The 51,506-nt window shown below is 66.3% G+C and carries 47 protein-coding genes; 22 read left to right on the top strand and 25 right to left on the bottom strand.

Annotation, left to right across the window (positions count from 1 at the left end; translation table 11 throughout):
* The 6 genes from VKZ87_RS15955 to mnhG form a co-directional block, all read left to right on the top strand.
* Window positions 1–2,568: monovalent cation/H+ antiporter subunit A (locus VKZ87_RS15955; protein WP_324222256.1), on the top strand; the 2,568-nt coding region annotated here is incomplete at its 5' end.
* On the top strand, window positions 2,568–2,912 hold the full coding sequence (locus tag VKZ87_RS15950) for a Na+/H+ antiporter subunit C (protein ID WP_324222255.1): 345 nt from the start codon (window positions 2,568–2,570) through the stop codon (window positions 2,910–2,912). The genes VKZ87_RS15955 and VKZ87_RS15950, both read left to right, overlap by 1 nt.
* On the top strand, window positions 2,909–4,525 hold the full coding sequence (locus VKZ87_RS15945) for a monovalent cation/H+ antiporter subunit D (protein ID WP_324222254.1): 1,617 nt from the start codon (window positions 2,909–2,911) through the stop codon (window positions 4,523–4,525). The genes VKZ87_RS15950 and VKZ87_RS15945 overlap by 4 nt, the downstream gene beginning before the upstream one ends.
* Window positions 4,522–5,010, top strand: a complete 489-nt coding sequence (locus VKZ87_RS15940) for a Na+/H+ antiporter subunit E (protein ID WP_324222253.1) — start codon at window positions 4,522–4,524, stop codon at window positions 5,008–5,010. Before VKZ87_RS15945 ends, VKZ87_RS15940 begins: the two co-directional genes overlap by 4 nt.
* Complete coding sequence (locus VKZ87_RS15935) at window positions 5,007–5,288, top strand: K+/H+ antiporter subunit F (protein WP_324222252.1); 282 nt, start codon at window positions 5,007–5,009, stop codon at window positions 5,286–5,288. Before VKZ87_RS15940 ends, VKZ87_RS15935 begins: the two co-directional genes overlap by 4 nt.
* A complete protein-coding gene (gene mnhG / locus VKZ87_RS15930; protein ID WP_324222251.1) occupies window positions 5,285–5,698 on the top strand; it encodes a monovalent cation/H(+) antiporter subunit G in 414 nt (137 codons plus the stop codon). Before VKZ87_RS15935 ends, mnhG begins: the two co-directional genes overlap by 4 nt.
* On the opposite strand, the gene gyrB is transcribed toward mnhG, so the two are convergent.
* From gyrB to rpsT, 6 genes are all read right to left on the bottom strand, one after another.
* Window positions 5,673–8,105 carry a DNA topoisomerase (ATP-hydrolyzing) subunit B gene (gene gyrB / locus VKZ87_RS15925; RefSeq protein WP_324222250.1) on the bottom strand — a complete coding sequence of 811 codons (2,433 nt, stop codon included), beginning with the start codon at window positions 8,103–8,105 and terminating at the stop codon, window positions 5,673–5,675. The two genes, mnhG and gyrB, sit on opposite strands and share 26 nt — an antisense overlap.
* Before the next feature lies 1 nt (window position 8,106).
* Window positions 8,107–9,309: a DNA replication/repair protein RecF gene (gene recF, locus VKZ87_RS15920; protein WP_324222249.1), complete on the bottom strand. Its 1,203-nt coding sequence runs from the start codon at window positions 9,307–9,309 to the stop codon at window positions 8,107–8,109.
* A gap of 3 nt (window positions 9,310–9,312) precedes the next feature.
* Window positions 9,313–10,431 carry a DNA polymerase III subunit beta gene (gene dnaN / locus VKZ87_RS15915; RefSeq protein WP_324222248.1) on the bottom strand — a complete coding sequence of 373 codons (1,119 nt, stop codon included), beginning with the start codon at window positions 10,429–10,431 and terminating at the stop codon, window positions 9,313–9,315.
* A gap of 189 nt (window positions 10,432–10,620) precedes the next feature.
* On the bottom strand, window positions 10,621–12,066 hold the full coding sequence (gene dnaA / locus VKZ87_RS15910) for a chromosomal replication initiator protein DnaA (protein ID WP_324222257.1): 1,446 nt from the start codon (window positions 12,064–12,066) through the stop codon (window positions 10,621–10,623).
* A 50-nt stretch (window positions 12,067–12,116) separates the two neighbouring features.
* Window positions 12,117–12,560 carry a rhodanese-like domain-containing protein gene (locus VKZ87_RS15905; RefSeq protein WP_324222247.1) on the bottom strand — a complete coding sequence of 148 codons (444 nt, stop codon included), beginning with the start codon at window positions 12,558–12,560 and terminating at the stop codon, window positions 12,117–12,119.
* Window positions 12,561–12,976: 416 nt separating this feature from the next.
* The gene (gene rpsT / locus VKZ87_RS15900; RefSeq protein ID WP_324222246.1) at window positions 12,977–13,243 is read right to left on the bottom strand and encodes a 30S ribosomal protein S20; all 267 of its coding nucleotides are present in this window, start codon (window positions 13,241–13,243) and stop codon (window positions 12,977–12,979) included.
* 152 nt (window positions 13,244–13,395) lie between these two features.
* On the opposite strand from rpsT, the gene VKZ87_RS15895 reads away from it, so the two are divergent.
* From VKZ87_RS15895 to ggt, 3 genes are all read left to right on the top strand, one after another.
* The gene (locus VKZ87_RS15895; RefSeq protein WP_324222245.1) at window positions 13,396–13,980 is read left to right on the top strand and encodes a hypothetical protein; all 585 of its coding nucleotides are present in this window, start codon (window positions 13,396–13,398) and stop codon (window positions 13,978–13,980) included.
* Window positions 13,981–14,066: 86 nt separating this feature from the next.
* Complete coding sequence (locus VKZ87_RS15890; protein ID WP_324222244.1) at window positions 14,067–16,403, top strand: bifunctional salicylyl-CoA 5-hydroxylase/oxidoreductase; 2,337 nt, start codon at window positions 14,067–14,069, stop codon at window positions 16,401–16,403.
* Window positions 16,404–16,494: 91 nt separating this feature from the next.
* Entirely contained in the window at window positions 16,495–18,099 is a 1,605-nt protein-coding gene (gene ggt / locus VKZ87_RS15885; RefSeq protein WP_324222243.1) for a gamma-glutamyltransferase, read from the top strand.
* A gap of 361 nt (window positions 18,100–18,460) precedes the next feature.
* Here the strand turns inward: ggt and VKZ87_RS15880 are convergent, their stop codons facing one another.
* Both VKZ87_RS15880 and VKZ87_RS15875 read right to left on the bottom strand, forming a co-directional pair.
* Window positions 18,461–19,453: a YeiH family protein gene (locus VKZ87_RS15880; RefSeq protein WP_324222242.1), complete on the bottom strand. Its 993-nt coding sequence runs from the start codon at window positions 19,451–19,453 to the stop codon at window positions 18,461–18,463.
* A gap of 10 nt (window positions 19,454–19,463) precedes the next feature.
* A complete protein-coding gene (locus VKZ87_RS15875) occupies window positions 19,464–20,000 on the bottom strand; it encodes a hypothetical protein (protein WP_324222241.1) in 537 nt (178 codons plus the stop codon).
* A gap of 216 nt (window positions 20,001–20,216) precedes the next feature.
* Between VKZ87_RS15875 and ispH the strand changes: the two genes are divergently transcribed.
* The 3 genes from ispH to rnhA are packed head-to-tail and all read left to right on the top strand — an operon-like array spanning window position 20,217 to window position 22,693.
* Window positions 20,217–21,191 (top strand): 4-hydroxy-3-methylbut-2-enyl diphosphate reductase, encoded by a 975-nt coding sequence (gene ispH, locus VKZ87_RS15870; protein WP_324222240.1) that lies wholly within the window; start codon window positions 20,217–20,219, stop codon window positions 21,189–21,191.
* 9 nt (window positions 21,192–21,200) lie between these two features.
* Window positions 21,201–22,193 carry a homoserine kinase gene (locus VKZ87_RS15865; protein WP_324222239.1) on the top strand — a complete coding sequence of 331 codons (993 nt, stop codon included), beginning with the start codon at window positions 21,201–21,203 and terminating at the stop codon, window positions 22,191–22,193.
* Window positions 22,194–22,234: 41 nt separating this feature from the next.
* Complete coding sequence (gene rnhA / locus VKZ87_RS15860; RefSeq protein ID WP_324222238.1) at window positions 22,235–22,693, top strand: ribonuclease HI; 459 nt, start codon at window positions 22,235–22,237, stop codon at window positions 22,691–22,693.
* A gap of 111 nt (window positions 22,694–22,804) precedes the next feature.
* On the opposite strand, the gene VKZ87_RS15855 is transcribed toward rnhA, so the two are convergent.
* Entirely contained in the window at window positions 22,805–23,287 is a 483-nt protein-coding gene (locus tag VKZ87_RS15855; RefSeq protein WP_324222237.1) for a peroxiredoxin, read from the bottom strand.
* Between the two features lie 99 nt (window positions 23,288–23,386).
* The gene (locus tag VKZ87_RS15850) at window positions 23,387–24,187 is read right to left on the bottom strand and encodes a protein-disulfide reductase DsbD domain-containing protein (protein WP_324222236.1); all 801 of its coding nucleotides are present in this window, start codon (window positions 24,185–24,187) and stop codon (window positions 23,387–23,389) included.
* Between the two features lie 104 nt (window positions 24,188–24,291).
* On the opposite strand from VKZ87_RS15850, the gene VKZ87_RS15845 reads away from it, so the two are divergent.
* Window positions 24,292–24,876 (top strand): YqgE/AlgH family protein, encoded by a 585-nt coding sequence (locus tag VKZ87_RS15845; RefSeq protein ID WP_324222235.1) that lies wholly within the window; start codon window positions 24,292–24,294, stop codon window positions 24,874–24,876.
* Between the two features lie 12 nt (window positions 24,877–24,888).
* Here the strand turns inward: VKZ87_RS15845 and VKZ87_RS15840 are convergent, their stop codons facing one another.
* From VKZ87_RS15840 to coxB, 12 genes are read right to left on the bottom strand one after another with little or no spacing between them, the layout of a single operon-like run.
* A complete protein-coding gene (locus VKZ87_RS15840) occupies window positions 24,889–25,470 on the bottom strand; it encodes a GNAT family protein (RefSeq protein ID WP_324222234.1) in 582 nt (193 codons plus the stop codon).
* 18 nt (window positions 25,471–25,488) lie between these two features.
* Entirely contained in the window at window positions 25,489–26,748 is a 1,260-nt protein-coding gene (locus VKZ87_RS15835) for a pitrilysin family protein (protein ID WP_324222233.1), read from the bottom strand.
* Window positions 26,745–28,157, bottom strand: coding sequence for a threonine synthase (gene thrC, locus VKZ87_RS15830; RefSeq protein ID WP_324222232.1), 1,413 nt, complete (start codon window positions 28,155–28,157; stop codon window positions 26,745–26,747). The genes VKZ87_RS15835 and thrC overlap by 4 nt, the downstream gene beginning before the upstream one ends.
* Before the next feature lie 17 nt (window positions 28,158–28,174).
* Complete coding sequence (locus tag VKZ87_RS15825) at window positions 28,175–29,665, bottom strand: carboxypeptidase M32 (RefSeq protein ID WP_324222231.1); 1,491 nt, start codon at window positions 29,663–29,665, stop codon at window positions 28,175–28,177.
* Window positions 29,662–30,405, bottom strand: coding sequence for an SURF1 family protein (locus VKZ87_RS15820; RefSeq protein ID WP_324222230.1), 744 nt, complete (start codon window positions 30,403–30,405; stop codon window positions 29,662–29,664). The genes VKZ87_RS15825 and VKZ87_RS15820 overlap by 4 nt, the downstream gene beginning before the upstream one ends.
* Window positions 30,406–30,410: 5 nt before the next feature.
* Window positions 30,411–30,788, bottom strand: coding sequence for a DUF983 domain-containing protein (locus tag VKZ87_RS15815; protein WP_324222229.1), 378 nt, complete (start codon window positions 30,786–30,788; stop codon window positions 30,411–30,413).
* 11 nt (window positions 30,789–30,799) lie between these two features.
* Complete coding sequence (locus tag VKZ87_RS15810; protein ID WP_324222228.1) at window positions 30,800–31,606, bottom strand: cytochrome c oxidase subunit 3; 807 nt, start codon at window positions 31,604–31,606, stop codon at window positions 30,800–30,802.
* Between the two features lie 34 nt (window positions 31,607–31,640).
* On the bottom strand, window positions 31,641–32,240 hold the full coding sequence (locus tag VKZ87_RS15805; protein WP_324222227.1) for a cytochrome c oxidase assembly protein: 600 nt from the start codon (window positions 32,238–32,240) through the stop codon (window positions 31,641–31,643).
* The gene (locus tag VKZ87_RS15800) at window positions 32,237–32,362 is read right to left on the bottom strand and encodes a hypothetical protein (protein WP_324222226.1); all 126 of its coding nucleotides are present in this window, start codon (window positions 32,360–32,362) and stop codon (window positions 32,237–32,239) included. Before VKZ87_RS15800 ends, VKZ87_RS15805 begins: the two co-directional genes overlap by 4 nt.
* Before the next feature lie 5 nt (window positions 32,363–32,367).
* A complete protein-coding gene (locus tag VKZ87_RS15795; RefSeq protein WP_324222225.1) occupies window positions 32,368–33,312 on the bottom strand; it encodes a heme o synthase in 945 nt (314 codons plus the stop codon).
* A gap of 24 nt (window positions 33,313–33,336) precedes the next feature.
* On the bottom strand, window positions 33,337–34,938 hold the full coding sequence (gene ctaD, locus VKZ87_RS15790; RefSeq protein WP_324222224.1) for a cytochrome c oxidase subunit I: 1,602 nt from the start codon (window positions 34,936–34,938) through the stop codon (window positions 33,337–33,339).
* Window positions 34,939–34,965: 27 nt separating this feature from the next.
* The gene (gene coxB / locus VKZ87_RS15785; RefSeq protein WP_324222223.1) at window positions 34,966–35,745 is read right to left on the bottom strand and encodes a cytochrome c oxidase subunit II; all 780 of its coding nucleotides are present in this window, start codon (window positions 35,743–35,745) and stop codon (window positions 34,966–34,968) included.
* Between the two features lie 313 nt (window positions 35,746–36,058).
* Here coxB and VKZ87_RS15780 point away from each other — a divergent pair, with 313 nt between their 5' ends.
* The 4 genes from VKZ87_RS15780 to VKZ87_RS15765 all read left to right on the top strand — a co-directional run bounded on the left by VKZ87_RS15780 (window position 36,059) and on the right by VKZ87_RS15765 (window position 42,792).
* Complete coding sequence (locus tag VKZ87_RS15780) at window positions 36,059–39,415, top strand: EAL domain-containing protein (protein WP_324222222.1); 3,357 nt, start codon at window positions 36,059–36,061, stop codon at window positions 39,413–39,415.
* Window positions 39,416–39,523: 108 nt separating this feature from the next.
* Window positions 39,524–40,963, top strand: a complete 1,440-nt coding sequence (gene tldD, locus VKZ87_RS15775; protein WP_324222221.1) for a metalloprotease TldD — start codon at window positions 39,524–39,526, stop codon at window positions 40,961–40,963.
* Window positions 40,964–41,002: 39 nt separating this feature from the next.
* Window positions 41,003–41,830 (top strand): serine O-acetyltransferase, encoded by an 828-nt coding sequence (gene cysE, locus VKZ87_RS15770; protein ID WP_324222220.1) that lies wholly within the window; start codon window positions 41,003–41,005, stop codon window positions 41,828–41,830.
* Window positions 41,831–41,838: 8 nt separating this feature from the next.
* Window positions 41,839–42,792: a hypothetical protein gene (locus tag VKZ87_RS15765; RefSeq protein ID WP_324222219.1), complete on the top strand. Its 954-nt coding sequence runs from the start codon at window positions 41,839–41,841 to the stop codon at window positions 42,790–42,792.
* Here VKZ87_RS15765 and VKZ87_RS15760 read toward each other — a convergent pair.
* Window positions 42,773–44,137, bottom strand: a complete 1,365-nt coding sequence (locus VKZ87_RS15760; protein WP_324222218.1) for a glutamate--cysteine ligase — start codon at window positions 44,135–44,137, stop codon at window positions 42,773–42,775. The two genes, VKZ87_RS15765 and VKZ87_RS15760, sit on opposite strands and share 20 nt — an antisense overlap.
* A 102-nt stretch (window positions 44,138–44,239) precedes the next feature.
* Window positions 44,240–44,965: a 16S rRNA (uracil(1498)-N(3))-methyltransferase gene (locus VKZ87_RS15755; RefSeq protein ID WP_324222217.1), complete on the bottom strand. Its 726-nt coding sequence runs from the start codon at window positions 44,963–44,965 to the stop codon at window positions 44,240–44,242.
* Window positions 44,966–45,025: 60 nt separating this feature from the next.
* On the opposite strand from VKZ87_RS15755, the gene ubiA reads away from it, so the two are divergent.
* A complete protein-coding gene (ubiA, locus tag VKZ87_RS15750) occupies window positions 45,026–45,946 on the top strand; it encodes a 4-hydroxybenzoate octaprenyltransferase (RefSeq protein ID WP_324222216.1) in 921 nt (306 codons plus the stop codon).
* 29 nt (window positions 45,947–45,975) lie between these two features.
* Entirely contained in the window at window positions 45,976–46,728 is a 753-nt protein-coding gene (locus VKZ87_RS15745; RefSeq protein ID WP_324222215.1) for a hypothetical protein, read from the top strand.
* Here the strand turns inward: VKZ87_RS15745 and VKZ87_RS15740 are convergent.
* Window positions 46,713–47,465: a hypothetical protein gene (locus VKZ87_RS15740; RefSeq protein ID WP_324222214.1), complete on the bottom strand. Its 753-nt coding sequence runs from the start codon at window positions 47,463–47,465 to the stop codon at window positions 46,713–46,715. The two genes, VKZ87_RS15745 and VKZ87_RS15740, sit on opposite strands and share 16 nt — an antisense overlap.
* A gap of 57 nt (window positions 47,466–47,522) precedes the next feature.
* Here VKZ87_RS15740 and VKZ87_RS15735 point away from each other — a divergent pair, with 57 nt between their 5' ends.
* The 3 genes from VKZ87_RS15735 to VKZ87_RS15725 form a co-directional block, all read left to right on the top strand.
* Entirely contained in the window at window positions 47,523–48,464 is a 942-nt protein-coding gene (locus tag VKZ87_RS15735; RefSeq protein WP_324222213.1) for a DMT family transporter, read from the top strand.
* Window positions 48,465–49,979: a UbiD family decarboxylase gene (locus tag VKZ87_RS15730; protein ID WP_324222212.1), complete on the top strand. Its 1,515-nt coding sequence runs from the start codon at window positions 48,465–48,467 to the stop codon at window positions 49,977–49,979.
* 108 nt (window positions 49,980–50,087) lie between these two features.
* The coding region (locus VKZ87_RS15725) for an adenylate/guanylate cyclase domain-containing protein (protein ID WP_324222211.1) at window positions 50,088–51,506 on the top strand (1,419 nt) is incomplete at its 3' end.

The raw sequence follows: 51,506 nt of genomic DNA, 5'->3' as shown, positions 1-51,506 counted from the left end.
ATCGTCCTCAGCGGCAACCTCATCCTGATCGCGGTCTTCTGGGAACTGACCAGCATCTTCTCGTTCCTGCTCATCGGCTACTGGCACAGCAACCAGGGCTCGCGCGACGGTGCGCGCATGGCGATCACCATCACGGGCACGGGCGGACTCTGCCTGCTCGTCGGCATGGTGATGCTCGGCCAGATCGCCGGCAGCTACGAGCTCGACGACGTTCTCGCCGCCGGGGAGACGGTTCGCGGCAGCCGGCTCTACCTGCCCGTCCTGCTGCTCATCCTTGCCGGGGCGCTGACCAAGAGCGCGCAGTTCCCGTTTCATTTCTGGCTGCCCAATGCCATGGCCGCGCCGACGCCGGTCTCGGCCTATCTGCATTCCGCCACGCTTGTTAAGGCCGGCATCTTCCTGATGACGCGGCTGTGGCCGGTTCTTGCCGGCAGCGAAGCCTGGTTCTGGATCGTCGGAACGGCGGGTATCACGACCCTGCTGCTCGGCGCCTACGTCGCGATTTTCCAGCACGACATGAAGGGCCTGCTGGCCTATTCGACGATCAGCCATCTCGGCCTGATCACCCTGCTGCTGGGGCTTAACAGCGAACTGGCCCTGGTCGCGGCGATCTTCCACACTTTCAACCACGCGACCTTCAAGGCCTCGCTGTTCATGGCGACGGGCATTATCGACCATGAAACCGGCACGCGGGACATCCGACGCCTGTCCGGCCTCAACCGCTCGATGCCGTTTACCGCGCGCCTCGCGATGGTGGCGGCAGCGGCCATGGCCGGCGTGCCGCTGCTGAACGGCTTCCTGTCGAAAGAGATGTTCTTCGCGGAGACGCTCTGGGCGCCGACGCCCGACCCGCTGATCTACGCCATCATGCCCTTTGCCGCCGTCCTGGCGAGCGCCTTCAGCGTTGCGTATTCGCTGCGTTTCATCCATGGCGCATTTTTCGGGCCCGATCCGGTGGATCTGCCCCGGACGCCGCGTGAGCCGCCGGCCTGGATGCGCTCGCCGGTCGAGATTCTGGTGCTGGCCTGCATCATTGTCGGAATCCTGCCCGCCGCCACCGTGGGTGGCCTGCTGGATCTGGCCGTGCGCTCCGTGCTGGGGCCGGCTACGCCGGAATACAGCCTGGCGGTCTGGCACGGCCTCAATCAGCCTCTCCTCATGAGCCTGCTCGCCCTCGCGGGCGGCGTGGTTCTCTATCTCGCCCTGCAGCGCTATCTCCGCAAGGGCACCGAAGGCGCACCGCTCATCCGACTCGATGCAAGGCGCATCTTCGACAGCAGTATGGTGTTCCTGTCCTGGCGTCTGGCACGAACGCTGGAGCGTACCTTCGGCACCCGTCGCCTGCAGACGCAGCTGCGGCTGATCCTCGGCGCCGCCCTGCTGGCGGGCGGAGGGGCCGTGTATCTCCGCCATGTAGGCGCGGGCAATCTTCCCCTTTCGGGCGTGGATCCGGTTTTCGTGCTGGTCTGGGTGGCAGGTGCGGCCTGCGCCATCGGCGCCGCCTGGAAAGCAAAGTTCCACCGGCTGGCGGCGCTGGTGCTGCTCGGCGGTGCGGGGCTGGTCACCTGCGTTACCTTCATCTGGTTCTCGGCGCCCGATCTTGCGCTGACCCAGCTTCTTGTCGAGGTTGCGACGACGGTCCTGCTTCTGCTCGGCCTCAGATGGCTGCCGAAGCGTTTCGAAACGCCCGCGTCGCCCCGGGCGGAGATGATTGCCCGGCTGCGCCGTCTGATCGATTTCTGCATTGCCGTCGTCATCGGCCTGGGAATGGCGATGCTCGCCTTCTTTGTCATGACGCGCACCCCGCCCGACCTCCTCGGCCAGTATTTCCTGGAAAAGGCCTACTCAGAGGGCGGCGGCACGAATGTCGTGAACGTCATCCTGGTCGATTTCCGCGGCTTCGATACCCTCGGCGAGATTACGGTTCTGGGCGTCGTGGCGCTGACTGCATACGCCCTGCTGCGACGTTTCCGGCCGGCACCGGAAAGCGTCGGCATCCCGGAACAGCAGCAGGAACAGAACGCCTATGACATTGACAGGCCGGACCGCCGCGAGGGCGACACTGCCACCGACTGGCTGATGATCCCCTTCCTGCTCGGACGCCTGCTCTTCCCGGTCATCTGCCTGATTGCCGTGTTCCTGCTGCTGCGCGGCCACGATCTGCCGGGCGGCGGCTTCGTAGCCGGACTGACCGGCGCCATTGCGCTCATTCTGCAGTACATGGTCGGCGGTACCCAGTGGGTCGAGAACCGTCTGCGGATCCATCCTCTGCGCTGGATCGGCTTCGGCCTCCTCATTGCGGCGGCTACCGGCCTCGGTGCATGGGCGTTCGACCGTCCCTTCCTGACGTCGTATTTCTCCTATGCCGATCTGCCTGTCCTTGGGAAAATCCCGGTCGCCAGCGCGCTGCTGTTTGACATAGGCGTGGCCCTCCTGGTGGTCGGCGCCACCGCCCTGATCCTGGTTGCGCTCGCTCACCAGTCGATCCGCGGCCAGCGCGCCGCGCCCAAACAGGCGGCAAAGGCCGGAGATACGGTCGCGGCTACAGGGACGGCGGGAGGAGCATAATGGAAGCAATCCTGTCTCTCGCCATCGGCCTGCTGACCGCCTCCGGCGTCTGGCTGATCCTGCGTCCCCGCACCTTCCAGGTGATCATTGGCCTTTCGCTGCTCTCGTATGCGGTCAACCTGTTCATTTTCTCGACGGGGGGACTGCGCATCGGCGCGGCGCCGATTCTGGAACCGGGTACGGCGGGAGATCTGGCGCAGCACGCCGATCCGCTTCCGCAGGCACTGGTTCTCACCGCCATCGTCATCAGCTTCGCGACTACTGCACTCTTCCTCGTCGTGCTTCTGGCAGCCCGCGGCCTGACCGGAACCGACCACGTCGACGGCCGCGAGACCGACCAATGAACAGCTGGCTGGATCACCTCGCGATTGCGCCCATTGTCATCCCGCTCCTCACCGGAGCGGCGATGGTGGTCGTCGGCGAAAGGCGCCGCATGATCGAGGCCGGACTGGGGGTAGCCTCCACCCTGCTGCTGCTCGCGGTATCCATTGCCCTGCTGCGCATGGCCGACAGCACGGACCAGGCGATGCTGCGGGTTTACCGGCTGGGCGACTGGCCGGTGACGTTCGGAATCGTGCTGGTGGTGGATCGCCTCGCCGCCCTGATGGTCCTGCTGACCAGCATTCTGGGCTTCTCCGCGCTGATCTTCTCGCTTGCGCGCTGGTACCGCAAAGGCGCGCATTTCCAGCCGCTGTTCCAGTTCCAGCTTATGGGGCTGAACGGCGCCTTCCTGACCGGCGATCTCTTCAACCTGTTCGTATTCTTCGAGGTGCTGCTGGCCGCATCCTACGGACTGGCCCTGCACGGGCCGGTCGTCGCCCGGGTCAAGGCCGGCCTGCACTACATCGCGGTCAACCTGACTGCCTCGCTGCTCTTCCTCGTGGGCGTGAGCATGATCTACGGCATTGCGGGTACGCTCAACATGGCTGATCTCGCTGCCCGCATCCCCGCCATTCCCGCCGAGGATCGCGCCCTGCTGGAGGCCGGCGCCGCCATCCTCGGTGTCGCCTTCCTGATCAAGGCCGCGATGTGGCCGCTGGGCTTCTGGCTGCCCAACACCTATTCCGCCGCCAGCGCGCCCGTGGCGGCCATCCTGTCCATTCTCAGCAAGGTGGGCGTCTATGCCGTTCTCCGGCTGTGGCTGCTGCTGTTCGGCGATACCGCCGGCGACTCCGCCGGCTTCGGCGGTTCCTGGCTGCTGTTCGGCGGCCTTCTCACCATCGCCTTCGGCTCCGTTGCCGTGCTGGCCACGCAGCATCTGACGCGGCTGGCCGGCGCCAGCGTCCTGGTCTCGTCGGGAACACTTCTGGCGGCGGTGGGTACCGGGCAGGTTGCCATCACGGGAGGTGCGCTCTTTTACCTGGCGAGCTCCGTTCTGGCGATCGCCGCCTTCTTCCTCCTCATCGAACTGGTGGATCGCGGCCGCGAACTCGGCGCCGACGTCCTCGCGGTCACGCGGGAAGCCTATGGTGACGAAACCGAGGATGAGGACGCACAGGAAGAAGTTGGCATTGCGATCCCGGCCGGCACCGCCATCCTGGGTACGAGCTTCCTGGCCTGCGGGCTGCTGCTGGCCGGACTGCCGCCCCTGTCCGGCTTCCTCGCCAAGTTCGCCATCCTCGCGCCCCTCTTCGGCCCGGGCCAGGACGGTCTCTCGCTCACCGGCTGGGCCATCCTGATTGCCCTTCTCCTGTCGAGCCTGACGACGATCATCGCGGTGGCGCGCGCCGGCATAAACGCCTTCTGGAAACCGGCGGCGGAGGCGGCCCCGTCGGTGCGCATGACCGAGCTCGGCCCGATCGGGTTCCTGCTCATCCTGTGCGTGATCCTTACGGTGCAGGCCGGCCCAGTGATGCGGTACATGGAGGAAACCGCGCAGTCGCTTCACGCGCCGCGGAACTATATCGAGGGCGTCTTTACCGGTTCAGCCGATGCCGGAACGGGGGGCAGGCCATGACGCGCTGGTTTGCATTTCCGCTGCTGACGGCGGCCTTCTTCCTCGCCTGGCTGCTCGCCAACGAAAGCGTTACGCCCGGCACGATCCTCCTCGGCGCGGCGCTGGCCATCGGCATAGCACCGGTGCTGACCACTCTGAACGTGCCGAAGACGGTGTTCCGGCGCCCGCTGGCGGCATTGAAGCTGTCTCTCGTCGTCCTTGTCGAGATCGTCCGCTCCAACAATGCCGTCGCCAGGATCATCCTGTCCTCCGACAAGCGGCCCCGGCGGTCGGGTTTCGTGCGGATCCCGCTCAGCACCCGGAATCCGTACAGCCTGACGGCGCTCGCCTGCATCATTACGGCCACGCCGGGAACGCTCTGGGTGGAGTATGATTCCGCCGACAACACCATGCTGCTCCACGTCCTCGACCTGATCGACGAAGAGGAGTGGGTCAGGATCATCAAGGAACGCTACGAAAGCCGCCTGATGGAGATTTTCACATGAGCGCGACATTGCTGGCCTGGTCCGTGACCCTGGCGCAGATCTTTCTGAGCCTTGCCATGGTCTGTGCAACCATCCGCATCCTCAGGGGGCCGCGGGCGCAGGACCGCGTGCTGGCCCTCGATACGCTGTATGTGAATGCGGCGATGCTGCTGCTGGTGTTCGGCATCCGGACCGGGAGCACGGTTTACTTCGAGGCGGCCCTGGTGATCGCGCTGCTGGGCTTCGTGTCGACTGCCGGGCTGGCGAAATTCCTCATGCGGGGAGAAATCATCGAATGACGCACGCCGCTGACCTGCCCGACTGGGCGGCGCTGCTGGTCGCGCTTCTGCTGGTCGTCGGGGCCGGCCTGGGGTTGATCGGCTCTCTCGGACTGCTGCGCCTGCGCAGCTTCTACGACCGCATGCACGCCCCGACCCTGGGCACCACGCTGGGCATCGGGAGCATTCTGATCGGGTCCATGCTGTTCCACACGGTGCTGCAATCCCGCCTCGTGATCCACGAGCTGCTGATCACTGTGTTCATGGTGGTGACCACGCCGGTCACGCTCACCCTGCTGGCCCGCGCGGCGCTCTACCGCGACCGCCGCGAAGGGGTGGAGGGCGTACCACCGCCTCCACCGCCGCCGGCTCCCGTCGAGAAGACGGAAAACCCGCTGCCGGACGTCAAATATCCAGATTCACCACGTTGAGCGCGTTGCCCTGGATGAACTCGCGGCGCGGCTCGACGACGTCGCCCATCAGGGTCTCGAACACGTTGTCGGCATCCTCGGCATGGCCGATCTTCACCTGCAGCAGGCTGCGCGCCTCGGGATCCAGCGTGGTCTGCCAGAGCTGCTCGGGGTTCATCTCGCCCAGTCCCTTGTAGCGCTGCATGGTGAGGCCGCGCTTGCCGGCCGCCAGCACGCGATCCAGAAGCTCGAGCGGGCCCCGCACGACATGCGTCTCGTCCTTGCGGCGCAGCTCCGCCGGGCTGAGATAGGCCGCCTGCAGCTCGGCCGCCATCTCGTTCAGCCGCCGCGCCTCGGTCGAGCGCAGCAGCTGGCCATCCAGCACATAGGTCTCGGTATAGCCGCGCAGGGTGCGTCTGGCCGTCAGCGTGCCGTCGCCGGTGGCCGTGCAGACCCAGCCGCGCTCCAGCTCGGGTGACAGCGCGTTCAGCCGGCGGGCCAGCGCTTCGGCGGCTTCAGCCGCCTTCGCGGGATCGTTCATCACTTCGGGCTGCAGCGTCCCAAGCACGGCAGCCTGGGCCACGATCCAGGCGTTGTAGCGCTTGCCGATGGCATCCAGCAGGGCCTTGGCGACGCGGGCGTGATCGAGCAGCTGCTTGAGATCCTGCCCGGCACGCTGCGAGCCGTCATGCAGCGTCAGCACGGCATTCTCCATGCCCTCGGCGATCAGATATTCCTCCAGCGCCGCCTCATCCTTGATGTAGCGCTCCGACTGGCCGCGTTTCACCTTGTACAGCGGCGGCTGGGCGATATAGAGGTGCCCGGCATCGATCAGCGGCCGCATCTGGCGGAAGAAGAAGGTCAGCAGCAGCGTGCGGATATGCGCGCCGTCCACGTCCGCGTCGGTCATGATGATGATCTTGTGGTAGCGCAGCTTCGAGATGTCGAAATCGTCCGCGCCGATGCCGGTGCCGAGCGCCGTGATCAGCGTGCCGATTTCCTGCGACGACAGCATCTTGTCGAACCGCGCACGCTCGACGTTGAGGATCTTGCCGCGCAGCGGCAGCACCGCCTGGGTGGCGCGATGGCGGCCCTGCTTGGCCGAGCCGCCCGCCGAGTCACCCTCGACGAGGAAGAGTTCCGCCTTGGACGGATCGCGCTCCTGGCAGTCCGCCAGCTTGCCGGGCAGCGAGGAGATGTCCAGCGCACCCTTGCGCCGGGTCAGCTCGCGGGCCTTGCGCGCCGCCTCGCGCGCCGCGGCCGCCTCGACCACCTTGCCGATGATCATGCGGGCATCTGTCGGATGTTCCTCCAGCCAGGCGGCGAGGGCCTCGCTCACCAGGCCTTCGACGGCCGGGCGCACCTCCGACGAGACCAGCTTGTCCTTGGTCTGCGACGAGAATTTCGGATCGGGCACCTTCACCGACAGGACGCAGGTCAGACCCTCGCGCGCGTCATCGCCGGTCAGCGCGACCTTCTCCTTCTTCAGCAGGCCGCTTTCGGTGGCGTAGTTGTTGACGCAGCGGGTCAGCGCCGCGCGGAAACCGGCGAGATGCGTACCGCCATCCCGCTGCGGGATGTTGTTGGTGAAGCACAGCACCGTCTCGTGATAGGCGTCGTTCCATTCCAGCGCCACTTCGACGCCGATGCCGTCGCGTTCGCCGCGGATGGTGATCGCCGGCTTGTGCAGCGGCGTCTTGTTGCGGTCGAGATAGGCGACGAAGGCCTCGACGCCGCCGTCGTAGCGAAGCTCGATGCGCTTCGGCTCGACGCCGCGCAGATCCTCCAGCACGATCTTCACGCCGCTGTTCAGGAAGGCGAGTTCGCGCAGCCGGTGCTCCAGCGTCGGGAAATCGAACTCCGTCTTCGAGAAGGTTTCCGGCGACGGCAGGAATGTGACCTCGGTGCCGCGCCGGCCCCCGGCATCGCCCATGTCGGCCAGCGGCGCCTCGGCAACGCCATGGCGGAAACGCATGAAATAGGCCCTGCCGCCCCGCCAGATGCGCAGCTCCAGCGTGGTGGACAGCGCATTCACCACCGATACGCCGACACCGTGCAGGCCGCCCGACACCTTGTAGGAATTCTGGTCGAACTTACCGCCGGCATGCAGCTGGGTCATGATGACCTCGGCTGCCGAGACCCCTTCCTCGGGATGGATATCGACCGGGATGCCGCGGCCGTTGTCACGCACGGTGCAGGAGCCGTCGGGGTTCAGGCCGACATAAACCTCGTCGCAATAGCCGGCCAGCGCCTCGTCGATGGCGTTGTCGACCACCTCGTAGACCATGTGGTGCAGACCGGTGCCGTCATCGGTGTCGCCGATATACATGCCCGGCCGCTTGCGCACGGCATCAAGGCCCTTCAGCACCTTGATCGCGGAGGAATCGTAATCTTCGCCGCCGCTGCGCGGCATGACTGCTTCGCTCATTTCACTGCCTCATGGAGCCGTGGCGCGGCGTCACGACGCCATCCGCCACCGCGAAAAATTCTGCCCGCCCGGCCAGACCCGCAAACAGGTCATCATCGGTGCCGGTGAGCCATACCTGCCCGCCGAGCGCGAGCAACTCCTCGTACAAGGCCGTGCGCCGCCTCGCATCGAGATGCGCTGAAATCTCGTCCAGCAGCATCAGCGGCGGCGCCTGCCGTCGTGCCCGGATTAGCCGCGCATTGGCCAGCGTAATCGCTACCAGCAGAGCCTTCTGTTCGCCGGTGGAGCAATGCTCGGCCGCCTGCGCCTTCTCCGCATGCCAGACCGCCATGTCGCTGCGATGCGGCCCCTCGGTGGCAGCGCCGGCTTCGCGATCGATGCCGCGGCGCTCGGCCAGAGTCTTCCGCAGCTTCTCCTCCGCCGCCAGCGCCGGCATCTCGGCCAGCCAGGTTTCTACCGTTCCCTGCGCCGCCAGCCGGGCCCGCGGAAACGGTCCGGTCGCCAGCGCCATGCCGGCCTCGATCCGCGCCAGACCTTCGCGCCGGGCAGCGGCGACGGCGACGCCATGTTCGGCCATCTGGCTTTCCAGCGCCGCAAGCCAGGCCGGATCGGCGCCACCCGCCTTCAGCAGACGGTTGCGCTCGCGCATCGCGCGCTCATAGGCGGCGACCTGCCGCGCATGGCCGCCTTCCAGCCCGTAGACCAGGCGATCCATGAAACGCCGCCGGGTGGAAACCCCGTCGACGAACAGCCGGTCCATCTGCGGCGTCAGCCAGGCGACGTCGAGATACTCCACCAGGTCGTTCGCGGCCCCCGCCGTCTCGCCGTTGATGCGGACGACGCGGCGCTCGCTGCCATCCTCTTCGCCCATCCCTTCCGCAAGACCGGTGCCGATCGAAACCGGGCCGATGCAGGTGGCCACTTCGGCATGGGCAGCCCAGCGGCCGCCGCTGCCATGGCGGGTGATCTCCGAAAGCCGCGCGCGGCGCAGGCCGCGTCCGGGGCTGAGGAACGACAGCGCCTCCAGGATATTGGTCTTGCCGGCGCCGTTGGGGCCGGTGAGCACGACAGGCGCGCCGCTGAGATGCAGCTGCAGGCGACCATAGTTGCGGAAGTCGCACAGGTTCAGCGACAGGACGGCGGTATGGGCTGTTGCCGTGCTATCGTAAGTCCTGTCCGCAATCCGTGCCGCGCTGCTCGCCAAAACTCAGACCCGCATCGGCATCAGTACATAGAGCGCGCCGTCATCGCTAGGATCGCGCACGACAGTGGGCGCGAGCGCGTCGGCCAGCAGGAAGCGCGCATTCTCGCCCTCGATCTGCCCGGCGATGTCCAGCAGATAGCGCGAATTGTAGCCGACCTCGATCGGCGCAGCGCTGTAGGCGGCCGTCAGCTGCTCGGAGGCCGAGCCATGGTCGGGCGAGGTCGCCGAGAGCTCGATGCCTTCCGGCTTCAGCGACAGCTTCACCGCGCGGCTCTTCTCGGTCGAAATGGTGGCGACGCGGTCGACGGCGGCAGCAAACGCCTTGCTGTCCACTTCCATGACCTTGTCGTTGTCGCGCGGAATGACGCGTTCGTATTCGGGGAAGGCGCCGTCGATCAGCTTGGAAACCAGCACCAGCTCGCCGAAGGTGAAGCGGATCTTGGTGTCGCTCAGTTCGATCTTCACTTCCGCCGAGCCGCCTTCCAGCAGCTTGCGCAGCTCGTTCACCGTCTTGCGCGGCACGATCACGCCGGGCATGCCGGCGGCACCGTTCGGCAGGGGCGATTCAACGCGCGCCAGGCGATGGCCGTCGGTGGCGACGGCGCGCAGCATCGGCACGCCGGCGCTGCTCGCGGCGTGGAGATAGATGCCGTTCAGATAATAGCGTGTCTCTTCCGTCGAGATCGCAAAGCGCGTCTTGTCGATCAGGCGGCGCAGCTGGTCGGCCGGCAGCATGAAGCTGTGCGGCAGGTCGCCGGCCGCCATGACCGGAAAATCCTCCTTCGGCAGGCAGCTCAGCTTGAAGCTCGAGCGGCCGGCGCGCAGGTCGAGGCGCTGCTCCGCCGCGGTGAAGGTGAGTTCAACCTCCGAACCTTCCGGCAGCTTGCGCACGATGTCGTAGAAGGTGTGGGCCGCCACCGTCGTGGCGCCGGGCTTGGCAACCTTGGCCGGCAGTTTCTCAACCACGGCGATATCGAGATCGGTGGCCGTCAGGGCCAGGCGTTCCCCCTCTGCCTCGAGCAGCACATTCGACAGGATCGGGATGGTGTTCCGGCGCTCGACCACACTCTGGACATGGCTGAGGGCAGTCAGCAGAACGGCACGCTCGATGGTGAGTTTCATGGCTGGAAACCGGTTATGTTTTCTTGATTTTCGGCACCCCTGCCGAGTCTGTTAAGTATACCAAAACGCCTATCAGCAGGCGAGCCATATGGCTGTCCCGGGCACCGTTTTTGCATACGCGAAGGGCCGCCTTCCGGCAGCCCTTTCATCTCATATAACCATCTGATTTTCAAGGAGAATTACTGGAGCCTAGCCTTCCAGTTTGCGGCGCAGCAAATCAATGTCTTCGGCGAAGGCGGCATCGATCTCCCGCAACTCCTCGATTTTGCGCACGGCATGCATCACCGTGGTGTGGTCGCGGCCGCCGAATTTGCGCCCGATTTCAGGCAGCGAGCGCGAGGTGAGCTGCTTGGCCAGGTACATGGCGACCTGGCGGGGACGGGCCACCGCACGGGCCCGGCGGGGCGAATGCATGTCGGCAAAGCGGATCGAGTAATGTTCCGCCACCCGCTTCTGGATCTCCTCGATCGTCACCTTGCGGTCGTTGGCGCGCAGCAGGTCCTGCAGCACTTCCTGCGCCGAGGTGACGGTCACCGGCTTGCCGACCAGGCTCGCATAGGCCGAAATGCGGTTCAGCGCGCCTTCCAGTTCACGGATGTTGGAGGTGATCCGGCGCGCGAGGAATTCCAGCACTTCCTGCGGAATATTGGTGAGGCCGTTCTTCTCGGCCTTGGCCTGCAGGATCGACAGCCGCAGCTCGAAATCGGTCGGGTGGATGTCGGCCACCAGGCCCCAGCCCAGACGCGAGCGCATGCGCTCCTCGATGCCTTCCAGATCCGACGGCGAGCGGTCGCCCGAGACGATGATCTGGCGGTTCTGGTCGCAGAGCGCGTTGAAAGTATGGAAGAACTCTTCCTGGGTGCTTTCCTTGCCGGCGATGAACTGGATGTCGTCGATCATCAGCACGTCGACCGAGCGGAACTGCTCCTTGAAGGCCATCGTGTCCTTGAAACGCAGGGCACGGATGAACTGGTACATGAACTTCTCGGCCGAGAGATAGACCACCCGGCGCTCGGGGAAACGCTGGCGGATATGCCAGCCGATGGCATGCATCAGATGGGTCTTGCCCAGCCCCACGCCGCCATAGAGGAACAGCGGGTTGTAGGTGACCGTCGGGCTCTCGGCGACGCGCAGCGCCGCGGCCCGGGCCAGTTCGTTGGACTTGCCGGTGATGAAGCTGTCAAAGGTGAAGCGGGGATCGAGCGGCGCGGAAAGTTCGCGCTCGACATCGTCCATTTCGCGGACCTGCGGGCCGGATGCGGCCGCACCGGCAATGGCCGCCGGGCGGACCGGGACGACCGGTGCGTCGACCGGCTGGCCGACCATGGTCTTGGCCTGGGGCGACTGGGTCGCGCCGCTCGGCCGGACATGGATCACGACGCGGCGGACCGCCGCATTCTCCAGCCGCCAGATCTCGCGCAGGCGTTCGCTGTAGTGATTGGCCACCCAGTCCCGCATGAAGCGGGTCGGAACGGCAAGATGCACGTCGCCGTCAGCCGCCAGCCCCTCGTCGGCAAGCGCCACGGGCTTGAGCCAGGAATTGAAGGCGGCATCGCCGAAGGAGACACGCAGGCGGGCACGGACCCGCTGCCACTGCGCATCCAGCGCATCGGTGGCTGGCGTCGCCTCGCCCATGGCAGAGACGGATTGCGGCTGTGGTTGGAGGGATTTCGCCATGACCTGCCTCAGCTCTGGACCCAGGCCAGACCGGCGGCCTTCCAGCCACCCAATCGTCCACGATGCTTCTCGGCGTCGAGGTCGCCCTCGAACCCGCCGGCAATATTGAAACAGGGCGAGAAACCCGCAGCCGTCATGGCCTTGGCGGCAGCCCGGGAGCGCGCGCCGGAACGGCAGATGAAATACAGCGGCTTGCCGGGCTCTGCGCCCTGGGCACGCAATTCTTCAACAAAGCGCGGGTTGATACTCATCTCAGGATATATCTGCCATGACACGAACAAGGGGCGCTTCCCCAGCTTGCCGAGATCCGGCACACCGACGAAGCTCCATTCCGGCTGGGTTCGAACGTCGATCAGTTGCGCGACCGGGTCGCTTGCAAGTCTGTTCCAGGCTTCGGCACTCGAGATATCGCCAGCATATTCTTCATCCCCCGTCCTCACCGAAGCCAACATCCCCAACCTCGCGCCACGTTTATTATTTCAATCAATCATTCCGTCACGCGTGCTGCCACCCTCTCGGTTATTGGCCGACGCTCAGGCCCCGGATGCTTGAGCATTCTTGCGTTTCGCGCCGGCTTGCAGACCGCCTCATCGCGCGGCAGCGGAGGCATTAAAGGGAAATCGAGAGGGCCACGCAAGCGGACAGATGAAGACTCCCCGAAAAAAAATTTCTGTGTGGCAGAATTGGAACTTGCATTGTGCAATTCACCCGCGGACACGCGTGAGTGCGGACTAATCGCCTCATCGAAAAAACGGACGCGAACGCTTCCGCCGCGGCTCTTCGCAACCGCATAAAAAAATCGCCCGCGCTTTCGTGCGGGCGATGTCTTTACATCGATGATGTCATGCAGCGCCGACGGCGCTGCACATCAGGAAGCCATGGCTTTGACGCGAGCGTTCAGACGCGACAGCTTGCGCGAGGCAGTGCGCTTCTTCACGACGCCCTTGCTGACGCTGCGGTCAAGCTCAGGCTGCGCTGCCTTGAGAGCGGCCTGTGCAGCGGTCTTGTCGCCCGTCGCGATCGCGACTTCGACCTTCTTCACCGAGTTGCGGACCTTGCTGCGCCGCGAACGGTTCACGGCAGTGCGCTTCTTGGTCTGGCGGGCGCGCTTCTCCGCGGACTTGTGCTGAGCCATTGCTTAGGATTTCCGATGGTTGGAGCCTTGCGGCAAAATCAAGGCGGGGGTTATAGCCCTGCATCCCGCATGCGTCAACCCCGCCGAAATGCCGTGTTTTCGCGGCTTACCGGCAACTTGCGGGCGACTTCGGGCACCGGCATAGTGCCGGCATGCCCGCCGCCGTCCAGCTTGCCCAGGCCGCCTATCTCGCGGGCGGGATTCTCTGTCTCATTTTGGTTGCACGCAGCACGCTGCCCGCGGCGTTATTCTGGGGCGTCGGCGCCATCCTGCACACGGCTCTGGCCGCAGTCGAATTCGCCGATCTGCTCGACCTGTCTGCCTTCGTCGGACTCGAGGGAGACCTGCGCTATCTCGCATTCACCGCCGGCCTGCTCGCACTGGCCTTCGGCGCCGTGTTCAGTCTGGTGCTGCCGCCCGGCTCGAAACGGATCACGTTGCTGACCGGCATCGCGCTGGCACTGCTCATCGCGGCCGCCGCCGACCGGCTGCCGCTCGGGAAGCTGCCGCTGCCGCTCATCCTGCTCGGCATCCTTCTCGTCGCCACCGTCGTCGGCCTGCGGCATCGCCCGGCGCCGGCGCGCTGGTTGCTGGTCGCCACCCTGCTGCTCGCCCTCGCCGAACTGGGCCGCCACGGCTATCTCGGTTTCCTCCCCGCCGCGCCCGGCAGCATCGCGCGCATCTGCTTCGGCGTGGCGCTCGCCGCCTGCGGAATGACCGCCTACCGCGCCCGCTGAGCACGAAGTCCGGCTTGCCCGGAGATATTTTAAATATAAAATATCTGGCAGGCCCAATGCCGGGCCGGTATCCAGGCGGGAGCGCCATGCGTGTCACCATCGTGGGCGGCGGCCCGGCCGGCCTCTATCTCGCCCTGCTGATGAAGAAGGCCGATCCGGGCCACGACATATCACTGTATGAACGGAACCGGCCCGACGACACCTTCGGCTTCGGCGTCGTCTTTTCCGACGAGACACTGAACCAGTTCCTCACGCAGGATGCCGAAACCCATCAGGCGATCCGGGACAGCTTCGCCTACTGGCACGAAATCGACGTGGTGGCGGGCGGCCAGCGCATCCGCTCCGGCGGGCACGGCTTCTGCGGCCTGGCGCGCAAGAAGCTGCTGCAGATCCTGCAGCAGCGCTGCCGCGACTACGGCGTGAAGCTGCATTTTCAAAACGAGCAGCAGGATTTCGAGACGCTGCGCCGCGACTGCGACCTGCTGGTCGGCGCCGACGGCATCAACAGCCTGGTGCGCGAGCGCTGGAAGGAAACCTTCCGGCCGCATCTGGACTGGCGGCCGAACAGATTCGTCTGGCTCGGCACGACGTTGCCGCTGGACACCTTCACCTTCATCTTCGAGGCCAATGAACACGGCCTCTTCCAGGTTCATGCCTATCGCTTCGAGCCCGGCCTTTCGACCTTCATCGTCGAGACCACCGAGGAAACCTGGAAACGCGCCGGCCTCGACCGGGCCGGCGAGGAGGATACGCTGGCCTATTGCCAGAAACTCTTCGCCAGGCATCTCGACGGCCACAAGCTGCTCAGCAACCGCTCGATCTGGCGCAACTTCCCGACCGTGAAATGCGAACGCTGGGTGCATGACAACGTCGTGCTGATCGGCGATGCGGTGCATACGGCGCATTTCTCCATCGGCTCGGGCACCAAACTTGCGATGGAGGATGCCATCGCACTGAGCCAGGCATTGCATGCCGGGCACAATTCCCTGCCCGCCGCACTGCAGGCCTTCGAGACCGCGCGGCAGACGGACGTCTCGATCCTGCAGCATGCCGCCCAGGTCTCGCTGGAATGGTTCGAGCATACCGGGCGCTATCGCGACTTCGAGCCGATGCAGCTGGCGCTGAGCCTGCTGTCGCGCAGCAAGCGCGTGACCTATGACAACCTGCGGCTCCGCGACCCGGCCTTCATCGCAGGGGTCGACCGCTGGTTCGCGGAGAAGACGGCGCGCGAACAGGGTATCGCAGTCAGCACCGATCCGCCGCCCCCGCCTATGTTCCTGCCGCTCAGGTTGCGCGGCCTCACCATCGAGAACCGCGTCGTGGTGTCCCCCATGTGCCAGTACTCGGCCGAGGACGGCCTGCCGAACGACTGGACGCTGGTCCATCTCGGCAGCCGCGCCATCGGCGGCGCCGGGCTGGTGATCACCGAGATGACCGATATCGCGCCGACGGCCCGCATTACCCCGGGCTGCACCGGCCTGTGGAGCGCCGGGCACGCCAGGGCATGGCGCCGGATCACCGATTTCGTCCATGCCCATTCGAAGGCGAAGATCGCCGTGCAGCTGGCCCATGCCGGCCGCAAGGGCGCCACCTGCCTGCCCTGGGCCGGCGGCTATGACGAACCGCTGCCCGAGGGCGCCTGGGAGATCCTCGGTCCGTCACCCATTCCCTATCTGCCGCACAGCCAGGTGCCGCGCGAGATGACCCGGGCCGACATGGACGCGGTGCGCGACGACTTCGTCGCTGCAGCACGGCTCGCCATCGAGGCCGGTTTCGACATGATCGAGCTGCACATGGCACACGGCTATCTGCTCTCCAGCTTCATCTCGCCGCTGAGCAACACGCGGCGCGACGACTACGGCGGCAGCCTGGAAAACCGCCTGCGCTTCCCGCTCGAAGTCTTCGATGCGATCCGCGCCGTCTGGCCCGAAGACCGGCCGATCTCGGTGCGGCTGTCGGCGGTCGACTGGGTGCCCGATCGCGGCCTGACGCTGGAGGACTCCGTGCAGATCGCCCGCATGCTGAAGGCCCGCGGCTGCGACCTGATCGACGTCTCGGCCGGCCAGACCTCGGCGGAAGCGAAGCCGCAGTACGGTCGCATGTTCCAGACGCCGTTTGCCGATGCGATCCGGCAGGAGGCCGGCATCGCCACCATGGCGGTGGGTGCCATCACCACGGCCGACCAGGTAAACACCATCGTCGCCTCCGGCCGCGCCGATCTCTGCGCCCTGGCGCGGCCACATCTGGCCGATCCCTACTTCACGCTGCATGCCGCAGCCGATTACGACTACCACGGCATCCACTGGCCGCCCCAGTATCTCGCCGGGCGCGACCAGCTCTACCAGCTCAGGGCACGCGAGCGCGAGGAGGCCCGCGCCGCCGACGCCTTCGCGCGCCAAAGGGCCCGCCGGGACGACATCTGACGCGCCCTTTCTCCGGCCGGGCCCTTTGACAGCGAGCCGGGGGTGGCGTGTAAACTCCGGGAGCTGATTTTCTGCCGGAGAGCCCGCCCCCATGCGCGATCTGCAACTGCCCGGCCGTTCCGTGGCCATGGGCCGCAACGGCGCTGCCGCCACCTCCCATTCGCTGGCCACCGTCACGGCCATCGACATCCTGCGCAAGGGCGGCAATGCCGCCGATGCCGCCATCGCCGCCTGCGCGGTGCAGTGCGTCGTCGAACCGGGCTCGACCGGCATCGGCGGCGACAATTTCGTGCTCTACGCCCCGGCCGGCACCGACACCACCAGGGGCGGCAAGGTCTACGGCCTGAACGGCTCGGGCCGCGCCCCGGGCAAGCTGACTGCCGATTTCCTGCTGCAGCAGGGCCTGAAGGAGATCCCGCTCACCTCGGTGCATGCCGTCACCATCCCGGGCGCCATCGATTCCTGGGTCAAGCTCAACCAGCGCTTCGGCAGGCTGCCGCTCGGCGACCTGCTGCAGCCGGCGATCCGCTTCGCCGAGGAAGGCTTCCCCGTCACCGAGCGCGTCGCCACCGACTGGGGCCGCAACGAGGAAAAGCTGAAGGCCGATCCGAACAGCGCCCGCATGTGGCTGAAGGACGGCCGCCCGCCGAAATTCGGCGAGGTGTTCCGCGAGCCGGAACATGCCAAGGTCTTCCGCGCCATCGCCGAGAAGGGCCGCGACGGCTTTTACGCCGGCTGGGTCGCCGAGGACATGGTCGCCTATCTCAACAGCCTGGGCGGCCTGCACACGCTGGAGGATTTCGCCACCCAGGAGGCCTTCTGGGTCGAGCCGATCACCACCCGCTACAAGGGCGTCGACGTCTACGAAATCCCGCCCAATGGCGTCGGCATCACGACGCTGCTGCTGCTCAACATCCTGAGCGGCTTCGACCTCGCCAAATACGATCCGGTCGGCGTCGAGCGCTTCCATATCGAGGCGGAAGCCACCCGCCTCGCCTTCCAGGCCCGCGACGCCTATGTGGCCGATCCGGCCTTTGCCGATGTGCCGGTCGAGAAGCTGCTGTCCATGGCCTTCGCCGACGAGCTGCGCAGCCGCATCGACCTGAAGAAGGCCATGCCGGTCACCGGCCCGGCCGGCGGCACCAGCTACCGCGACACGATCTACCTCAGCGTGGTGGATTCCGAGGGCAATGCCTGCTCCTTCATCAACTCGCTGTTCTGGCCCTACGGCACCGGCCTGTGCAGCCCGAAGACCGGCGTGCTGCTGCAGAACCGCGGCGCGGGCTTCCGGGTCGACCCCGCGCATCCGAACTGCGTGGCGCCGCACAAGCGGCCGCTGCACACCATCATCCCGGCCATGGCGGTGAAGGACGGCAAGCCGTGGCTCAGCTTCGGCGTCATGGGCGGCGGCTTCCAGCCGGTCGGCCAGAGCCATGTCCTGACCAACATCCTCGATTACGGGATGAACGTGCAGGAGGCGATCGACTGCGCCCGCGGCTTCCACCAGATGGGCCGCTTCGAGGCCGAACGCGGCATCCGCGAGGACGTGCTCAAGGGCCTTGCCGCGCTCGGCCACGAGATCAAGATGGCCGAGATGCCCCATGGCGGCGGCCAGGCGGTGCTGATCGACGCAACGAATGGCGTGCTGCAGGCCGGCTCCGATCCCCGCAAGGATGGCTGCGCGCTGGCTTACTGACGCCGCGGGGGCGCGATTTTCGGCCAACCCGCTGATTTCCCTGGAACCGCCTGGTCCCGTTCGATCCCGTTCGGGGCCAGTTCAGTCCCGTTGGGAGCCAGTTCAGTCCCGTTCAATCCCGTTGAGAGCCAGTTGAGTCCCGTTCAGTCCCGTTGAATCCCGTTGAGTCCCGTTCGCGGACGGATCCGGTGACCAGATGCCCCAGACGCGGACATGCGCCTGTATGTCACGGCCGACGATTCACGATGGGCAACAGCAGTGGCCTTGAACGCCATGGCCAAATGAGAACATAATAGGTACATTACCCAGGAAGTCAAGTCGCGAATTTTCCGGTGGCCCGGGCGGCGCACCTGTCGGAGCTTTAAACGACTACCAGCAGCGCCGTCATCACGAAGGCCAGCAGCACCAGCGTCTCGATCAGGATCAGCGCCAGCGGCTTCCAGCCCAGCGCGAACAGCTCGCCGAAGGAGGTCTTCACCCCCAGCGCCGCGATGGCGACGAGCAGGCAGCCGCGCGAGACATCCGAGACCACGCCCACCGCCTGCGCCGGCAGCGGCAGGATGCTGCCGGTCACCACCAGCGCAGCGAAACCGATCAGGAAGGGCGGCAGCAGCTGGGCGCGTGCCGCCCCGCCCTCGCCGGCTGCCCCGTGGTTGCGATAGGCCCAGCCGATCAGAAAGACGACCGGCAGCAGGCAGGCAACGCGCATCAGCTTGACGAAGGTTGCCACATCGCCGGCCTGCGGCGATACGGTGAGGCCGGCGCCGAGCACCTGCGCCACGTCATGGATGGTGGCGCCGAACAGGATGCCGGCCTGGGTCTCGTCGAAGCCGAGCGCCTTGGCCAGCAGCGGGTAGATCACCATGGCGAGAGTCGAGAGTGCGGTGACGCCGATGACGGTGAGCAGCGTGAGGCGCTCGGATTGCGGCGAGCGCGGCAGGGCGGCTGCCACCGCCATGGCGGCGGAGGCGCCGCAGATGCCCACCGCACCGCCCGACAGCAGTCCTTCCTCGCGGCTGCGGCCGGCCAGTTTCGCGGTGATCAGGCCGGTGAGGATCGCAACCGACACGCCGCCGACCGCCAGCGCCACCGGACCCGGGCCGAGATCGGCGATGCGGTCGAAGGTGATGCGGATGCCAAGCAGGGCCACGCCGAGCCGCAGGACGCTGCGCGCGGCGAAATCGATGCCCGGCCGCACGCGCGGATCGGCGGCGAGGAAGTTGAAGGCCATGCCGAGCAGCAGGGCGAGCAGGAAGGGCGGCCCGCCGTAATGTTCGGCGATGAAGCCGACCGCCAGCGCAACCGTGGCGGCGACGGTCAGGCCCGGCAGCCAGAGGCGCAGGCGTTGCAGCATGGCGGGAGGATCAGAAGCCGCGGTCGCGCCGGTTCTTCTCGAGCTGGTCGCGATCGAGCACGAGGCCGATCAGGATTTCGAGTTCACTGGTATGGCGGCCGGCCAGCGGAATGTACTGCTCGAGCTCCTCGCCCACCACGACGCGCCGGCGCCCGGGCTCGAACGGAATCCGCGCGACGAAATCCTCGCGCGCCAGCACATTCTGCTGCTTGTCGACCACGGCGATGAAATAGGGCACCTGGGCCTCGTCCTGAGTCGCCGCGGGGCCGCGCGTGGCGGCCACCTGCAGGATGAAGCGCACGATGACGACCGCGCGGCGATCCTCGTAGCGGCAGTCGCCGTTGTAATCCAGCAGTTCGGTCTCGAAGGTGACGTCGGTCAGATCGCGGCCGGGGCCCGGGCGATACTGCACGCCCTTGTTGGCATCGCCGAGAATGCCGACCCGCGGACAGGGCGGTGGCCGGGTGTTGTCGCGGTTGCCGCTGCAGGCGGCCAGGCCCAGGCCGGCGATCAGCATCAGGGCGAAGGCGGGGCGAAGTAGCGGCATGGTTCTCACGGCAGGCATTCGGTCTGGCAATTCGGAGGCTGCGGGCGGGAGGGCTGGAGCGGCGGGAACCGGGTCATCGCAGCCTTTCCTTCGGGCGTCGGGTATACTAGCTTGCCGGGCGGGTGCCGGGCTGTTTCCTGTATAAAAGAGGGCTCCGGCCCAGACAAGCGGCATGCCCGCAAGCCCTTGATTCGTCACGAGCAGATTGCAAACCGGATGACTGCCGCCCACCCCGCCCAGGAGCGCCCCGCCATCGAGATCGTGCTGGCTGCACCCCGCGGCTTCTGCGCCGGGGTGGATCGCGCCATCCAGATCGTCGAACGCGCGCTGGAGCGGTTCGGCGCCCCGGTCTATGTCCGCCACGAGATCGTCCATAACCGCTTCGTCGTCGACACCCTGGCTGCCAAGGGCGCCGTTTTCGTCGATGAACTGGACGAGGTGCCCGCCGGCGCGCCGGTGGTCTTCTCGGCCCATGGCGTGCCGAAATCCGTGCCGGCCGCCGCAAAGGCGCGCAGGCTGGCCTATCTCGACGCCACCTGCCCGCTGGTCAGCAAGGTGCACCGCGAAGCCGAACGCCATCATCGCGAGGGGCGCCGCATCATCCTGATCGGCCATCAGGGCCATCCCGAAGTGATCGGCACGATGGGCCAGCTGCCCGATGGCGACGTGCTGCTGATCGAAACGGTCGCCGACGTGGCGAAGCTGCAGATCACCGGCGACCAGCCGCTGGCCTATATCACGCAGACGACGCTCTCGGTCGACGACACGGCCGAGATCATCGCCGCGCTCAAGGCCCGCTTCCCGGGCATCGAGGGCCCGAAGAAGGAAGACATCTGCTACGCCACCACCAACCGCCAGGGCGCGGTGAAGGCGATTGCCGCGCGCTGCGATGCCATGCTGGTGATCGGCGCGCCGAATTCCTCGAATTCGCTGCGGCTGGTGGAGGTGGCGAAACGGGCGGGCTGCGACCGCGCGCTGCTGGTGCAGCGGGCGGCGGATATCGACTGGGCGCAGATCGGCGATGCGCGCGCGGTCGGCATCACGGCGGGCGCCAGCGCACCCGAAACCCTGGTGGAAGAGGTGATCGACGCCTTCCGCGCGCGTTACGAAGTTACCGTCCGCGAGGTTTCCACGGCGCGGGAATCCGTCCAGTTCAAGCTGCCCGCCGCCCTCGACGTTTCCGCCGCCTGATCACCCTGCATGGCCGTCTATACCGAAATCGACGACGAGCAGCTCGAAGCGCTGCTGGCCCGCTACGATCTCGGCACGCTGATGTCGTGCAAGGGCATCGCCGAGGGCGTGGAGAATTCCAACTACCTGCTGGTCACCGACAGGGCGAGCTACATCCTGACGCTCTACGAGCGGCGGGTGAACCGCGACGACCTGCCCTATTTCCTCGGCCTGATGGATCATCTGGCCGCCAAGGGACTGCCCTGCCCCACGCCGCTGCATGACCGCGAGGGCAAGGCGCTGAACGAGATCGCCGGGCGGCCCTGCGCGATCGTCAGCTTCCTTTCCGGCGTCTGGCCCAAGCGCCCGACCGCGAAGCATTGCCATGAACTCGGCATCGCCATGGCGAAACTGCATCTCGCCGGCCAGGATTTTCCGCTGCAGCGGCGCAATGCGCTGAGCGTCGACGGCTGGCGTCCGCTGCTCGAGGCCTGCGACGGCCGGGCCGACGGCGTGCGGCCGGGACTGGCGGGCGAACTGCGGCGCGAATTCGATGCGCTCGCCGCCGCCTGGCCGGAGACGCCAGGCCGCGCCGGATCGAGGCCGCTGCCGCATGGCGTCATCCATGCCGACCTGTTTCCCGACAACGTCTTCTTCGTCGGCGAGAGCCTGAGCGGCCTGATCGATTTCTACTTCGCCTGCAACGACTATTTCGCCTATGACCTGGCGATCGCGCTGAACGCCTGGTGCTTCGAGGCGGACGGCGCCTTCAACGTCACCAAGGGACGGCAGCTGATTAACGGTTACGAGAGCGTGCGCCCCCTGACCGACGGCGAGGTCCATACCCTGCCGCTGTTCGCGCGCGGCGCGGCCCTGCGCTTCCTGCTGACGCGGCTCTACGACTGGCTGAACCAGGTGCCCGGCGCGCTGGTGAAGCCGAAGGATCCGCTGGAATACTGGAAGAAGCTGACCTTCCACCGCCAGGTGCTGGGCGCCTCGGCCTACGGCATCGAGCGCCCGTGATGGGTGAGCGGTGATGGGTGAGCGGTGATGGGTGAGCGGTGATGACCGGCGATACGGTGGAGATTTTCACCGACGGCGCCTGCCTGGGGAATCCCGGCCCCGGCGGCTGGGCCGCCCTGCTGCGGCTCGGCGCAACGGAGAAGGAACTCGCCGGCGCGGAAGCCGCCACCACAAACAACCGCATGGAACTGACCGCGGCAATCATGGCGCTGGAAGCGCTGAAACGGCCCTGCCGCGTGGCACTGTATGCCGACAGCCGCTACGTGATCGACGGTGCGACGAAATGGCTGCGCAGCTGGAAGGCGCGCGGCTGGAAGACCGCCGACCGCAAACCGGTCGCCAATGTCGATCTCTGGCAGCGTTTCGAGGCGGCGGCGGCGCCGCACGAGATCGACTGGCACTGGGTGCGCGGCCATGACGGCCATGTCGAGAACGAGCGCGTCGACCAGCTGGCCCGCGCGGCGGCGACGGAAATCGCGACCGCGCTGAAGAAGGGCTGAGGCTTTACCCAATCCATGGCCTCACCCTCGGCGCGGCCGGGAATGACGATCTGCATATAAAGTGAAAGGCCGGCGGGTTTCGCCGGCCTTTTCCGTCGGAGGCAGTCCGGATCAGAGCTGCGCGAGCAGCGTGCTGGCGTCGGACACCTCGAAGGCGCCGGGCTTCTCGAGATTGATCTTCTTCACCACACCGTCTTCGAGCAGCATCGAATAGCGCTGCGAGCGCACGCCGAGGCCGCGGGCGGAGAGATCGAATTCCATGCCGATCGCCCTGGTGAATTCGCCCGACCCGTCGGCCAGCATGGTGACCTTGTCGCCGGTATTCTGCTGCTTGCCCCAGGCGCCCATCACGAAGGCGTCGTTGACCGAGAGGCAGGCGATCATGTCGACACCCTTGCCCTTCAGCTCGTCATGCTTCTCGATGAAGCCGGGCAGATGCTTGGCCGAGCAGGTCGGCGTGAAGGCGCCGGGCAGGGCGAAGAGCGCCACCTTCTTGCCCTTGAACAGCTCGCCGGTCTTTACCGCCTGCGGGCCCTGTTCGGACATGACATAGAGCGTGACATCGGGGATGCGGTCGCCGACCTTGATCGTCATGGTTTCCTCGTCTGATTGGTTCTGGTTCTGACCGGTGCGGTCGAAGCCGAATACGGCCCGGCGCAGGATGATCCGGCTGCGCCGCCGAAACAAGCCCCCTCAGGGCTGCAGGCGCAGTTCCGCCGCCCGGCCCGCATCGGTCACGGTCAGAACGAGCGGACCGCTGTCCTTCAGGGCGCGTTCGGGCTGCACCGGAACGGTGAAATGCGCTGCACGGCGATCGGCGCTCAGCGCCAGCTCCGGCCGGCCGAACCACACCTCCGGCGCCGCCTCGACGAACAGGTCGGGCCGCTCGAACGGCGTTTCGCTGTGCAGCGCCACGACGAGACGCCCGGATTCCATGCGATGGCCGGCAAGCGCGATGCCGGCCTCGGGCGCAGGCCGGGGCACCCTGTCCTGCCAGCGCGCCAGCAGCTCGGCGGCGCCGGCATCCACCGTCATGCCGGCCGGCAGAAGCCGCGCGAGTTTTTCCTCGCGCAGAATGCAGATTTCCTTGCAGATGCCGAACTCGACATCGAGCGCCAGCGTGATCGCCTCGCCGCTGCGCTGCGGCGTGAGCGCGACCGGCAGCAGCACCTCGCCGGTATAGCCGTGCAGATCGGCGCTGCCGATGCTGATGCGGCGCGGCGCCGGCCAGGCGATCTCGGCTTTCGCCAGGTTCTGCGACTGCGACCAGTCGAAACGCGGCGGCACACCACCCTCGCCCGGACTGCGCCAGTAGAATTTCCAGCCTGGCGCGAGCCGCACCTGAAGTCCGACCTGATCCGGACCGGCGGCGATGAGCGACAGCTGCACCGGATCGCGCGTCCTGAGCCGCGAATCCGCCATCGCCGCGGGACTCAGCATCAGCACGCACGGCAGAAGCGCGAAAAGCCGGAGAAACAGCGGCACCATCCTCATATTGCCACTCTGTCCCGTCGCCGCGAAATTGCAAGACCTTGGAACCATTGGCATATGGACAAGTTGAGAAGCAGGAGTAACATGTGGGTGATGCGGGAGCTGGCATGACGGTTGGTGGCGGCAAATCGATATCCGGTTATCTCGACCGGCAATTGCTCGTCGCGATGCCGACGATGGGCGATCCGCGTTTCGCCCGCACCGTGATCTACATGTGCTCGCACAATGCCGAAGGCGCGATGGGGCTGGTGATCAACAAGCCCTATCCCGGCCTCACCTTCCCGAATCTGCTGACCCAGCTCGGCATCGAGCCGGCGATCGACAACGACATCATCGTGCGCCTCGGCGGGCCGGTGGAAACCGGCCGCGGCTTCGTGCTGCATTCCACCGACTACATGCGTCAGGGCAGCGTGCCGCTGGATGAAACCATGGGCATCGGCCTTACCGCCACGCTGGACGTGCTGCGGGCGATCGCCACCGGCACCGGGCCGCAGCGCAGCCTGTTCGCGCTCGGCTATGCCGGCTGGGGGCCCGGACAGCTGGATGCCGAGATCCAGGAGAATGCCTGGCTGGCCGCGCCGGCCGACGCCGACCTGCTGTTCGAGTCCGATCTGGATTCGGTGTGGGAGCGCGCCGTGCGCAAGATCGGCGTCGACGTCTCCAAGCTGGCCAGCGCCGCCGGCCACGCCTGATTCCCGCCGGCTTCAGGGTGGCGGATCGCTCGCCAGCCGGGCGTAGAGCCGGTGGTCGCGCCACACGCCGTCGATTTTGAGATATTCCCGCAGCACGCCCTCGGGCCGGAAACCGGCCCGGCGCAGCACGCGCTGGCTGGCCTCGTTCTCCGGCACGCAGGCCGCCTCCAGGCGGTGCAGTTTCAGCGGCCCGAAGCTGTGCGCCACCACCAGCGCCAGCGCCTCGGTCATGTAACCCTTGCCGGTATGCGGCAGGCCGATCCAGTAGCCGAGCTCGCCGCATTGCGAGGCGCCGCGGCGCAGATTGGACAGCGTGATGCCGCCGAGCAGCGTGTTGCTGCGGCGCAAATGGATGAACCAGGCCTCGCCGAGATCCTGCCGCCGCAGGCGGTCGAACCAGGCGAGCCGGCGGCGATAGCCGTCACGGGTCAGCGCGTCGTCCGCCCAGCGCGGTTCCCAGGGCTGCAGATGGTCGCGGCTGACGGCACGCAGCGTCGCCCAGGCCTCGAAATCGGCGATGCCCGGCGCCCGCAGGTCGACGCGCTCGCCCGAGAGCATGCCCACAGCGCCGGGGAGAAAGCGGCCGAACAGCATCTCCCCCTCCCCGCCGTGTCAGCCGAAACGCCCGGCGAAGCGCGCGTAATCCTCCAGCGCGCCGATCGGGCCCAGCGCCGCGAGCGAAGGCGGCGCGGTCCGCATCACGCGTTCGGCCACCGCGTGCACCGCCGCCTCGTCGACGCGGTCGACGGCCTCCAGCACCTCGTCAATGTCGAGCGGGCGGCCGAACAGCAGCATCTGCCGGCCAAGCTGCTCGATGCGCGCGCCGGAGCTTTCCAGCGACGTGACCAGGCCGACCTTGAGCTGGGCGCGGGCGCGCTGCAGTTCGTCGGCGCCGATCGGGCCGGTGAGCTTCGCCAGTTCGTCGGCGAGCACCGGCATCAGTTCGCCGAGCTTGTCGCCGCCGGTACCGGCATAGACGGTGAGCAGGCCGCCATCGCGGTAGGAGGCCGGATAGGCATAGACCGAATAGGCCAGGCCGCGCTTTTCGCGCACTTCCTGGAACAGGCGCGAGGACATGCCGCCGCCGAGCACGGTGGCATAGACCTGCATGGCGTAATAGGCCGGGTCGTCAAAGGCGACGCCGGGCAGCGCCACCGCGACATGGGCCTGTTCGAGGTCGCGCGAAACGCGCCGCTCGCCGCCGCGATAGACCGCCTGCTGCTGCTTCGGGCGCGGCGTGGCCTGCAGCGCCGCCAGCATCCGGCCCGCGCTCTCCACCAGCCGGTCGTGATCCACCGCGCCGGCCGCCACCACCACCATGTTCGGCGCATGATAGAAGCGGTCGAGAAAGCCCTGCAGGTCCTCGCGCCGCATGCCGGCCACGCGCTCGACGGTGCCGAGAATCGACCGCCCCAGCGCCTGGTCGGGGAAGGCGGTTTCCTGCAGATGGTCGAAGATGATGTCGTCGGGCGTGTCTTCCGCCTGGCCGATCTCCTGGATGATGACTTCGCGCTCGCGCTCCATCTCCCCGGCGTCGAAGACCGAGTTCTGCAGGATGTCGGCCAGCATGTCGAGCGCGAGGTCGGTGTCGCCCGCCATGACGCGGGCGTAGTAGGCGGTCTGCTCGCGCGAGGTGAAGGCGTTCAGATGGCCGCCGACCGCCTCGATCTCCTCGGCAATGGCCAGCGCGCTGCGTCGCCGCGTGCCCTTGAAGGCCATATGTTCCAGCATATGGGCGACGCCGTTGATTTCCGGCGTCTCGTCGCGCGCGCCGGCATCGACCCAGATACCCACCGATACCGTCTTCACCTGCGGCATGGCATCCGACACCACGCGCAGGCCGTTCGGCAGGGTACTGATGCGCAGGCTCATGCCGGCACCCGGATCCGCTCGATGAAGCCGCGCACGGCGGAGATGTCATTCGGCAGCATGGTGAAACGCTCCTTGCGGTCGAACAGGTCGGACAGCCGCGGCGGCAGCGACGGGCGATGCCCGGTCGCCGCCTCGACGGCATCGGGGAATTTCGCCGGATCGGCGGTGGCCAGGGTCACCAGCGGAATCTCGGGGGCAATAACCCGGTCCGCGCGATGCTGTTCGGCGACGGCGAGGCCGACCGCGGTATGCGGATCGACCATGCGGCCGTTCGAGGCGGCGAAAGCCTGCTTCAGCATCGCCCGGGTCGCGTCCTCGTCGGCACGGCCGGCGGAGAAAAGCCCGCGCGTCTCCGCCAGCGCATTGGGCGAGACGCTGAAGCCGCCTTTGGCATCCAGTTCCGCCATCAGCCCGCGCAGCTGGGCGGCATCGCGGCCATGCATGTCGAACAGCAGGCGCTCGAAATTGCTCGCCACCTGGATGTCCATGCTCGGGCTGATGGTCGGCGCCACCTTGTCCTTGCGGTATTCGCCGGAGGCGAAGAAGCGCGCCAGGATGTCGTTGCGGTTGGTGGCGACGATCAGCTTCGCAACCGGCAGGCCCATGCGCTGCGCGGCATAGCCGGCGAAGATGTCGCCGAAATTGCCGGTCGGCACGCAGAAGGCCGGGGCGACGTCCGGGCCGCCAAGGCTCAGACTTGCGGTCACGTAATAGACGATCTGGGCCATGACGCGGGCCCAGTTGATGGAGTTAACCGCGGTCAGCCCGGCGCTGTTTCGGAAGGCGGCATCGTTGAACAGGGCCTTCACCATGGCCTGGGCATCGTCGAAGGTGCCCTCCAGCGCGATGGCATGCACATTGGCGTCGGGCACCGTCGTCATCTGCCGGCGCTGCACATCCGAGACGCGGCCATGGGGAAAGAGGATGAAGATGTCGAGATTGGCGCGGCCGCGGCAGCCTTCGATCGCCGCCGAACCGGTGTCGCCGGAGGTTGCGCCGACAATGGTCGCACGCTTGCCCGAACGCGCCAGCGCCCAGTCGAACAGCCGCCCGAGCAGCTGCAGCGCGACATCCTTGAAGGCGAGCGTCGGGCCGTGGAACAGCTCGAGCACCCAGTCGTTGGCGCCGGTCTGGCGCAGCGGCACCACCGCCCGGTGGCCGAAGGTGCCGTAGGCCTCGGCGATCATCCGCTTCAGGTCGGCATCGGGAATGCAGCCGCCGGTGAAGGGCCGGATCACCCGGAAGGCGACCTCGGCATAGGACAGGCCGCGCATGGCGCGCCACTCCGCCTGACTGAACTGCGGCCAGGTTTCGGGCAGGTAGAGGCCGCCGTCGCTGGCCAGGCCGGCCAGCAGAACGCCTTCGAAATCGAGAACCGGCGCCTGGCCGCGGGTGGAGATGTAGCGCATGGAATCTTTCGCTCGGGTCAGTTCAGGTAGCGCGCCTTCAGGTGCGCCTTGAAAGCGGCGGTGCCCAGGGGCCTGCCGGTCGCATCGCGCAGGATCCGGTCGGTCGAGACCAGCGATCCCCTGCCATGCACGTTCTGGCGCAGCCAGCGCAGAAGCGGCCGGAAATTACCCCTGGCAATCCCGGGCAGGATAGCCGGATCACGCTCCTTTGCAGCAGCAAAAAGCTGCGCCGCGGCCAGTGCGCCAAGAGTATAGGTCGGAAAATAGCCGATCGATCCCACCGCCCAGTGGATATCCTGCAGGCAGCCGCGGGCATCGTCGGGCACGTCCACGCCCAGCAGGGTCTGCATCCCGTCATTCCACGCATGGGGCAGATCGGCGACCGGCAGGTCGCCGCTGAGCATGGCCTGCTCGAGCCGGTAGCGCAGGATCACATGGGCCGGATAGGTAACCTCGTCGGCATCGACGCGGATCAGGCCCGGCTGCACCCGGCGGTAGATGCGGCCCAGATTTTCCGCAGACCAGGCGGATCCCTCGCCCCGGAAGGCCCGGCGCAGGATCGGTGCCGCATAGGTGAGGAATTCCGGGCCGCGGCAAACCTGCATCTCGATCAGCAGGCTCTGGCTCTCATGCAGCACCATGCCCCGGGCTTCGCCCACCGGCTGGTTGCGCCAGAATTTCGGCAGGCCGAGTTCGTACAGCGCGTGGCCGGTTTCGTGCAGCACGCCCATCAGCGAGGAGGTGAAATCCGCCTCGTCGTAACGGGTGGTGATGCGCACGTCGGTCGGCACGCCGCCGGTGAAAGGATGCAGGCTGACATCGAGGCGGCCATGGCGGAAATCGAAGCCGAGCGCCTTCATGAAGCGCAGGCCGACCTGCCGCTGGGTGTCCGCCGGAAACGGACCGGGTATTTCCGTCGCCGCCGGCCGCTTGGCCTGGCGCGCCATGGCCCTGTCGATGAAACCCGGCAGGAAGCGTCCGAGATCGGCGAACAGCGCGTCGATCTGCGCAGCGCGGCCTTCCGGCTCGTACTCGTCCAGCAATGCGTCATAGGGGCTGAGGCCGAAAGCGGCGGCCTTGGCGGCGGCAACCTCGCGGGTGAGTTCCAGCACCGGCGCGAATGCCGTCGCGAAGCTCTTGAAGTGGTTATTGGCGCGGGCCTTACGCCAGACCATCTCGCAGGCCAGCGTCGCCTTGCTGCGCGCCTCGACCAGTCGCGGCGTCAGCGCCGTGGCATGGCGCCACTGGCGCTGCATCTCGCGCAGATTGGCCCGCTGCCATTCGTTCAGCCGGTCCTTCCTCGCCTCGGCCTCGCCCAGCAGGCCGCCGATCGCGGGGTCGGTAATCCATTCATGGCGGACCACGCTCAGAACCGCCATCTGCTCGGCACGCACCTTGGCGCCGCCTTCGGGCATCATGGTCGACTGGTCCCAGCCGAGCACGGCCAGTGCGCCGTTCACGGCCGCAATGCGGCGGAAACGCTGTTCGAGCGCCCTGTAGCTTTTCATCCCTGCCCGCTTGCCGGTGTGCCGCCACCGCGTTCGCGACGGCGGTGCCAGATCACGTAGATCGCTGCCAGGACGATAGCACCGCCATACCAGGTGAAGGCATAGGCCAGATGGTTGTTGGGGAAAGTGACGCGGGTATGGCCCGGCCGCGGCCAGCCGCCCGGCACGGTCGCCGAGGCTTCCGCATCGACGATGAGCATCGGCGCATCGTCGATCCCGGCCGCAGCCAGCATCCCGGCGGCGTCGGCATAGTACCAGAGATTGCGGTCCGGCTCGTTATCGGGCACGAAGAGGCCCTGCGGCGCCGACAGGCGGACGATGCCGGTAATGCTGACCTCGCCCGTCACCTGGCCCTCCGGACGCATGGCGGGATCCTTCTTGTCGGCCGGCACCCAGCCACGGCTGACCAGCACATGGCCGGGGGCATCGCTGCGCTTCAGCGGCGCCACGACGTGATAGCCGAAATTGCCGCGCTCGGAATGGGCGAAGACGTGGAATTCATGCGCGTGATCGAACGTGCCGCTGACCGTAACACGGCGATAGTTCCACGCCTCAGGATCGAAGTCGCCGGCCGGCAGCGGCACCGGATCGGCCGTCAGGCCGCGTTCCACCGTCTCGATCAGGTCGAGTTTCCAGAACAGCCGGTCGACCTGCCAGGTGCCCAGCGAGAGCAGCAGAACCAGGGCCGGAATGGTGAACAGGGTCGGCCAGAGGGCCGGCCGGAAGCCGAAAATTCTCAACGGATTTACTCGCGCAGCAATTCGATGTCGGACGACGCCTTATGGCGGAATTGTAGCGCGATGAGGGTCGCTTTGAAGGGCCGCAGCAGCAGAATGGCGCCGCCGATGATCACCGGGGTCCACAGCACCAGATGCAGCCAGATCGGCGGCGAAAAGAACAGCTCGACCCACAGCGCCAGGCCGACGACGATGAAGCCGAGGATCAGGATGACGAAGACGGCCGGCCCGTCGCCGGAATTCACCGTCGCGTAATCGAGGCCGCAGGACGGGCAAACGGGCCGTACGTCCAGCAGGCCTTCGAAAAGCGGGGCCTCGCCACAGCGCGGACAGCGGCAGCGAAGCCCCGTGGAGAGAGGTGGCAGCGGCGGGTATTCCGCTGCCATCGGAGACGTCCTCAATGGGCCGGACCCGAACCCCACCAGTAGATGGCGGCGAACAGGAAGAGCCAGACCACGTCGACGAAATGCCAGTACCAGGCCGCAGCCTCGAAGCCGAAATGATGGTCCGGCTTGAAATGGCCTTTCACGGCGCGGATCAGGCAGACCAGCAGGAAGATGGTGCCGACGATGACGTGGAAGCCGTGGAAGCCGGTCGCCATGTAGAAGGTGGAAGCATAGATGCCGTCGGTGAAACCGAAGGCGGCGTGGCTGTATTCGAAGGCCTGGCAGGCGGTGAACAGCACGCCGAGGATCACCGTCAGCGTCAGGCCGCGGATCAGTCCCTTGCGGTCGCCATGCTGCAGCGCATGGTGCGCCCACGTGACCGTGGTGCCCGAGAGCAGCAGGATCAGGGTATTGATGAAGGGCAGCTCCCACGGATTGAAGGTCTCAATCGTGGCCGGCGGCCATTGATGGTTGATCGCCTCGGTCGGATAGAAGGCGGCGTTGAAATAGGCCCAGAACCAGGCGACGAAGAACATCACCTCGGAGGCGATGAACATCACCATGCCGTAGCGCAGGTGGATCTGCACCACCGGTGTGTGATGGCCTTCATGCTCAGCTTCACGGATCACATCGCGCCACCAGCTGGCCATGGTGTAGAGCACGACCAGCAGGCCCGGCGCGATCCACCAGTAGCTGGCGCCATGGAAGGCGGCCACGGCACCGATCGCGAGCGCGAAGGCGCCCATCGAGCCGACGAAGGGCCACGGGCTTGGATCGACGAGATGATAATCGTGATTGCGCGCGCTGCTGGCAGCCATGGTTACGAACCCCCTAGTTACGCAAGGTTTGCATTCAGTTCACCGTCGCGGCGGCACCGCCGCGGTCGGAAACCCGTTTGACCTCTTCCGGCTTGCGGAAGAAGGTATAACTCAAGGTGATGGTGCGGACATCCCGGGTCGTCGGATTGGTCAGGATCTCGGGATCGACGAAGAACGAGACCGGCATGTCCACCGACTGGCCGGCTTCCAGCATCTGCTCCTCGAAGCAGAAGCAGGCGATCTTGTTGAAATACTGGCCGGCCTTCTCGGGCGTGACGTTGAAGCTCGCCTGCCCGGCAACCGCTTCGCCCGTCGGGTTGCTGGCCTTGTAGAAAATCAGCATCTCCTCGCCGGGCCGCACCTTCACCTCGCGCTGCACCGGCTGGAACTTCCACGGCATGCCCGGCGCGATATCGGCGTTGAAGCGGACGGTGATGGTGCGCTCGGCGGCCTGCAGCGAGGCCGGCAGGCTTTCGGCGCGCAGCGGCGTGCCGCTGAAGCCGGTAACGCGGCAGAACAGGTCGTAGAGCGGCGCCGACGCGAAGGCGAGACCGGTCATGCCAACGACCATGACGGCGCAGGTCAGCGCCACGCGGCGATTGCGACGATTACGCTCTGCAGCCGGCAGACTCACTGGCCCCCTCCTCCCATCCGCGCGAGGGTGATCAGGTAAAACAGCACGACAAGGCCGCCCAGAGCCAGGGCGAGCGCGATGTTGCGCGCGCGGCGGCGCTTGTCTTCGTCGCGTCCGGCCATGGCCGTCACGCTCCCCAGCCGAGCCCGCGCTCGGCCAGCAGCAGGGCGAAAAGCAGGAAGAGATACAGAATCGAATACGCGAACATGTGCTTAGGCGCCCGGTCGTCGCGGCCACGCCAGATGCGGAACGCCAGCACAAGGAAGAAGGCACCGAGCAGCGCCGTGCCGAGGCCATAGAGCGGGCCGGCGAGGTCGAGGGCATAGGGGCTGAGGGTGAGCGGCACCAGCAGCAGGCTGTAGATCAGGATCTGGCGACGCGTTTCGCGCTCGCCCGCCACGACCGGCAGCATCGGCACGCCGGCACGGGCGTAGTCGTCGGACCGGAAGAGCGCCAGCGCCCAGAAATGCGGCGGCGTCCACATGAAGATGATGGCGAACAGCAGCACCGGCAGCAGGCTGAGGTCGCCGCTGATCGCTGCCCAGCCGATCATCGGCGGGAAGGCACCGGCAGCGCCGCCGATGACGATGTTCTGCGGCGTGCGGCGCTTCAGCCACATCGTGTAGATGAAGACATAGAAGCCGATGGTCAGCGCCAGAATGGCAGCCGCCACCCAGTTCACCGCCAGCCCCATCACCAGGACCGAACCGATTGCCAGCACCGAGCCGAAGCCGAGCGCTTCCTCGCGGGTCACCCGGCCCTGGGGGATCGGACGCTTCTGCGTGCGCGTCATCACGGCATCGATATCGGCGTCGTACCACATGTTGATCGCGCCCGACGCGCCGGCGCCGATCGCGATGCAGAGCAGCGCCGTCGCCGCCAGCGTGGGATGCAGGCTGCCCGGCGCCAGTGCCATGCCGACCAGTCCGGTGAAGACGACCAGCGACATCACGCGCGGCTTGAGCAGCGCGATGTAGTCGGATGGCCGCGCCTCGCCGGACTTGGCGTAAGCGCCATCGAGGCCGGCGACGCCGGCCCCGTGACCCTGACCTGTATAACTGGCGTCAGACAACGACTTACTCCCGAGTCTGCGGTCTTACTTGATGACCGGCAGCTTCTCGTACTGGTGGAACGGCGGCGGCGAAGGCAGGGTCCACTCGAGCGTCGTGGCACCCTCGCCCCACGGATTGGCGGCCGCCTGCTTCTTGCGGATGAAAGCCCAGATCACCGTGCCGACGAAGAACAGCGTCGAGGCGAAGGCGATATAGGCGCCGATCGAAGCGACGTAGTTCCAGCCGGCGAAGGCATCCGGATAGTCCGGGATGCGGCGCGGCATGCCCTGCAGGCCGAGGAAGTGCATCGGGAAGAACAGCAGGTTGACGCCGATGAAGGTGGTCCAGAAATGGATCTTGCCGGCCGTCTCGCTGATCTCGTAGCCCGACATCTTGCCGAACCAGTAGTAGAAGCCCGCGAAGATCGCGAACACCGCACCCAGGCTCAGCACGTAGTGAAAGTGCGCCACCACGTAATAGGTGTCGTGCAGGTAGGTGTCGATGCCGGCGTTGGCCAGCACCACGCCCGTCACACCGCCGATGGTGAACAGGAAGATGAAGCCGATGGCGAACAGCATCGGCACGGTGAAGCGGATCGAGCCGCCCCACATCGTGGCGATCCACGAGAAGATCTTGATGCCGGTCGGCACCGCAATCACCATCGTGGCGGCGGTGAAGTAGGCGCGGGTGTCGACATCCAGGCCCACCGTGTACATGTGATGCGCCCAGACGACGAAGCCGACGACGCCGATCGCGACCATGGCGTAGGCCATGCCGAGATAGCCGAACACCGGCTTGCGCGAGAAGGTCGAGATCACCTGGCTGATGATGCCGAAGCCCGGCAGGATCAGGATGTAGACCTCGGGGTGACCGAAGAACCAGAACAGGTGCTGGTACAGGATCGGGTCGCCGCCGCCCTCAGGCTTGAAGAAAGAGGTGCCGAAGTAGCGGTCGGTCAGCAGCATGGTGATGCCGCCGGCCAGCACGGGCAGCGAGATCAGCAGCAGGAAGGCCGTGACCAGCACCGACCAGGCGAACAGCGGCATCTTGTGCAGCGTCATGCCCGGGGCACGCATGTTGAAGATGGTGGTGATGAAGTTGATCGCGCCGAGGATCGAGGACGCACCGGCGATATGCAGGGCGAAGATGGCCAGACCCACCGCAGGCCCCGGATGTCCGATATCCGAGCTGAGCGGCGGATACATGGTCCAGCCGCCGCCGGCGCCCAGGCCGCCCGCCGGCCCTTCCATGAAGGACGAGATGAGCAGCAGGCCGAAAGCCGGAACCAGCAGCCAGAAGGAGATGTTGTTCATGCGCGGGAAGGCCATGTCCGGCGCGCCGATCATCAGCGGCACGAACCAGTTGCCGAAACCGCCGATCATCGCCGGCATGACCATGAAGAAGATCATGATCAGGCCGTGGTTGGTGACCAGCACGTTGAACAGGTGATGGTCGCCGCCGAGAATGCCGTCGCCGGGATTCATCAGCTCGGCACGCATCAACACCGAGAACAGGCCGCCGATCAGGCCGGCGACCACGGCGAAGATGAGATACATCGTGCCGATGTCTTTGTGGTTGGTCGAGTAGACGTACCGGCGCCAGCCGGTTGGATGATCGTGATGCTCGTGGGTCGCGGCGTGGGCCATGGCGTTCCCTACTCCTTGAATCGTGCGTTACTGGGCTGCGCGGGCGTCGGCGAGACGCGGCGACGGGCCGTCAACGGTTGCGAATTTCTGCTGCGCCTCCTCGACCCACTTGGCGTAGGCCTCCTTGGAGACGACCTCCACCTTGATCGGCATGAAGGCGTGATTGGCGCCGCAGAGTTCCGAGCACTGGCCGTAGTAGACGCCTTCGCGCTCGGCGCGGAACCAGGTCTCGTTGGTGCGGCCCGGGACGGCGTCCTTCTTCACGCCGAAGGCCGGGATGGCCCAGGCATGGATGACGTCGGCGGCGGTGACCAGCAGGCGGATATTGGTGTTCACCGGCACCACGACGGCGTTGTCGGTCTCGAGCAGGCGCGGCTGGCCCGGCTTGAGATCGGCGTCGGCGGTCATCGTGGCGTCGAAGGTGAAGTTGCCGTTGTCGGGGTATTCGTAGGACCAGTACCACTGCTTGCCGATCGCCTTGATGGTCAGCTCCGAATCATGGGTCTTGTCGGCGAAGTACAGCAGCTTGAAGGACGGCACCGCGATGACGATCAGGATCAGGATCGGCACCACCGTCCAGATCACCTCGACCAGCGTGTTGTGTGAGGTCTTCGACGGGGCCGGATTCGCCGCGGCGCGGAAGCGCACCATGACGTAGACCAGCAGCACGAGCACGAAGCCCGAGATCAGGGTAATGATCCACATCAGCAGATCATGGAAATTCGACATGTCGGTCCAGACCGGCGTGACCCCGTCCTGCATGCCGAGCTTCCACGGAGTCGGCTGACCCCCGAGGGACTGCGCCATCGCTTCGGCGCCCATGAGCAAGACCAGACCTGCGCCGATGACGGCTGTTACGGCTGAGCGGAGCGCCGGAAAACGGGCGCTCTCAAACCAATTCCACCCCATTGTTCAATACCCTCGCTGATAACTCGGGACAGAGCCTCGGCTCTGTGCGCGCCGAACATACACCTCAGCCTGCCACCCGCCCAGCGCGACACGGTTGTGCGACGATTTGTCGCTCCGAAGGGAGGTAAGCGAATTTCAACTTACCCCTTGATTTGCCTTGCCCTTGCACCGTGCCGGTCCGGCCCCTAATCTGCCCTGAGGGGGTCTCGGCATGCTCGATCAGCTACAGAGGAAACTGGCCCAGGAAATCCTGGACTGGCTGGATCGGCCCGCCTTTTCGGTTGAATATAGCCGGACAGATAACTACTATTACGTGTGCTGCAATGCAGCCTATGCCGCGCTGACGGAGATGAGCGCGGACGAACTGGCCGGCCAGGCCTTCTCGGTCGGCTTTGCACTGGGCGAGGCCGAGAAGCTCCGCCCCCTGCTCGATTCGGTCCGCCGCGAGGGCCGCCGCGAGGTCAGCAGTACCCTGATCCGCTGGGCCAACGGCTGGATTTGCCAGGGCCTCACCGTGGCGCCGATCCGCAATGGCGACAACGCCGTCTCGGGCCTCGTCGTGATCGCCGAAGCCAGCACGCCGGAAAAGATGCACCAGGCGGCGCTGCAGGTGGCCGAATACAAGCTGCGCGATTTCGCCGAGCTGGCATCCGACTGGTTCTGGGAAACCGACGCCGAGCACCGCTTCACCTGGATTTCCGAATCCTCCTCGCCCCATTCCGCCGCCATGCGCAGCGGCTCGCTGGGCCGCTGCCGCTGGGACATCGCGGTGCAGAGCGACGAGGGTGACATCCAGTTCTGGGAAGAGCATCGCCGCAGCCTGGACCGGCATGAACCGTTCCGCGGCTTCCGCTACTGCACCATGGTGACCGGCAGCGAGCTGTGGATCGAGATCAACGGCAAGCCGGTTTTCGATTCGGAAGGCCGCTTCATGGGCTATCGCGGCTCGGGCCGCGACATCACCGAACAGTACCGGCAGCAGCGCCGCATCGAGGCCGCCCTGCGGCAGGCCGAGGAAGCGAGCCGGGCGAAAAGCCAGTTCCTCGCCAACATGAGCCACGAACTGCGCACGCCGCTCAACGCCATCATCGGCTTCTCGGAAATCATCCGAGACCAGATGTTCGGCTCGGTCGGCATCCCGCGCTATGTTGACTACGCCCGCGACATCAACGCCTCCGGCACGCATCTGCTGGCGCTGATCGGCGACATTCTCGACATGTCGCGCATCGAGGCCGGCTATTACGCCCTGGACGAGAAAGCCGTCGATCTTTCGGCGATCATCGAGTCGGCGCTGACCATGGTGCGCCCCCAGGCGGAACGCGGCGGCATCGCCCTGCGCAACCTGTCGCCGGATACCCTGCCGCAGCTGCGCGCCGATGAACGCGTGGTCAAGCAGGTGCTGATCAACCTGCTGGGCAACGCGGTGAAGTTCACGCCGAGCGGCGGCACCATCGACGTGGTGTACCGGCAGCTGCCGGACGGCAGCCCCTCGCTGACCGTGGTGGACACCGGCAGCGGCATCCCCCCGGAGCGGCTGGAACAGATTTTCGAGCCGTTCCAGCTTGCCAAGGCGGAAGTCGCCCGCCAGCACGGCGGTACCGGGCTCGGCCTGTCGATCAGCAAGCGCCTCATGGAACTGCATGGCGGCACGCTCAGCATCAGCAGCACCGTCGGCGCCGGCACGCAGGCGCAGATCACATTCCCGCACTGGCGTCTGCTGTCGGATGCCGACCAGGAGTGGACGCCGCCGCTGCCCGAACCCGCACCGGCCCGGCCGGCGCCGCGGACCGATGCGCCGAAGCCGGCGAAAGCCGCCGGCGCGGCCGAGAAAAGCGCCAGCATCGGCGCCACCCTGCGGACGCTGCTCGACGCCATGGGCGAAGGCGTGGTGCGCATCGACAGCGAAGGCACGATCACGTCGATCAGCGAAACCGGCGCGGCGATCTTCGGCTATCAGGCTGCCGAGCTGGTCGGACAGAATGTGAATATCCTCATGCCCGAGCCGTTCCGCTCCGGCCACGATTCCTACATCCACAATTTCCTTTCGACCACGCGGGCGAAAATCCTCGGCCTCGGCCGTGACACGCTGGGCCGGAAGAAGTCGGGCGAAATCTTCCCCATCCATATCAGCGTCGGCGCCTTCGACAACGGCGAGAGCTCGGGCTTCATCGGCATCATCCGGGATATTTCTGACCGCCGCGACGTGGAGCTGCGCGCCGAATTCGCCAGCCGTAACGATCCGCTGACGGGCATCCTCAACCGCAGCAGCTTCATCGCCGAGACCGAGCGCATGCTGGGCGCGCAGCATCGGCTGGATGGCGGGCTGTGGGTCCTGTTCAACCTCGATGTCGACAATTTCCGGGATATCAACGAAGGCTTCGGCTATCACATCGGTGATGCCGTGCTGAAGAGCACCGCCGACCGGCTGGCGGAGACGCTGCCGCGCGAGGCGCTGGTCGGCCGCATCGCCGCCGACCAGTTCGCCGCCCTCGCCGCTGTCAGCGACCTCAACACCGCCCTGAACCTGGCGCAGACGCTGCATGCCCAGCTGACCCGGCCGCTCCCCGCCGATGGCCGCGTCGTGCCGCTGAAGCTCAGCATGGGTGCGGCGATCATCGACGATCCGGCCGAGAAGATCAGCGACTCCCTCGCCAAGGCGGAACTGGCCATGAAACTGGTCCGGGCCGCCGGCGGCGATTCGACGCGGTTCTACAGCCCGGAAATGACCCGCGCCGCCGAGCGGCGGCTGCGGCTGACGATGAATCTGGATGCCGCCGTGGCAAACGACGAGTTCCACATCGTCTACCAGCCCGTCGTCGAGACGGCGAGCGGCGCGATCTGCGCCATGGAAGCGCTGCTGCGCTGGCGCCATCCCGAACTCGGCCCGATCCCACCGTCGGAGTTCATTCCGCTGGCTGAGGAGACCGGCAGCATCATTCCGATCACCCGCTGGGTCTTCGCGCAGGTCGCCGAACAGCTGCGCCAGTGGCGCCGGGACGGCGTCGCGCCGCGCCGCGTCTTCGTGAACGTCTCGGGGCAACAGTTCGTCCGCGACGATCTGCCGGCCTATTTCCGCAGCCTCCAGGCGGAAGAGCCGGATCTGATCCCCTTCTTCGGCATCGAGATCACCGAGCAGGCAGCGATCCAGAACATGGAAGCCACGGTCGCGGCGATCCGGGAGCTGGCCGAGATCGGCGTCGATGCAGCGCTGGATGACTTCGGCACCGGCTATTCCAGTCTGAGCTACATCCAGCGGCTGCCGATCCGCAAGATCAAGCTGGACCGCGCCTTCATCGCCGACCTGCCCGGCAACGAGAAGGACATTGCCCTGGTCCGAGCGATGATCGGTATGGCGAACGGTCTCGAGCTTCCCGTCGTCGCGGAGGGCGTGGAGACGGCAGCCCAGCGGGAATTCCTGCGTGGTGCCGGCTGCAGCGAATTGCAGGGCTACCTGATCAGCAAGCCGGTACCCGCCGAGAAAATGGCGGAACTGCTGCGGCAGAGCGACCGCAGGGGGACCAGGCAGGTGCCGCGGCCGGAAAAACTGCCGGGCGACCGGCGGCATTAGACACTCCGGGGACTGTATTTCTCCCGAGGCCACGCCATATTGCAGCAGACGAACCCCTTGGCCGGAGGTCGCAACCGGCCCCTTTTAGTCGTTCAGATGAGGATCGAGATGGCCGGAGCCTCCGCCGCGCAGGAACTGTTCTTCACCCGGGCCGGGCTGGACCGCAGCCGCCTCCAGACCATCGTGGCCGATGCGCTGCATGGGGCCGATGACGGCGAACTCTTCCTCGAATACTGCCAGTCGGAGAGCTTCAGCTTCGACGACGGCCGCCTGAAGGCCGCCAGCTTCGACACCAGCCAGGGCTTTGGCCTGCGGGCCGTCTCCGGCGAGCAGACCGGCTATGCCCACGCCTCGGACCTGAGCGAGGAAGCGATCCGTCGTGCCGCCACGACGGTGCGCGCGGTGCGGGCCGGCCATGGCGGCGTGATGAGCGAGGCGCCGGTGGCGACCAACCGCCATCTCTATGGCGACGACAATCCGCTGAACGAGATTCCCTTCGAGCAGAAGGTGAAGCTGCTGCAGGACATCGATGCCTACGCCCGGGCGAAGGACCCGCGGGTCCGCCAGGTTTCCGCGTCGCTGGCCGGCTCCTGGCAGACCGTCGCGATCCTGCGCGCCGACGGCACCCTGGTCCAGGATGTGCGCCCGCTGGTGCGGCTGAACGTGTCCGTCGTGGCCGGTCAGGGCGACCGGATGGAGAGCGGCAACCGCGGCGCCGGCGGCCGCGTCGGCTACGCCCGCTTCTTCGATCCCGCCCACTGGCAGGCCGAGGTGGACGATGCCCTGCGCCAGGCGCTGGTCAATCTTGAGTCCGTTCCCGCTCCGGCCGGCGAGATGACCGTCGTGCTTGGTCCGGGCTGGCCGGGTATCCTGCTCCACGAGGCGATCGGGCATGGCCTGGAAGGCGACTTCAACCGCAAGAAGACGTCGGTTTTCTCCGGCCTGATGGGCCAGCAGGTGGCAGCCAAAGGCGTCACCATCGTGGATGACGGCACGCTCGATCGCCGCCGCGGCTCACTGACCGTGGATGACGAAGGCACCCCGACCGAATGCACGCCGCTCATCGAGGACGGCATCCTGACCGGCTTCATGCAGGACCGCATGAATGCCCGCCTGATGGGCATGAAGCCGACGGGCAACGGGCGTCGCGAGTCGCATGCCCATGCTCCGCTGCCACGCATGACGAACACTTACATGCTGGGAGGCGACCGCGATCCGCAGGAGATCCTCGCCGGCGTGAAGAAGGGCATCTATGCCGTCAATTTCGGCGGCGGGCAGGTCGACATCACCTCGGGCAAGTTCGTCTTCTCCTGCACCGAGGCCTACATGGTGGAGAACGGCAAGGTCGGCGCGCCGATCAAGGGCGCCACGCTGATTGGTGCCGGAGCCGAAGTGCTCAAGAAGGTCCGGGCGGTGGGCAACGACCTGCAGCTCGACAGCGGCATCGGCACCTGCGGCAAGTCGGGCCAGGGCGTACCGGTCGGTGTCGGACAGCCGACCCTGCTGATCGATGGTTTGACGGTGGGCGGCACCGCCAAAGCAGCGTAAACTGACGCACGGACACCAACGGTTTCGCAAGGGGGAACCATGGCGATCACCGCAAGCAAGGACACCACCGCGGACCTGGTGATGCACGACCCGGTCTGGCAGCGCATCCGTGAGGAGGCAGCCGCCATCGCCCGTGACGAACCGCTGCTTGCCAGCATGGCCTATGCGGCCGTGCTGCATCACGAACGGCTGGAAGACGCGCTGAGCTACATCCTGGCGCAGAAGCTCGGCAATGCCGAACTGCCGCCGCTGGGTCTGCGCGAGGTGATCCAGGAGGCATTCGCTTCCGATCCCGATCTCGGCCATGCGGTGCGTGCCGACCTCGTGGCCGTCAACGAGCGTGACCCGGCCTGCCGCAGCTTTCTCAAGCCCCTGCTGTTCTTCAAGGGTTTCCAGGCGATCCAGAACCATCGCGTGTCGCACTGGCTGTGGCAGCAGAAACGCGAGACCCTCGCCTTCCTGCTGCAGAGCCGCGGCTCGGAAGTCTTCGCCGTCGACATCAATCCGGCCTCGAAATTCGGCCGCGGGATCCTGATCGACCATGGCACCGGCGTGGTGATCGGCGAGACTGCCGTGGTGGAAGACAACGTCTCCATGCTGCAGAACGTTACTCTTGGCGGCACCGGCAAGGAGACCGGCGACCGGCATCCGAAAATCCGCCGCGGCGTACTGATCGGTGCCGGCGCCAAGATCCTCGGCAATATCGAGATTGGCGAAGGGGCCAAGATCGGCGCCGGCAGCGTGGTGCTGATCCCGGTGCCGCCGCATTGCACGGCGGCCGGCGTGCCGGCGAAGATCGTCGGCAACTGCGAATGCGAGCAGCCCGCCCGCGAAATGGACCACGGACTGCCCTTCCACCGCGACTAGGCAGCCCCATGACGAGGATCGCAGCCGCGGCGGCCCTGTTTCTCGCCGCTGCCGGCCTGTCGGTCCCGGCTCCACTGCAGGCGCAGTCGCTGCACGGCGCGCTGGAATGGCTGCCGCCGGGCAGCTTGTCAGCGGCAAGCCTGACCACCCGTCCGGTGGAAATCCTCGATGGCGGCGAGGCGCAGAATTTCTATACCGAACTCGGCCGGCTGGCCTTCCGCTCACCCGACATCCTCGGCGGCACCGCGCGCAAGGCCGGCCTCTCCTGCCAGGCCTGCCATAGTAATGGCCATGTGAATGCGGCCTTCTTCATTCCCGGCCTTTCGGACAGGCCCGGCCGCGTCGACGTGACCCATGCCTTCTGGAATCTGCGCGGCGAAGACGACCGGGACAATCCGCTGCCCATCCCGAGTCTGCGCGGCGTAGCCGCAAAGGATCGTCTGGGGCAGGACCGCCAGGCGATCCCGCTACGGGACTTCACCCGGCGGGTGATCGTCGTCGAATTCGCCGGCGACGAGCCCTCTCCTCTGCTGCTGGATGCCCTCTCCGCCTATCTGGAAAAGCTGCGCCCGAGCGGCGAACCGGATCGCCTGGTCACACTCTCCGATGATCTGGCGGACATACGGCGCCATCTGAAAACCCTGTCCGTGCCTCTCGCGGAGGAAGACGGTGCCGTCACGTCAGACGTGGTTCAGATGATCCGCGGTCAGCTCGGGTTTATCCATGAACGCTTTACCGATGCGCGTCTCGGCAGCAGCCGTGCGATGCTGGAAGACTGGTCACGCCAGCTGGCGCAGATCGGACGGCTGGCTGAAGCCGGAGAATGGCCGGCTGCACGGGAAGCGCTGGACCGGCTGCGCCGTGCTGTCGAGAATCCACCGGCCGCCCTGCTCGCGGACGCGCCCTTCTCTCTCTACGACCCGGAAAGGCTGCAGGCCTGGCTCAGTAAGCCAGTTCGGTGAAGGCCGGATCGACCGATTTATTCCAGCGGCCGCGATAGAGCTTCAGCAGGCCTTCGGCCGGCGTCTCGCCGGACTCCACGATGCGCACCAGCGGCTCGAGGAAATGTGACTCATCCTCCCCGGCCGGCGACAGGCGGCTGCGCGACTTCAGGCCGTTCAGCGCGATCTTCACCATCTGGTCGGCATAATGCCTGAGGGGCCGTCCGCGCAGTTCGGTGCTCAGCCCGAATTTTGGCACGTCGGCGCGCAGCTTTTCCCGCTCGGCCGGCGTCCAGTCGCGACAGAGATCCCATGCGGCATCCAGGGCGGCGCCGTCGTAGAGCAGGCCGACCCACAGGGCCGGCAGCGCGCAGATCCGCGACCATGGCCCGCCATCGGCGCCGCGCATCTCGAGGTAGCGTTTCAGGCGCACCTCGGGGAACAGCGTCGTGATGTGATCGGCCCAGTCGCGCAGGGTCGGAATCTGGCCGGGATAGGCCGGCAGCCTGCCGGCCATGAAGTCGCGGAAGCTCTGACCCGAGGCATCGATATACTTGCCGTCGCGATAGACGAAATACATCGGCACATCGAGCGCATGGTCGACATAGCGCTCGAAGCCCATGCCATCCTCGAAGACGAATCCCAGCATGCCGGTGCGGTCCGGATCGGTATCGGTCCAGATATGACTGCGATAGCTCAGAAAGCCGTTCGGCCGGCCTTCGGTGAACGGCGAGTTGGCGAACAGCGCCGTGGCAATCGGCTGCAGCGCCAGACCGACACGGAACTTCTTCACCATGTCGGCCTCGGTGGCGAAATCGAGATTTACCTGGACCGTGCAGGTGCGCAGCATCATGTCGAGGCCAAGGCTGCCCTTCTTCGGCATATAGGCGCGCATGATGCCGTAGCGGCCCTTCGGCATGACGGGAATATCCTCGCGCCGCCATTTCGGATTGAAGCCCATTCCCATCATGGCGAAGCCGAGTTCGGAACCGATCTGCCGCACCTGCTTGAGATGCGTGCCGACCTCGATGCAGGTCTGATGGATGGTTTCCAGCGGCGCGCCGGAAAGCTCGAACTGCCCGCCGGGCTCCAGTGTCACCGACTGGTTGTCCAGGGTCAGCGCGATGACGTTCCCGCCTTCGCTGACCGGCTGCCAGCCGAAACGCTGCAGCTCGATCAGCAGGCGCTGGATACCCGCTTCACCCTCATAGGGGAGTGGCCGGAAGTCGGATGTGCTGTAGGCGAATTTCTCATGCTCGGTACCGATACGCCATTCGCTCTCCGGCTTGCAGCCCTGCGCAAGATACTCGACGAGCTGCGCCTTGGACGTGATCGGCGTGTCAGGGGCCTGGGCCGGTCCGGACATGAAAACCTCGGGTGATTCTTGTTATCATTACAAGGTGCTGGAAGCGGCCGAACGGCTGCTCACGGCATATGGGGCAGGCCGGCGATCCTGTCTACCCTTTGCCTAATTCTGCCGGGCCGCCTGTAAAATGGCCAGTGCCGCGACGGCAGCAGTTTCGGCCCGCAGGATACCCGGCCCCAGGCTCACCATGACGGCACCGTGACGCTGCGCCAACGCGGTTTCCTCCGGGGCGAAACCACCCTCAGGCCCGATCATCACCGCACAGGGCGCGTCTGCAGGCAGCTCCTGCGCCGCCTGCAGCAGCGGTGCCGCCGCGGCCCGTTCGGCGCAGAAGAACAGGCGCCGCTCCGCAGGCCATTCCGCCAGCAGTCTCTCCAGCGGCACCGCGGCAGCAATCTCCGGTACATCCAGACGTTCGCTCTGCTCGGCTGCCTCGCGGGCATGGGCAGAGAGACGTTCGACGTTGACCTTCTGCACCTGCGTGCGCCGGGTCAGCACCGGAAGAAGGCGACCGACGCCAAGCTCGGTGGCTTTCTCGACGATGAACTCGATGCGACCCTGCCGGATCGGCGCGAAACAGAGCCAGATATCCCCGGCAGGCCGGAAGGCGCGCAGCTGCGCTTCGACCCGCAGACGGCATTCCTTCTTGCCGGCTGCCGCGATGGTGGCGCGGTATTCCCCGTCGCGGCCGTTGAACACCGCCACCGGGTCGCCCTCGCCGAGGCGGAGCACATGGCGCAGGTAATGGGCCTGCTCTGCGGCAAGCAGAATGTCTTCGCCCGTCGACAGGCTGTCGGGAACGAAGAGGCGGGCCTTGATGGCGGTCATGAATGCTTGTACCGGCAGATCGGAAGGACTACAGGAGCGTTATGGCAAAGCTCCGGGACAATGCCTAGACCCGAGATCCCCGACCCCATTCCAGCCGATGCCGTCCGCGGCCACTGGGTGGCACGCTGGCTGCCGCCCGGCTGGCAGCCCTATGCGCGGCTCTCGCGGCTGGACCGGCCGATCGGGACCTGGCTGCTGCTGCTGCCGGGCTGGTGGGCCATCGCCCTGGCGCGGCCGGACGGCCAAGCGCTCGACTATCTCATGCTGCTGCTGTTCGGCATCGGCGCCATCGTCATGCGCGGTGCGGGATGTACCTTCAACGACATTGCCGACCGCGATTTCGACGGCCGTGTCGAGCGCACCCGGCTGCGGCCGATTCCCGCCGGCCAGGTCACCGTCCGGCAGGCCTGGATCTGGCTCGTCGTGCAGTCGCTGATCGGCTTCGTCATCCTGATCCAGATGAACCGGCTGGCCATTCTGCTGGGAGTCGCGTCCCTGCTGCTGGTCGCCATCTACCCCTTCATGAAGCGGATTACCTGGTGGCCGCAGTTTTTCCTCGGACTCGCCTTCAACTGGGGCGCCGTGCTCGGCTATGCCGCCATTGCCGGTTTTCTGGACTGGACCGCCATCGTGCTCTACGCCGCCGGCATCGCCTGGACGCTCGGCTACGACACCATCTATGCCCTGCAGGACAAGGAAGACGACGCGCTGATCGGCGTGAAATCCACGGCGCGGCTCTTCGGCGCCCGGTCGCAGCTCTGGATCGCGGGATTCTACGATCTGACCCTGATCGGGCTGGCGGCGGTGGGCTGGATGGCCGGTCTGGGCTGGCCCTACTGGGTCTGCCTCGGCATCGCCTTCGTGCACTTCGCCTGGCAGGTGCTGACACTGCGCCCTGACGACAGCGCCGACTGCCTGACCAAGTTCCGCGCCAACCGCGATCTCGGTCTGATCGTTTTCACGGGCTTTCTGCTTGGCTAGCGGCATGGCTGCGCGTATGGTGCGCCGCCATGAAGAAGCCCCGAATCACTCCGCAGGACTTTGCCAGTCTCTATGAGCAGTACAACGCCAATCTGGCGTTCGTGGATTGCGGCCGGAAATGCGCGCCGCTGAACAAGGGCAACCCGATCTGCTGCGATACCGAGAATGCCATTCCGGTGGTCGACAAGGCGGAGTTCGAGCTGCTGAAGTCCCGCACCGACCTGTGGTTCCGCTACAAGCCGAATGACGCCGCCTCGCGCAAGATCGTGAAGGAGCTGACCAGCAGCGCCTGCGCCATCGAATGCAAGGGCGCCGCCTTCTGCGAGCGTGACAACCGCACCATCGCCTGCCGCTCCTTCCCCTTCTACCCCTATCTCGACAAGGCAGGGAATTTCATCGGGCTGACCTATTACTGGGATTTCGAAGACCGCTGCTGGATCATCTCCAACCTGCAGGTGGTGGAGCAGAAGTTCGTGCAGCAGATGATCGCCGCCTTCGAGCGCATCTTCAAACTCGATCCGGACGAGTACCAGACGATGAAGGACCACTCGGCCAACATGCGCCGGGTCTTCAGCCGCCAGGGCAAGATCATCCCGGTGCTGCATCGCGACGGGCGCTACTACAAGATCAAGCCGGGCTCGAACGGCGCGCTCACCCCCTGCACACCGGCGGAATACAAGAAGTTCGGCCCCTACAAGTCCGAAGCCGCCTATATCCGCGCCGTGAAGGCTGCGGGCGGCACCCTGCCGCCCCCGCCGCCGCAAGGCTATCTGGCGCCCTGAGCCTTTTCCGGGGCGAACAGGAACGTCCCGAGCAGCACCCAGCGCCGCGCCTTATCCTCCTGCTTCGGCCTGGCCCGCAGCGGCGTGGTGTAGTGCCAGAAGGGCAACCGGTAGGCAGTGACGAGGCCGCTGCGCGTCACTTCCTGCATCTCGGTGAAATGACCGGCCCTGGCATAGACCAGATACTGGTCGCGCACGGCGGCGGTCGAGAAACTCAGATGCAGGTCGAGATAGCCGCGCGCGGCGGCCGGCTCTTCCGGATGATGGTCGGTATGCGGCCCGGCATAATCGCCGGCACCATAGGCGATGGCCTGCAGGCCGTATCTGCGTTTCAGCGCCCGTCCGCCCAGGGCGGCGGCGAAGGCGCGGTAGCTCTCCGACCGCAGCATGGAGATCAGGCCGATCCCGTCGGCGGCGCGATAGGCAGCCGAGCGTACATTGTCGAGATGCGCCGTACGCTGGCGCATCACCTTGGGCAGCCTTTCGGCGTAATTGCGCGTCTCCTCCCAGATCGTCTCGGGCGGAATCGGCTGCGCCATCTCGCGCAGATGCGGCAGCAGCGCACGATCCAGCAGTCCGGCCACGGAAGCCGCCCGCCGCGGATCGACCAGCCCGTCCAGGGCAACGAAGCGGCAGCGAGGATTGGCCAGCGCACCGGCAGAGGCATGCCGGCCCGCCAGCAAGGCCCGGCCCCTGGCGGTCAGCAGATCGGCGAATTCGTCGGGAAAACGGCGCATGGACCGACTTAGCCGCCCTGCCGGAACAGGGTCAAGCTCTGGCCATGGCCGAGGGGCATGCCTAATCTCGCGGCGATGAACCCTCCCGCCCCCGCACGCGACCAGCGCATCGCGCAGATCCTGCTTTTCGTCACGCCGGCGCTGTTCACCACCAACATGGTGCTGGCGCGGGCGACGGCCGATTTCATTCCGCCGGTGGCGCTGTCGGGCATGCGCTGGCTGGGCGTCGTGCTGGTGCTGCTGCCCTTCTGCGCAAGTGAACTCTGGCGCCACCGCGCGGCGCTGCAAAAGGAGTGGCCGCAGCTCGCCGTACTGGGCTTTCTCGGCATGGGCATCTGCGGTGCCGGCGTCTATTACGGTGCGGCCTTCACCACCGCAACCAATATCGGGCTGATCTATGCCATCTCGCCGGTGATGATCATCCTGCTGTCGCGCGCCATGTTTGGCGACCGCCTGAACCGTCGGCAGGCGCTGGGCACGGCGCTGGCGCTGGCAGGGGTTCTGGCCATCATCCTGCGTGGCGATCCGGCCGCACTCCTCGATCTCAGCTTCAGCATCGGCGACCTCATCATGCTGGCCGCCGCCTTCTCCTGGGCGCTCTATACCGTGCTGCTGAAACGCTGGCCCAGCCCCCTCGGCGTCAATGCCCGCCTCACGGCCATCGCCATGGCCGGCGTCATCATCCTCCTGCCCTTCCTCGGCTGGGAGCTCGAAACCCGGGGCCCGCCCGACTTCGATATCCGCACCATCGCCGCCGCGGTGACGCTGGTGCTGGTCCCGGGCGTCGGCGCCTACGCCACCTACAGCTACATCACCAAGCATCTCGGGCCGAGCCGCACCGGCCTGCTGCTCTACCTGTCGCCGGTTTATACCGCCGTCATGGCCTGGCTGCTTCTCGGCGAGCGCTTTGCCCTTTACCATTGGATCGGCGCTGCCCTGGTCCTGCCGGGCCTGTATCTGGCGACGCACACCCCCTCTTCGGAACCGGAGACCGTCTGAATGCCTTTCGCCTCGCTTCGCGATTTCATGACGCAGCTGGAAGCGCGCGGGCAGCTGGTGCGTGTCAGCGAGCCGGTATCGACCGTCCTCGAGATGACGGAAATCCAGACGCGCCTTCTCGCCGAAGGCGGCCCCGCCGTCCTGTTCGAGAAACCGGTCCGCGCCGATGGCAAGCCGAGCGACATTCCGGTTCTGGTCAATCTGTTCGGCACGGTGGAGCGCGTCGCCGCCGGCATGGACCGCGAGCCTGCTGGCCTGAAGGAGGTCGGCGAGACGCTGGCCTTCCTGCGCCAGCCGGAGCCGCCGGGCGGCTTCCGGGAGGCGCTGGGCATGCTGCCCCTGCTCAAGACCGTGATGGCGATGCAGCCGAAAACCGTCGGCAGCGGGCCGGTGCATGACGTGGTGCTGCAGGGCGACGATATCGACCTGAACGCTCTGCCGATCCAGACCTGCTGGCCGGGGGAGCCGGCGCCGCTGATCACCTGGCCGCTGGTGGTAACCCAGGGTCCGTCGAAAGCCGAGAAAACCGACCGCTTCAATCTCGGCATCTACCGCATGCAGGTGCTGAACAAGAACCAGACCCTGATGCGCTGGCTGAAGCACCGCGGCGGCGCCCAGCAGCATGCGCGGTGGAAGCAGGCCGGCAAGTCCGAGCCCTTCCCCGCCGCCGTGGTGATCGGGGCGGATCCCGGCACCATCCTTGCCGCGGTCACGCCCGTGCCGGACACATTGTCGGAATACCAGTTTGCCGGCCTGCTGCGGGGCAGGAAGGTCGAGCTGGTCGACTGCAAGACGGTGCCGCTGAAAGTGCCGGCCGAAGCCGAGATCGTGCTGGAGGGCCATGTGTCGCTGGACGACTACCGCGACGAAGGTCCCTATGGCGACCATACGGGCTATTACAACTCGGTGGAGCAGTTCCCGGTCTTCACCGTCAGCGCCATCACCATGCGGCGGAATCCGATCTATCTCAGTACCTTCACCGGCCGGCCGCCGGATGAACCGAGCGTTCTGGGCGAGGCGCTGAACGACGTGTTTGTGCCCCTGATCCGGCAGCAGTTCCCCGAAATCGTCGATTTCTGGCTGCCGCCGGAAGGCTGCTCCTACCGCGTTGCCGTGGTCAGCATGAAGAAGGCCTATCCCGGCCATGCCAAACGGGTGATGCTCGGCGTCTGGTCATATCTGCGCCAGTTCATGTACACCAAATGGGTCATCGTCGTGGACGATGACATCGATGCGCGCAACTGGCAGGACGTGATCTGGGCGATCTCGACGCGGATGGATCCGGCCCGCGACATCACGCTGGTGGAAAACACCCCGATCGACTATCTCGATTTTGCCTCGCCGGAATCCGGGCTGGGCAGCAAAATCGGCCTGGATGCGACCAACAAATGGCCGCCCGAGACGAAGCGCGAATGGGGCGAGAAGATCCGGATGGATGCGGAGGTCATCCGGACCGTCTCCGAGAAATGGCCCCGCCTCGGCCTGCCAGGTTCCGGCCGGCCGATCTGGAAATGAGCGACCCGAAAAATCAGCGGATTGTGACGAAGTAACGGCTGGGCCCCCTCGTTCATCCGGAACGGATCGGATAGCCTCCTCCCCAGAGGAAACTTCTGGCACACGACAATGGGCATCTGGCAGCGATTGCATGAACGGGTCTGCGGAGCGGGCCGGAATTGCCTGCCTGATGCCGCGACCCAGCGGCTGACGACCGCCATCCGCGAGGAAGAATACGAGGCATTGCGGCTGGCCATCTGGCTGCGTTTCGCCGTCTGTGCCGCCGTGGCCGTTCTCGTGACGCTGGAACTGCGCTGGCCGCTTTCCTTCAACTATTATGGCTATATCGCGGTCCTTGCCTTGTCCGGCTATCTGCAGCTGCTGCTGCGCAAGCCGCTTTACGAGCGGGAGTGGATGCTGTGGGTTTTCCCGCTCATCGACATGATGGTTCTGGTCGCCGCGATCGTGCTGCCCAATCCGTTCGACCCGCATCCCGTACCGCCGCCCATGCGGCTTGGCTTCGATACGATTCTGTACGTTCTGGTGTTTGTCGTCCTGTCCGGACTGGGCCAGTCGGCAAAGACGGTGATGCTCACCACGGGCGCCGCCATCGTCGCCTGGACCGCCGGCACGCTGTATCTGGCGATGCAGCCGGGCGTGACCTTCATTCCCAATCTGGCGAATGTCGCCAACCAGACGACCGAAGAACGGCTCGCATATCTGCTTGACCCCTGGAATATCCGCCCGGGCGAGTTGCTGCCGCGGCTGGTCCTGATCGGCATGGTGGGAGCGATCATGGCCGTGGCGGTCACGCGGTTCCGCCATCTCGTTGCACGCCAGGTGGAAACCGAGCGCGCCCGGCGCAACCTGTCGCGGCATTTCTCGCCCCATATCGCCGAGACGCTGTCACAGATGGACGAGGCGCTCGGCCAGGTGAAACGGCTCGACGCCGTCGTGCTGTTCGCCGACCTCGTCGGCTTTACCCAGATCTCGGACGATCTGACACCGGAGCAGACGGTGACGCTGCTACGCAGCGTCCACCGCTGCCTGGCGAAGGCCGTGGCGGAGAATAACGGCACGCTGGACAAGTATCTCGGTGATGGCGTGATGGCGTCCTTCGGCACGCCGGAGCCAGGCCCGCGCGACGCCTCCGCCGCCCTGCTCGCCGCGCGCTGCATGCTGCAGGAAATGGAACTGCTGAACCGCCAGCGCAGCCTGCTGCGGCAGACGCCCCTGACTCTCGCCGTCGGCCTGCACTACGGACCGTTGACGCTGGGCAATATCGGCGATGAGAGCCGACTCGAATACGCCCTGATCGGCGAAACCGTGAACGTCGCCCACCGCCTGGAGCAGATGACGCGCACGCTCAACACGCAGCTCTGCGCCAGCCAGGCCTTCATCGACAAGCTGTGCGAGGAGACCCGCGGCGATACCGGACCGCTCAGCGACCTTGTGGCCCTGCAGCCGCAGCCGATCCGGGGCCTGCGCGACCGCATGGTCGTCTGGATCAGGCCCCGGCCCGGCCGCCGGGTCGAGCCGGGTGATGCC

Origin of the sequence: Ferrovibrio sp. (genome assembly GCF_035304305.1) — a bacterium.
Classification (GTDB): Bacteria; Pseudomonadota; Alphaproteobacteria; order Ferrovibrionales; family Ferrovibrionaceae; genus Ferrovibrio.
The sequence above is the reverse complement of the archived record's forward strand: the minus strand, read 5'-3'. Positions and strand labels throughout refer to the sequence as shown.

Bases quoted from the DNA above. Each gene is read 5' to 3' on its own strand.
- VKZ87_RS15950 (WP_324222255.1), top strand. From the start codon at position 2,568: ATGGAAGCAATCCTGTCTCTCGCCATCGGCCTGCTGACCGCCTCCGGC.
- VKZ87_RS15945 (WP_324222254.1), top strand. From the start codon at position 2,909: ATGAACAGCTGGCTGGATCACCTCGCGATTGCGCCCATTGTCATCCCG.
- VKZ87_RS15940 (WP_324222253.1), top strand. From the start codon at position 4,522: ATGACGCGCTGGTTTGCATTTCCGCTGCTGACGGCGGCCTTCTTCCTC.
- VKZ87_RS15935 (WP_324222252.1), top strand. From the start codon at position 5,007: ATGAGCGCGACATTGCTGGCCTGGTCCGTGACCCTGGCGCAGATCTTT.
- mnhG (WP_324222251.1), top strand. From the start codon at position 5,285: ATGACGCACGCCGCTGACCTGCCCGACTGGGCGGCGCTGCTGGTCGCG.
- gyrB (WP_324222250.1), bottom strand. From the start codon at position 8,105: ATGAGCGAAGCAGTCATGCCGCGCAGCGGCGGCGAAGATTACGATTCC.
- dnaN (WP_324222248.1), bottom strand. From the start codon at position 10,431: ATGAAACTCACCATCGAGCGTGCCGTTCTGCTGACTGCCCTCAGCCAT.
- dnaA (WP_324222257.1), bottom strand. From the start codon at position 12,066: ATGGGCGAGGCGACGCCAGCCACCGATGCGCTGGATGCGCAGTGGCAG.
- VKZ87_RS15905 (WP_324222247.1), bottom strand. From the start codon at position 12,560: ATGTTGGCTTCGGTGAGGACGGGGGATGAAGAATATGCTGGCGATATC.
- rpsT (WP_324222246.1), bottom strand. From the start codon at position 13,243: ATGGCTCAGCACAAGTCCGCGGAGAAGCGCGCCCGCCAGACCAAGAAG.
- VKZ87_RS15895 (WP_324222245.1), top strand. From the start codon at position 13,396: ATGCCCGCCGCCGTCCAGCTTGCCCAGGCCGCCTATCTCGCGGGCGGG.
- VKZ87_RS15890 (WP_324222244.1), top strand. From the start codon at position 14,067: ATGCGTGTCACCATCGTGGGCGGCGGCCCGGCCGGCCTCTATCTCGCC.
- ggt (WP_324222243.1), top strand. From the start codon at position 16,495: ATGCGCGATCTGCAACTGCCCGGCCGTTCCGTGGCCATGGGCCGCAAC.
- VKZ87_RS15880 (WP_324222242.1), bottom strand. From the start codon at position 19,453: ATGCTGCAACGCCTGCGCCTCTGGCTGCCGGGCCTGACCGTCGCCGCC.
- VKZ87_RS15875 (WP_324222241.1), bottom strand. From the start codon at position 20,000: ATGCCGCTACTTCGCCCCGCCTTCGCCCTGATGCTGATCGCCGGCCTG.
- ispH (WP_324222240.1), top strand. From the start codon at position 20,217: ATGACTGCCGCCCACCCCGCCCAGGAGCGCCCCGCCATCGAGATCGTG.
- VKZ87_RS15865 (WP_324222239.1), top strand. From the start codon at position 21,201: ATGGCCGTCTATACCGAAATCGACGACGAGCAGCTCGAAGCGCTGCTG.
- rnhA (WP_324222238.1), top strand. From the start codon at position 22,235: ATGACCGGCGATACGGTGGAGATTTTCACCGACGGCGCCTGCCTGGGG.
- VKZ87_RS15855 (WP_324222237.1), bottom strand. From the start codon at position 23,287: ATGACGATCAAGGTCGGCGACCGCATCCCCGATGTCACGCTCTATGTC.
- VKZ87_RS15850 (WP_324222236.1), bottom strand. From the start codon at position 24,187: ATGAGGATGGTGCCGCTGTTTCTCCGGCTTTTCGCGCTTCTGCCGTGC.
- VKZ87_RS15845 (WP_324222235.1), top strand. From the start codon at position 24,292: ATGACGGTTGGTGGCGGCAAATCGATATCCGGTTATCTCGACCGGCAA.
- VKZ87_RS15840 (WP_324222234.1), bottom strand. From the start codon at position 25,470: ATGCTGTTCGGCCGCTTTCTCCCCGGCGCTGTGGGCATGCTCTCGGGC.
- VKZ87_RS15835 (WP_324222233.1), bottom strand. From the start codon at position 26,748: ATGAGCCTGCGCATCAGTACCCTGCCGAACGGCCTGCGCGTGGTGTCG.
- thrC (WP_324222232.1), bottom strand. From the start codon at position 28,157: ATGCGCTACATCTCCACCCGCGGCCAGGCGCCGGTTCTCGATTTCGAA.
- VKZ87_RS15825 (WP_324222231.1), bottom strand. From the start codon at position 29,665: ATGAAAAGCTACAGGGCGCTCGAACAGCGTTTCCGCCGCATTGCGGCC.
- VKZ87_RS15815 (WP_324222229.1), bottom strand. From the start codon at position 30,788: ATGGCAGCGGAATACCCGCCGCTGCCACCTCTCTCCACGGGGCTTCGC.
- VKZ87_RS15810 (WP_324222228.1), bottom strand. From the start codon at position 31,606: ATGGCTGCCAGCAGCGCGCGCAATCACGATTATCATCTCGTCGATCCA.
- VKZ87_RS15800 (WP_324222226.1), bottom strand. From the start codon at position 32,362: ATGGCCGGACGCGACGAAGACAAGCGCCGCCGCGCGCGCAACATCGCG.
- ctaD (WP_324222224.1), bottom strand. From the start codon at position 34,938: ATGGCCCACGCCGCGACCCACGAGCATCACGATCATCCAACCGGCTGG.
- coxB (WP_324222223.1), bottom strand. From the start codon at position 35,745: ATGGCGCAGTCCCTCGGGGGTCAGCCGACTCCGTGGAAGCTCGGCATG.
- VKZ87_RS15780 (WP_324222222.1), top strand. From the start codon at position 36,059: ATGCTCGATCAGCTACAGAGGAAACTGGCCCAGGAAATCCTGGACTGG.
- tldD (WP_324222221.1), top strand. From the start codon at position 39,524: ATGGCCGGAGCCTCCGCCGCGCAGGAACTGTTCTTCACCCGGGCCGGG.
- cysE (WP_324222220.1), top strand. From the start codon at position 41,003: ATGGCGATCACCGCAAGCAAGGACACCACCGCGGACCTGGTGATGCAC.
- VKZ87_RS15765 (WP_324222219.1), top strand. From the start codon at position 41,839: ATGACGAGGATCGCAGCCGCGGCGGCCCTGTTTCTCGCCGCTGCCGGC.
- VKZ87_RS15760 (WP_324222218.1), bottom strand. From the start codon at position 44,137: ATGTCCGGACCGGCCCAGGCCCCTGACACGCCGATCACGTCCAAGGCG.
- VKZ87_RS15755 (WP_324222217.1), bottom strand. From the start codon at position 44,965: ATGACCGCCATCAAGGCCCGCCTCTTCGTTCCCGACAGCCTGTCGACG.
- ubiA (WP_324222216.1), top strand. From the start codon at position 45,026: ATGCCTAGACCCGAGATCCCCGACCCCATTCCAGCCGATGCCGTCCGC.
- VKZ87_RS15745 (WP_324222215.1), top strand. From the start codon at position 45,976: ATGAAGAAGCCCCGAATCACTCCGCAGGACTTTGCCAGTCTCTATGAG.
- VKZ87_RS15740 (WP_324222214.1), bottom strand. From the start codon at position 47,465: ATGCGCCGTTTTCCCGACGAATTCGCCGATCTGCTGACCGCCAGGGGC.
- VKZ87_RS15735 (WP_324222213.1), top strand. From the start codon at position 47,523: ATGCCTAATCTCGCGGCGATGAACCCTCCCGCCCCCGCACGCGACCAG.
- VKZ87_RS15730 (WP_324222212.1), top strand. From the start codon at position 48,465: ATGCCTTTCGCCTCGCTTCGCGATTTCATGACGCAGCTGGAAGCGCGC.